Annotated in this window: 43 protein-coding genes, 1 tRNA gene and 1 pseudogene (2 of these 45 running past the window's edge); 26 read left to right on the forward strand and 19 right to left on the reverse strand. The window is 52.6% G+C overall.

Annotated elements, in window-relative coordinates; all coding sequences use genetic code 11:
- On the reverse strand, positions 1 to 1,374 hold the 5' portion of the coding sequence (locus tag JMJ04_RS16285) for a class I adenylate-forming enzyme family protein (RefSeq protein ID WP_201371510.1). The gene continues 237 nt to the left of window position 1, outside the view; the window shows 1,374 of its 1,611 coding nt (coding positions 1-1,374); it begins with the start codon at positions 1,372 to 1,374; its stop codon lies off the left edge, out of view.
- A 252-nt stretch (positions 1,375 to 1,626) separates the two neighbouring features.
- Here JMJ04_RS16285 and JMJ04_RS16290 point away from each other — a divergent pair, with 252 nt between their 5' ends.
- Positions 1,627 to 3,213, forward strand: a complete 1,587-nt coding sequence (locus JMJ04_RS16290; RefSeq protein WP_201371511.1) for a GxGYxYP domain-containing protein — start codon at positions 1,627 to 1,629, stop codon at positions 3,211 to 3,213.
- 15 nt (positions 3,214 to 3,228) lie between these two features.
- The gene (locus tag JMJ04_RS16295) at positions 3,229 to 4,365 is read left to right on the forward strand and encodes a cytochrome P450 (RefSeq protein ID WP_201371512.1); all 1,137 of its coding nucleotides are present in this window, start codon (positions 3,229 to 3,231) and stop codon (positions 4,363 to 4,365) included.
- A gap of 124 nt (positions 4,366 to 4,489) precedes the next feature.
- Here the strand turns inward: JMJ04_RS16295 and JMJ04_RS16300 are convergent, their stop codons facing one another.
- The gene (locus JMJ04_RS16300; protein WP_201371513.1) at positions 4,490 to 5,857 is read right to left on the reverse strand and encodes an RNA-guided endonuclease InsQ/TnpB family protein; all 1,368 of its coding nucleotides are present in this window, start codon (positions 5,855 to 5,857) and stop codon (positions 4,490 to 4,492) included.
- A gap of 298 nt (positions 5,858 to 6,155) precedes the next feature.
- Here JMJ04_RS16300 and JMJ04_RS16305 point away from each other — a divergent pair, with 298 nt between their 5' ends.
- From JMJ04_RS16305 to JMJ04_RS16315, 3 genes are all read left to right on the forward strand, one after another.
- Positions 6,156 to 6,587: a hypothetical protein gene (locus JMJ04_RS16305; protein WP_201371514.1), complete on the forward strand. Its 432-nt coding sequence runs from the start codon at positions 6,156 to 6,158 to the stop codon at positions 6,585 to 6,587.
- A 381-nt stretch (positions 6,588 to 6,968) separates the two neighbouring features.
- The gene (locus tag JMJ04_RS16310) at positions 6,969 to 7,256 is read left to right on the forward strand and encodes a hypothetical protein (protein WP_201371515.1); all 288 of its coding nucleotides are present in this window, start codon (positions 6,969 to 6,971) and stop codon (positions 7,254 to 7,256) included.
- Between the two features lie 432 nt (positions 7,257 to 7,688).
- Positions 7,689 to 8,024 (forward strand): hypothetical protein, encoded by a 336-nt coding sequence (locus JMJ04_RS16315; protein WP_201371516.1) that lies wholly within the window; start codon positions 7,689 to 7,691, stop codon positions 8,022 to 8,024.
- 52 nt (positions 8,025 to 8,076) lie between these two features.
- On the opposite strand, the gene JMJ04_RS48710 is transcribed toward JMJ04_RS16315, so the two are convergent.
- Together JMJ04_RS48710 and JMJ04_RS16325 are read right to left on the reverse strand one after the other, a co-directional pair.
- The gene (locus tag JMJ04_RS48710) at positions 8,077 to 8,403 is read right to left on the reverse strand and encodes an IS4 family transposase (RefSeq protein WP_201371517.1); all 327 of its coding nucleotides are present in this window, start codon (positions 8,401 to 8,403) and stop codon (positions 8,077 to 8,079) included.
- 27 nt (positions 8,404 to 8,430) lie between these two features.
- Positions 8,431 to 8,736, reverse strand: a complete 306-nt coding sequence (locus tag JMJ04_RS16325) for a transposase (protein ID WP_201371518.1) — start codon at positions 8,734 to 8,736, stop codon at positions 8,431 to 8,433.
- Between the two features lie 855 nt (positions 8,737 to 9,591).
- Here JMJ04_RS16325 and JMJ04_RS16330 point away from each other — a divergent pair.
- Positions 9,592 to 10,443 (forward strand): aminoglycoside 6-adenylyltransferase, encoded by an 852-nt coding sequence (locus tag JMJ04_RS16330; protein WP_201371519.1) that lies wholly within the window; start codon positions 9,592 to 9,594, stop codon positions 10,441 to 10,443.
- 219 nt (positions 10,444 to 10,662) lie between these two features.
- On the opposite strand, the gene JMJ04_RS16335 is transcribed toward JMJ04_RS16330, so the two are convergent.
- From JMJ04_RS16335 to JMJ04_RS16345, 3 genes are all read right to left on the reverse strand, one after another.
- Positions 10,663 to 10,962: a hypothetical protein gene (locus JMJ04_RS16335; RefSeq protein ID WP_201371520.1), complete on the reverse strand. Its 300-nt coding sequence runs from the start codon at positions 10,960 to 10,962 to the stop codon at positions 10,663 to 10,665.
- Between the two features lie 69 nt (positions 10,963 to 11,031).
- On the reverse strand, positions 11,032 to 11,355 hold the full coding sequence (locus JMJ04_RS16340) for a hypothetical protein (RefSeq protein WP_201371521.1): 324 nt from the start codon (positions 11,353 to 11,355) through the stop codon (positions 11,032 to 11,034).
- Between the two features lie 189 nt (positions 11,356 to 11,544).
- Complete coding sequence (locus JMJ04_RS16345; RefSeq protein WP_201371522.1) at positions 11,545 to 13,365, reverse strand: hypothetical protein; 1,821 nt, start codon at positions 13,363 to 13,365, stop codon at positions 11,545 to 11,547.
- Positions 13,366 to 13,888: 523 nt separating this feature from the next.
- Here JMJ04_RS16345 and JMJ04_RS16350 point away from each other — a divergent pair.
- From JMJ04_RS16350 to JMJ04_RS16405, 13 genes are all read left to right on the forward strand, one after another.
- Positions 13,889 to 14,458, forward strand: a complete 570-nt coding sequence (locus tag JMJ04_RS16350) for a hypothetical protein (protein WP_201371523.1) — start codon at positions 13,889 to 13,891, stop codon at positions 14,456 to 14,458.
- A gap of 37 nt (positions 14,459 to 14,495) precedes the next feature.
- Positions 14,496 to 16,760, forward strand: coding sequence for a peptidase domain-containing ABC transporter (locus JMJ04_RS16355; RefSeq protein WP_236038040.1), 2,265 nt, complete (start codon positions 14,496 to 14,498; stop codon positions 16,758 to 16,760).
- A gap of 487 nt (positions 16,761 to 17,247) precedes the next feature.
- A complete protein-coding gene (locus JMJ04_RS16360) occupies positions 17,248 to 17,664 on the forward strand; it encodes a mersacidin/lichenicidin family type 2 lantibiotic (protein WP_201371525.1) in 417 nt (138 codons plus the stop codon).
- Positions 17,665 to 18,498: 834 nt separating this feature from the next.
- Complete coding sequence (locus JMJ04_RS16365; RefSeq protein WP_201371526.1) at positions 18,499 to 18,912, forward strand: mersacidin/lichenicidin family type 2 lantibiotic; 414 nt, start codon at positions 18,499 to 18,501, stop codon at positions 18,910 to 18,912.
- Positions 18,913 to 19,256: 344 nt separating this feature from the next.
- The gene (locus JMJ04_RS16370; protein WP_201372379.1) at positions 19,257 to 19,679 is read left to right on the forward strand and encodes a mersacidin/lichenicidin family type 2 lantibiotic; all 423 of its coding nucleotides are present in this window, start codon (positions 19,257 to 19,259) and stop codon (positions 19,677 to 19,679) included.
- Between the two features lie 344 nt (positions 19,680 to 20,023).
- Positions 20,024 to 20,455 (forward strand): mersacidin/lichenicidin family type 2 lantibiotic, encoded by a 432-nt coding sequence (locus tag JMJ04_RS16375; RefSeq protein ID WP_201371527.1) that lies wholly within the window; start codon positions 20,024 to 20,026, stop codon positions 20,453 to 20,455.
- Between the two features lie 344 nt (positions 20,456 to 20,799).
- Positions 20,800 to 21,213: a mersacidin/lichenicidin family type 2 lantibiotic gene (locus JMJ04_RS16380; protein WP_201371528.1), complete on the forward strand. Its 414-nt coding sequence runs from the start codon at positions 20,800 to 20,802 to the stop codon at positions 21,211 to 21,213.
- A gap of 342 nt (positions 21,214 to 21,555) precedes the next feature.
- Positions 21,556 to 21,930, forward strand: coding sequence for a mersacidin/lichenicidin family type 2 lantibiotic (locus JMJ04_RS16385; protein WP_201371529.1), 375 nt, complete (start codon positions 21,556 to 21,558; stop codon positions 21,928 to 21,930).
- Between the two features lie 333 nt (positions 21,931 to 22,263).
- Complete coding sequence (locus JMJ04_RS16390) at positions 22,264 to 22,812, forward strand: mersacidin/lichenicidin family type 2 lantibiotic (RefSeq protein WP_201371530.1); 549 nt, start codon at positions 22,264 to 22,266, stop codon at positions 22,810 to 22,812.
- Positions 22,813 to 23,114: 302 nt separating this feature from the next.
- On the forward strand, positions 23,115 to 26,420 hold the full coding sequence (locus JMJ04_RS16395; RefSeq protein WP_201371531.1) for a type 2 lanthipeptide synthetase LanM family protein: 3,306 nt from the start codon (positions 23,115 to 23,117) through the stop codon (positions 26,418 to 26,420).
- A 502-nt stretch (positions 26,421 to 26,922) separates the two neighbouring features.
- Positions 26,923 to 27,243, forward strand: a complete 321-nt coding sequence (locus tag JMJ04_RS16400; protein WP_201371532.1) for a mersacidin/lichenicidin family type 2 lantibiotic — start codon at positions 26,923 to 26,925, stop codon at positions 27,241 to 27,243.
- Positions 27,244 to 27,535: 292 nt separating this feature from the next.
- Complete coding sequence (locus tag JMJ04_RS46550; RefSeq protein WP_236038042.1) at positions 27,536 to 27,907, forward strand: hypothetical protein; 372 nt, start codon at positions 27,536 to 27,538, stop codon at positions 27,905 to 27,907.
- A complete protein-coding gene (locus tag JMJ04_RS16405; RefSeq protein WP_236038043.1) occupies positions 27,901 to 30,816 on the forward strand; it encodes a type 2 lanthipeptide synthetase LanM family protein in 2,916 nt (971 codons plus the stop codon). The genes JMJ04_RS46550 and JMJ04_RS16405 overlap by 7 nt, the downstream gene beginning before the upstream one ends.
- A 288-nt stretch (positions 30,817 to 31,104) precedes the next feature.
- Here JMJ04_RS16405 and JMJ04_RS16410 read toward each other — a convergent pair whose 3' ends face one another.
- The 4 genes from JMJ04_RS16410 to JMJ04_RS16425 form a co-directional block, all read right to left on the reverse strand.
- Entirely contained in the window at positions 31,105 to 32,043 is a 939-nt protein-coding gene (locus JMJ04_RS16410; RefSeq protein ID WP_201371533.1) for a ferritin family protein, read from the reverse strand.
- A 101-nt stretch (positions 32,044 to 32,144) separates the two neighbouring features.
- A complete protein-coding gene (locus JMJ04_RS16415) occupies positions 32,145 to 32,900 on the reverse strand; it encodes a thioesterase II family protein (RefSeq protein WP_201371534.1) in 756 nt (251 codons plus the stop codon).
- Positions 32,901 to 33,094: 194 nt separating this feature from the next.
- Positions 33,095 to 36,088: an SDR family NAD(P)-dependent oxidoreductase gene (locus tag JMJ04_RS16420; RefSeq protein WP_201371535.1), complete on the reverse strand. Its 2,994-nt coding sequence runs from the start codon at positions 36,086 to 36,088 to the stop codon at positions 33,095 to 33,097.
- Entirely contained in the window at positions 36,073 to 40,695 is a 4,623-nt protein-coding gene (locus JMJ04_RS16425; protein WP_201371536.1) for a type I polyketide synthase, read from the reverse strand. The genes JMJ04_RS16420 and JMJ04_RS16425 overlap by 16 nt, the downstream gene beginning before the upstream one ends.
- Positions 40,696 to 41,224: 529 nt before the next feature.
- On the opposite strand from JMJ04_RS16425, the pseudogene JMJ04_RS16430 reads away from it, so the two are divergent.
- The 3 genes and pseudogenes from JMJ04_RS16430 to JMJ04_RS16440 all read left to right on the forward strand — a co-directional run.
- Positions 41,225 to 41,536 (forward strand): annotated as a pseudogene (locus tag JMJ04_RS16430) (ISAzo13-like element transposase-related protein); the annotation flags it as partial.
- 263 nt (positions 41,537 to 41,799) lie between these two features.
- On the forward strand, positions 41,800 to 42,510 hold the full coding sequence (locus JMJ04_RS16435) for a lanthionine synthetase LanC family protein (protein ID WP_236038044.1): 711 nt from the start codon (positions 41,800 to 41,802) through the stop codon (positions 42,508 to 42,510).
- Between the two features lie 327 nt (positions 42,511 to 42,837).
- Positions 42,838 to 43,353: a CHAP domain-containing protein gene (locus JMJ04_RS16440; protein ID WP_201371537.1), complete on the forward strand. Its 516-nt coding sequence runs from the start codon at positions 42,838 to 42,840 to the stop codon at positions 43,351 to 43,353.
- Positions 43,354 to 43,654: 301 nt separating this feature from the next.
- Here the strand turns inward: JMJ04_RS16440 and JMJ04_RS16445 are convergent, their stop codons facing one another.
- Positions 43,655 to 44,800: an RNA-guided endonuclease InsQ/TnpB family protein gene (locus JMJ04_RS16445; RefSeq protein WP_201371538.1), complete on the reverse strand. Its 1,146-nt coding sequence runs from the start codon at positions 44,798 to 44,800 to the stop codon at positions 43,655 to 43,657.
- 268 nt (positions 44,801 to 45,068) lie between these two features.
- Here JMJ04_RS16445 and JMJ04_RS16450 point away from each other — a divergent pair, with 268 nt between their 5' ends.
- Together JMJ04_RS16450 and JMJ04_RS16455 are read left to right on the forward strand one after the other, a co-directional pair.
- A complete protein-coding gene (locus tag JMJ04_RS16450) occupies positions 45,069 to 46,166 on the forward strand; it encodes an acyl-CoA dehydrogenase family protein (protein ID WP_201371539.1) in 1,098 nt (365 codons plus the stop codon).
- A 6-nt stretch (positions 46,167 to 46,172) separates the two neighbouring features.
- Positions 46,173 to 47,354, forward strand: a complete 1,182-nt coding sequence (locus JMJ04_RS16455) for an acyl-CoA dehydrogenase family protein (RefSeq protein ID WP_201371540.1) — start codon at positions 46,173 to 46,175, stop codon at positions 47,352 to 47,354.
- A 170-nt stretch (positions 47,355 to 47,524) separates the two neighbouring features.
- On the opposite strand, the gene JMJ04_RS16460 is transcribed toward JMJ04_RS16455, so the two are convergent.
- Positions 47,525 to 47,917 carry a hypothetical protein gene (locus tag JMJ04_RS16460; RefSeq protein ID WP_201371541.1) on the reverse strand — a complete coding sequence of 131 codons (393 nt, stop codon included), beginning with the start codon at positions 47,915 to 47,917 and terminating at the stop codon, positions 47,525 to 47,527.
- Between the two features lie 369 nt (positions 47,918 to 48,286).
- Between JMJ04_RS16460 and JMJ04_RS16465 the strand changes: the two genes are divergently transcribed.
- Positions 48,287 to 48,358 (forward strand) — tRNA-Val (locus JMJ04_RS16465).
- 262 nt (positions 48,359 to 48,620) lie between these two features.
- Positions 48,621 to 49,157: a hypothetical protein gene (locus JMJ04_RS16470; RefSeq protein ID WP_201371542.1), complete on the forward strand. Its 537-nt coding sequence runs from the start codon at positions 48,621 to 48,623 to the stop codon at positions 49,155 to 49,157.
- On the opposite strand, the gene JMJ04_RS16475 is transcribed toward JMJ04_RS16470, so the two are convergent.
- The 6 genes from JMJ04_RS16475 to fdnG form a co-directional block, all read right to left on the reverse strand.
- Positions 49,154 to 50,926 carry an ATP-binding protein gene (locus JMJ04_RS16475; RefSeq protein ID WP_201371543.1) on the reverse strand — a complete coding sequence of 591 codons (1,773 nt, stop codon included), beginning with the start codon at positions 50,924 to 50,926 and terminating at the stop codon, positions 49,154 to 49,156. The genes JMJ04_RS16470 and JMJ04_RS16475 overlap by 4 nt on opposite strands.
- A gap of 30 nt (positions 50,927 to 50,956) precedes the next feature.
- Positions 50,957 to 51,331 (reverse strand): hypothetical protein, encoded by a 375-nt coding sequence (locus JMJ04_RS16480; RefSeq protein ID WP_201371544.1) that lies wholly within the window; start codon positions 51,329 to 51,331, stop codon positions 50,957 to 50,959.
- A 383-nt stretch (positions 51,332 to 51,714) separates the two neighbouring features.
- Complete coding sequence (locus JMJ04_RS16485) at positions 51,715 to 54,396, reverse strand: CDC48 family AAA ATPase (protein ID WP_201371545.1); 2,682 nt, start codon at positions 54,394 to 54,396, stop codon at positions 51,715 to 51,717.
- A gap of 215 nt (positions 54,397 to 54,611) precedes the next feature.
- Positions 54,612 to 55,649 (reverse strand): NrfD/PsrC family molybdoenzyme membrane anchor subunit, encoded by a 1,038-nt coding sequence (nrfD, locus tag JMJ04_RS16490; RefSeq protein ID WP_201371546.1) that lies wholly within the window; start codon positions 55,647 to 55,649, stop codon positions 54,612 to 54,614.
- Positions 55,650 to 55,667: 18 nt separating this feature from the next.
- Positions 55,668 to 56,702, reverse strand: coding sequence for a 4Fe-4S dicluster domain-containing protein (locus tag JMJ04_RS16495; RefSeq protein WP_201371547.1), 1,035 nt, complete (start codon positions 56,700 to 56,702; stop codon positions 55,668 to 55,670).
- Positions 56,692 to 57,671 carry the final stretch of a formate dehydrogenase-N subunit alpha gene (fdnG, locus tag JMJ04_RS16500; protein WP_307811688.1) on the reverse strand. It continues 2,221 nt past the right edge of the window, so 980 of the gene's 3,201 nt are visible here — the last part of the coding sequence; its start codon lies beyond the right edge, outside the window; the stop codon is at positions 56,692 to 56,694. The genes JMJ04_RS16495 and fdnG overlap by 11 nt, the downstream gene beginning before the upstream one ends.

Below are 57,671 nucleotides of genomic sequence, written 5' to 3' on the forward strand. Positions count from 1 at the left end.
CGCAGAGTCCATGACTGCTGGATGCTCCATCAGCAGGGATTCCAGTTCCGCGGGCGCGACGCCAAAGCCTTTGTACTTGATCATCTCCTTCTTGCGATCCACAATGTAGGTATAGCCCTCAGCATCCAGGTAGCCTATATCGCCTGTATACAGCCAGCCATCGCGTAGCACCCGCGCCGTCTCCTCTGGCGCCTTCCAGTAACCCTTCATGACCTGGGGGCCGCGAATGACGATTTCGCCTGTCTCGCCCAGAGGTAGCTCTCGCTCGCCCGTCTCAATGTCCATGATCCTGATCTCTGTATTATGGACAGGCAGTCCGACGCTTTCTGTACGTACCAGGGCTGGATCCTTGGGCTGGGAGTGCGTCAGGGGAGAGGTCTCGGTGAGGCCATAACCCTGGACGACATTGATGCCAGTCTTCTCTTTCAGGCGGCGTGTGGGGTCCATGGGTAGCGGGGCCGCTCCTGAGAAGATATACTTGACGCTCTTCATCTTGCCCAGGTCGATGGGCGCGTTCGCCAGTGCCAGCACGATAGGTGGTACCGCGAAGTAGTAGGTGACGTTGTGCCTCTCACAGAGTTCAAGTGACTGAACCAGGTCGAAGCGTTCCATTAGCACCTGTGTCGCGCCACAGGCGAGGAAGCCTCCCATAAGCATCACACCATAAATATGGTAGAAGGGTAAGAAGATGAGCGCGACATCATTGGGAGTGGTCTGGAGTGCCGTCGTGAACTGGAGATTATTTGTTGTCATATTGCGATGGGTGAGCATGGTTCCCTTGGGCAGGCCCGTGGTGCCGGAGGAATAGGGGAGGGCCAGCAGGTCATCGCCAGTGATATCGGCATGCTTCTGATAGGTTGGCGCGTAATTTCTAATGAGCTGACTGAGTGCAATGGCCTCGGGCAGGCTTTCAGGGGCCTGGCTTCCCGTGACGAAGATGTGCTTGAGGTGCGGGAGTTTGGTGTTATTGAGTGCAAGCTGCAAGATGGGTACAAGCTCGCGTTGCACCAGGATGGCGGATGCCTCTGAGTTCTCTAACTGATACGCAACTTCGCGCTCTTTATACGCGGGATTCATAGGGCTTGCGACCAGGCCCAGTGTCGCGGCAGCAATAAATGTAACTGTGTATTCGGGGCGGTTGGTAGTGAAGAGGCAAATGCGCTCACCTTTGCGTAAGCCTAACTCATGCATTCCATTGGCAACGCTATTGACCATAGAGACCACTTCGCGGTAGGTGAAGTAGAGGTCATGGTAGATAATCGCTGTTCGTTCCGGGTATTGTTCTGCGGTTTTTCTCAGCAAGTGATCGTAGGGGACATCAGGAAATTCAACGGGCGGACGAAAGAGTTCGGGAGCAACCATCTTGGTAAGCATGACATGGCATCCTTTCGCTGCAACTCAGCACTGAGTAATAATCAAAGGCGTGAAAGGTTCCTATCTCTAGATCCTAGCCGCAAGGCTATTTGCTATGCAAGTAGAATAACATCAATCAGGTGAGAGAATCAAGAAATGATCGGTAGGGTTAATTTTAACCGCGTTTTGGTATACTTTAAAAATAGCGATAGTCGTGTTTTGAGCCTCTTCGTTTGCTGGAGTCTATAGTTGAAGTAGCCAGGAGAAGCTAGCGTGCAAAAATATGTAGTGCGCCTCAATGAGAGTTTGATGCAACTGCTTTCTTTGTTTCAGGCACCTCATAGTCTCGCAATCTACGATATATCCTCTGCTTCGCTCGAGGTGCGACAGGCAGTATCAACACTGGTTGGCCTGATAAATCGCTCGCAACCTGAAATCTACCTGATCTACAATCATGACGACCGCTTCTGGCTCGAACAGATTCCTGACTCTCTGCCACGCCACAGTATGAACGCAAGTGGTAATGACACCCTGGGTGCTTTGATCCAGGAATATCGTACACGCATTCAGGGGATCATCATTTATGATCCCTCACAACAGGACACTATCAACCTGGCGACAACCATCGCGGGCCTGCGCGATGGTTTTGTGGCCACTCCTGAACTGGCGGCTTCCCTTCAGCAGCAGTATCATCTCCCCGTTATCGATGACCTGCGTAACTACCAGTGGCGTTCGCGTCTGCACATGTATCGCTGGGCGCAGCAGAACTTCTTGCGCGACACCAACAATCTCGTATTGGCTGGTCTGACTCCGGAGGGCCTGACGCCCTTGCGCTCACTTCTCGTCGCAACACGTGCCTTTGTCTACTGGCTGGAGGCACGTAAATATGTGCCAGAGCCTCAGGTAGACTGGCTCTCCGAGCGGGCGTTGTTCAAAGAGATCCTGGCCACTTACCCCGCAGGCGCGCTACACCTGGGCTGGTTTCCTGATGAGGGGAGCGGTGTACAATTGACCTCACAGCATGCCTTACCTGTGTATGCCTCCGATTACTATCAGAACCTGGAGGTCTGGTTGTCGCTACCCATGGCCGATATGCCTCTGCCAGTCGCTCCAGTAGTGCAGATCAGCAAAGCGCCACAGAAGAAAACGTATCTCTCTTTTACCATTAGCGATGGGGATAATATCCAGTATTGCCAGCACCGTTTGCTGCAACTCTGGCGCGATAACGCGCGTGGTTCGTTGCCACTGGGCTGGACCATCTCGCCCGCGCTGCCCTACTTCGCGCCTTCCCTGGCGAAGTATTACCTGGAGAGCGCTACGGCGAATGATGAGTTGGTCGCCGCACCCAGCGGAGCTGGGTACATGTTTCCATCGCGCTGGCCTGCACAGCATATGCAAGAGTTCCTGGCTGATACGGGTGAGATGATGCAAGCCATGGGACTCTCGACATTAGAGGTTCTAGATACAGACTTTCTCCATGGCCTGGGCCTGCTCCCATTTAGCATCACTGGCATGGGTTTTCTCAGTAAACGTCTACAACGCACCTTCACCAGTCTGCTTACTCCTGATGGTTTGTGTGGTATATTAAGTGGTGCTGGCACATTCTGGGCCTGCTGGCACCTGGCGAACAAGGTTCCCTGGTATCAGAGCCTGGGCCTGGCAATGAGCGTTGAGCAGGCAGTACAATTGATTACTACAACCGCGAAGATTCGCCGCCAGCGTCCGCTCTTCCTCAATATCTATGTCCTGGCATGGCGCATGTCACCCTCAACCCTTTTAGAGGTCATGGCGCGCCTGGGTGATGAATATGAGTTGGTGTTGCCGCGTGATCTCTTGGCGATGCTCACCCAGATTTTGTAATAGGGAAGCCTTTTAATGCAAAATGATGCCTATTTTTTATCCCTTGCCTGGTATCGGCATATGCGAGAGCATGCGCCTGTCACATACAGCGAGCAACATCAGCAGTGGATGGTGTTTTGCTATGATGACGTCAAGCGAGTACTCTCCGATTATGAGGCATTTTCCTCTGAGGTCGAGTCTGAAGGGCATATGCTCACGCCGATGGACGTAAGCCTGGTGGCGCTGGATCCGCCGCGCCACCGCCATCTCCGCGCACTGATCACCCAGGCTTTTACACCTCGCATCGTGACCCAGATGACTGCCCGCATTGAGCAACTGGTTAATGATTTGCTGGAGAAGCACGCCGATCGCGGCGAGATGGATATTATTGACGATCTGGCTTATCCGCTCACGGTAACCATTATTGCTGAAATCCTGGGTGTGCCTGCCGCCGATCGGGCGCGCTTTCGCCACTGGTCTGATCTCCTGGCTGGCGTGGCTCCTTTTGATGGCAGCGATTTTATGGGTGAGATGAGTGCATATTTCTCGCATATGCTTGATGAACGCCGCCGTGAGCCACAGGAGGACCTGATCTCCAGCCTGCTCGCGGCCCAGGTGGGAGGAGAGCACCTCTCCAGGCTAGAGTTACTGGGTTTTTGCATCCTCTTGCTGGTAGCAGGCAATGTTACATCCACGCACCTGTTGGGCAATGTCTTTCTCTGCTTTGATGAGTTCCCTCATCTTCTTGACGACTTGGCACGAGACCTGATGCTATTGCCAGGAGTCATCGAAGAAGTTCTGCGTTATCGCTCGCCTTTGCGCTTCATGTTCCGCGTCGCCAAAAAGGATACGCAGTTAGGTGGACAGTCTATTCATGCAGGGCAATGGATCAGTGCCTACATCGCCTCCGCCAATCATGATGAAGCTGTTTTCTCGCATCCTGAGCGCTTTGACATCACCAGAACGCCCAACCCCCATCTCTCCTTCGGCCATGGTGTGCACTACTGCCTGGGTGCTCCGCTGGCGCGCCTGGAGACGCGAATAGTACTAGAGATCATGCTCCAGCGTTTCTCCTCGATTCAAAGACGCCCAGGAAGCACGCTAGAGTCGCTTGACCCCCAGGGTTTTATGCAAGGGGTGAAGCACTTCCCCATCATTTTTACCCCTCGTTAGCCTCTTTATTGTATTGCCAAAGAGGCTAGTAAGCTGAGAAATGAGATTTCCCCTGGCAGAGGATTTTTGTGTACTTGTGTTGATGGGTGTCAGTAACCCCACGAGGAAACTCGGGGCTTGCCTCTCAACTCCACCGCAATTCTGAGTACCGGCGAAGGCGCTCAGCTTTGGCTTCCCTGTCGGAGGTATCGGGGGCAACTGACAATTGCCCCGTCTTCCCCCAATCTTGTCGGAGGAAGAGCGTTCTCATGACCAGATTGCGCGCACCCACCAGGTCCGCGTGCAGCTCGTAGTGACAACTGCCACAATGGAAGACCAGTCCCTTGTTCGGGCGATTGTCCTTATGCGTGTAGCCACATTTGGGGCAGGCTTGCGAGGTATACTGTGCCTCCACCTTGATGGCCAGCGACCCGCCCAGGACCGCTTTATAGGCAATCAGGGCATGCAGTTCGGCAAACGACCACTGGGAGCACACCCGGTTGGCACGCCGCATTTTCGGGGTCGCAGGCTCGGTCCCTTTGCTGCCTTTCTTGCGTTTGCGCTTGCGCACTTTGGTGCGTTCGCGGATGCCGGTCAGGTCTTCCAAGCCGATTAGGGCTTCTTGGTGGGTCGTGACGATCTGCTTGGCGATGTGGTGGTTGGCTTGCCGTTTCAACCGTCTCTCTCGCTGCTCGATTCGCCGGATGGTGCGTTTTGAGCCGCGAGTGCCTTTGCGTTGCAAGCGTTTTCTCAGGCGTGCGTAGTGGTTGGCCCGCTGTTTGGCCTGCTTTCCCGAGAAAAAGCAGGGATCTCCCGTGGCCGTGGAAGTGACTGCCAGGTAGCGGATGCCGACGTCAACGCCGACCAGTTGATTGTACTGTTCAAAGGTCGGTTCAGGGAGTTCAATCTGCAGGGAGACGAGCAGATAAAAGCATTTCCTGGACTGGTCATACCAGAGCTTGGCCGCTGCGATCCGGGCTCCCTGCTTTATCAGAGCGACATGCTTCCCATAGCCGCTGTAGGGGACGATCATGCGCCCGGAGAGCGTGAGGATGCTGACCTGCTGCTCGTGCTTGAAGCCGTAGTCGCGCTGGTGGTTGTAGGTCAGGGTGGGAGAGAGGTGCTTCGGGGCCTGATCCAGTCCCTTGTAGCGCTTCCTGGTCATGCCAGCCCGACGCAACTCTGCATTAGTACGCACCTTGGTCCACAGGCCTTTGTAGGTAGCTCCGACTTGGCGCGCAACATTGCAGGCCATTTGGGCCGGCAACCCATAGCGAGCGCGAAGGTCGTCATAGGTCCCATCTTGCAGGCGTCGTTGGTTGCTCATCTTGCCATGCTCAAACGCATAGCGGCTCACAAAATTCAAGGCATCGCGATAGGCCAGTTGGGTGGCCCGTAAGGCCGCAAACTGTTCTGGAGTCGCGTGCAGTTTCAGTTTGGCCGTGATGACTTGTTCCGTGAGAACAAATGTACCATGTTCACCGATACGTGTCAATGCCTTCCTTGTGTGCATTTGCCTCTCTCTTCCTCTGCAAGAAGGAACGCCGCATTCCTCCCCATACGTGAACGACAGGAGACTTCTGCGGCGGTTTATTGGTGGGTTTGAATGATTTTCTAATCAGATAGGAATAACCTGAATAGTGACAGAGGGAAAATAGGTTGCTTGATGGAACACTGTTCATAAAGAGCGCTTTATTCTCTCTAAGGGTTATGTCTCTTTTTGAGAATTGGTTGTAATTTATAAGCTTGACCGAACAATCAGATTTGATCACTTAACACGATCTTTGTCTGATGAAGAAAGGAACCCTGGTATGAAGTATGATAGTGCGCAGTATTGGGATGAAGAGCCGGAAACCGTGAGACTCAGAGATACTATCAGTGGTTTTGAGCTAGACGAAGCAGAACTTCAACAAGTTTTTGGTATGGGGGGCGATCCTAGCGGCGGCTATGGCAACGGCTATGGCGGATATGGCAACGGCTATGGCGGATATGGCAACGGCTATGGCGGCTTTGGAGGCGGCTATGGCGGATATGGCAACGGCTATGGCGGATATGGCAACGGCTATGGCGGCTTTGGAGGCGGCTATGGCGGATATGGCAACGGCTATGGCGGATATGGCAACGGATATGGCAACGGCTATGGCGGCTTTGGAGGTGGCTTTGGCCATGGTGGGCATAAAGGTTTCATAGGTGGGAGAGGCGGCAAAGGCGGCAAAGGCAACAGAGGGGGCTGTGGTTGCTAGAAAAAGCTGATCGTTGTTCCGAATAAAACGTATTCACTACAAGAGATGAGAAAAAGAACCCTCCGAACCAGGCTAAAAGTGAGAACCGAAATACCTGGTTGGCCAAAGGAGGGTTTTTGTTATTGAAGTGGAGAGAGGATATAGCATTAAAGAGGCTAATAGGCATTTTTAATGTTTATGTATATAATTTTGCTGCCTATAAATAATATGAATAGTGAAGGCAGTTGAAGTGCGGAAAATAGTAAAGTTTGCAAGCCTGATCAACTTCCAACAAAAAAGATAGTGTAAGGTGGTTACTGTTGTTTGTAAGCTCTGCTACATATACTTCAAATTGCTGTGATAAAAATTTTTAGCATACACAGAGGAAAGGTTTTAACGGTTATGAAGTGGAACATTTTTGGCACAAAAAACAATAAGGCCCAGGACGTGATTGCCGATGAGATGGTCGAATTGAATGACAGCGACCTGGAGATGGTTGATGGTAGTGGCGGCTTTGGCGGCTTTGGCGGCTTCGGCGGCTTCGGTAAAGGCTTTGGTTTCGGCAAGTTTGGTAAAGGCTTTGGTTTCGGCAAGTTTGGTAAAGGCTTTGGAGGCTTTGGAGGCGGCTATGGCGGTTTCGGCGGCTTTGGAGGCGGCTATGGCGGTTTCGGCGGCTTTGGGTGTTTCTAAGTAATAACGCTTGAGCTGATTGTGGCGGTGCTTCAATGGGAGAGTGGACATTGTATAGCGTCTAACTCTCCCATTATAGGCTGGAGCAATAACTTGTTCGATGGAATTTTGGCACCTCTGCAAGAGGAGGCGATAAAGTCTAGATGCGCATTCTTTTAGATAAATAGAAAAGTGCGATTGCATACAAAAATTAAAGCGATTTACTTTGTTGAATTGTAAATAAAAAAATTGGTTACTTTGTCTAATAAATATAATATGGATAGGTAGCCTATGTGAAGAGGAAAAGTGGATAATTGCGAGGTCTGGCCATATATCTCCACGAAAATGATGAATAAGTTGAGGCGTGAGAGATTGCCGTTACAACTTCGTTTCCCTTTTCTTAAAAAGGTTACCACGAATACTTCAGGTTGAAACAGAGAAAGGAACATACACATGATGTCACATGAATATCATACAGGGAACGACCACGAAGCGCTTGTTAATGAAATTGAGCTGAATGACGAGCTGTTGACTATGATCAATGGTGGACTGGATGGCGTGCCTGGAGGAGCGGATGACCTAGGTGGTATGCCTGGAGGAGCGGATGGTCTAGGTGGTATGCCTGGAGGAGCGGATGGTCTAGGTGGTATGCCTGGAGGAGCGGATGGTCTAGGTGGTATGCCTGGAGGAGCGGATGGTCTCGCAGGTGGCACGCCTGGAGGAGCGAATGGTCTCGGGAGCTTCTCTAAATTACTAGGATCTGTGCCTCTATTGGGTGGCTTACTTTAAAACGAACCATTGAATATTTCAGTGTGCCATAAAGTCTATGGCACACTGATGTTCATAAACACAAATGTAATCTAATGTACTCTCGAGCATTCGTTAATCCATGTTGGTTGCAAGATAAACTAACTGAGAGCTCCCCACGCGCTAAAGCTCTGCCTCTTACATACAAGTCAGAAGGATGGACAAGAGCGGCGAGATGAACGCCCTCCAAGACGTCCATGACCCCTTTCCATAAGGTCTGCCATCCAGGTGGACCATCGCTCTTGTGGTCGAGGTAGCCTCCCAGACGCGCAATGGCGCGCCACAATTCCTGGGCGGTAGTGATACTACGGTGACGTGGATCCGAGAAGATAATGACCGGGATGGCATTCTGCGAAACCACGTCGGTCGCTGGTGTGTTTTCTGCTTGCTATGCCGTCTGACGAATGATCAACAAACGCAAAGCAATGGGGGCCAGCACAGCGAGGAATTCCCACTGAGCGTGCATGCTTTGTCCGTTGTGATGTTCCATCCAGCAGCCGGTTTTGAGGGCCTTGTGGAAGTCCTCGATTTGCCAGCGTCGCGCGTAGGCAAAGACGATATCGCAAGCATCCAGCTCGTTGCCGATGGGTTCGCTCGTGCGTAAATACCAGAGAGGCTGGCTTTTGCCTGGATGGGAAACCACCAGCCAGAACTGCTGATCATGGTCGGGATGGCTAACAGGAATGGCGAACACACCTGCCTGGAACCACTGATGACGTTGTCCATCTCACACCTCTCGCTGGGTCCAGGAGCGCTTGCCTCAGGTGATCTGCCATGCCTTGCGTTTGTTGCCTTGTCCATCGCGAGGCTGGTAGTCTTTGGGCCAACGCATCAGCACGCGCAGGTCTTGTTGGAGACATGCTCCAATCCATGGACTTCCTACAAACCCTCAATCAAACACGTGGAGCAGCCTCCTCCCCCAGGCCGCAGCACATTTCTCCAGGCTCATGTCCACTTTTGATGATGAAGTGAAGGACAACCGCTGCAAGGTTCACGCGGCATGACTCACTTGTAGGGGGGGCCCGACTTAAAACCCCTTCAAAATTCCGGCAAGGGCGACCAAGAAAGCGGCAGCGACGAACGGGAAGATTGCTCTGGCTCGGCGGATGTTCGATGATCAGAGTCATTCTGTTCTAGAAATGTGTGCGACACTTAGAATCTCTCGTACGACCTTGTATTGGTCTATCAAAAAGACCAGGGCTGGAGCACCTGAACCTCAAGCTCAGCGGAATACGCGTTGAGATCATTACCAGATGTACCTGCCCTTAGCGGAATCTAGAGGGGAAAATATGTCGGAACCCCCAATTGGTAGAGACTCTACAAAACTGAGTCAAGGTCAGTTCGCTATGTTGAGATCAATAGTACTTATCCTTTGTGGGGAATTTTGAAAACAGCACGAAAAGAGTACACTGTATTTAGCCCATCTTCGATTGTGGAGCGAGGTTGGCCGCTCACAGCACCATTCGCAAGGGACACATCTGTTCAATTGATTGCTGAAGCAGCGGTGCATCTAGGAAACAAATCAGGAAAAAGAGAATGGAGAACTCACATGGCAGAAGTATTGACACGCGAGGAGATGATCAGGCGGATTGTAGAGGTAGGGCGACGCGACCATCGCATTGCGGGACTGGTTGACTATGGTTCCAATGGGGGGCTCGCACTCGATCAATGGTCTGATATTGATGTAGCCGTTTTTCTCCATGACACACAGTTCGAGGCCTTTGTATTGGCACTGTCGGAGTGGCTTGCCCAGTTGGGAGAGCCACTCCTTCTCATAAACAATGTAAACTCGGTACGATCGTTCACACGTGCGGTCTTCGATACGGAGCAACTGCCCTTGCGGGTCGATATAGTATACTATTACCTGGGCGAAATGAGCACTGCCCTGCACTGGCCGCAGGAACCCAAAGCAGATAAAGTCAACGTCTTGTATGATGCGACGAATGGGGAACTGACTTCCTGTATGCGCCAATTACCCAACTCCGATCTGCATCCGTCGGATCTACAAGAGACTTTTGAGCTGACCGCGCGCTACTTCTGGTATTTTCTACTCGAAAGCGTTTGCAAATTGCAGCGTGGTGATCATTGGTACACCAGCTATTTTTTTCATAACGCAGTTGTTCCCCGGCTCATCTATCTCATCAGACTGCACGAAGGCGCCATCTCCCGCTGGTTTGTAAATCCGAGACTCAAGGGCCTTGAACAAGCCCTCTCGCCTGAGATCATGACACGGCTTAATACCTGCCTTCCTGATACTGCATCTCCAAAGGGCATGACAGATGCGATCAAGAATACAGCTACGTTAGCCACTGAGGTATGTCGCAACGTTGCCGCGCGGCATGGCTATGTTTGGCCAGAGGCTCTAGCTGAGCGTGTAGAGAAGGCTCTTGCTCAATGTTGAAAGGACTTTTCCACATATCCTCATAGTTGAAGTATCTCTCTTGACTGCTCCCCAAAAGCCACTCCAGCTCAGATTTCAAATTCCGGATCAAACGCACTTTTAATGATGAGACTGGAAAGCATGAGCAACCGGACAAACGAACCCCGAAAAGCTGCGCTCAACGAAGCAGAGGTCAGCCACAGTGAGGTTCAAGTGGTATGCGTTAATACGCTTTGCCGTTCAGATATTCTCTCTCATCATCAAAAGTGCGGATGAGCCTTTCTCCAGGAGGCTCCTTTCCAATTCCTGGCCCGATTGAGCAAAGACTCCTCGGATTGTCCACCAGCGCGTGACCGCCACCAAGGGAGGCCCTTGCTGACCAAGCAAAAGCGCGGTGAGCCAGTTCATGCCTGGCACGAAAATGGAAGGATCGCCGGGAGGAGTGTAGTAGCCGGGCTTGATCCGCTTCAACCTGCGGGCTTTGCTGGAACGAACGGTACGCCGTCCTTCTAATGCGATGCTTTCTGGCTTCTCAATCACGCTTTCATTCTACGTAAGCAGGCCATCTTCTCCTGCTTGCTCTACGCTCGCCAGCTGCTCATTGGCTTGTTACCAGAGAAACTCTTCAAGAACGTGTGAAGCCGATTTGCTCGAATGCAGCAGATTCGAGAGGCGTTTCGCGCCTGCCGGGGCATGATCTGGAGAGGCCAGATAGGCTCCTAATCCACTTAAGAGTAACCCATTATTGCGGTGGCGAAATTCGAGAAGGGCATTCAGCGTGGCAAGAAAGGTTTGCACCAACCGAAGATTAAGGAGGGCATCGAGGACCTTCAACAGAGGCATGACAAAGCTCGTCAATTGATGACTCAGGTCTTGAGCAACGGATGCAGGAACTTGCAATCCCTCGCTCTCTATGGAATACTGAGAGTGCATGAGAGAACCCTCCTGGTACTGACTTGTTTCGTTTCCAACTCAAGTCCAAGTCAGAAGGGTTCTTTTTGCTATCTCATCCTTTTACTTTGTAATGTTTGGGATAACTCATGTTTGTCCACTTTTCAACTATGCCTTGCATGATCGAGGCTTTCTCGCCTGGTTAGCCTGTCAAAATAGAGCTATATCTCCCTAGATAGGTTGCGCCAGGCGAAAGCCCTCGGCACGGAGTTGCCTGGCGGCTTCGACAATTTGAGGCCACCACTTGAGAAGCTGCCCAAACTGCACTGAAGCATGTTGGATCAAATCTGGATTTACTTGAAAAAGCTGCTCTATCGGCAATAGCGCACTTTGGTGCATCTTTTTGAAGAACTTTTCTACATCACGTCGCCAAAAAGCAGGGAGGTTTTCTTGATCCCCGCTCAATCGTTCTTCTAACCTTGCAACAAATACCCCTCTACCCTCCCACAGGAGCTGGTGCGCAAATTCGGTAAAAGAAGCCTTGGGCAGGCAACCGATTTCTTCGACAAATTGCCCCAATTTGTATAGGCGATCAGCCGGGCTGCTGACAAATTTAGGCTCAAAGAGTCCAATACAGGCTAATATCCAGCCGGGAAAACCCGTATGGAGTATAGGTGATGGTGTGTATGACCGAACTTGGAGGGGGGAGTGAACGAGAGTCCAGGGGAGGTGTACGGTGTAGGTGTTGAGAAAGCATAGCGTGAGCATTTCTCCGAATATGGCGTCTTCCCCACGTCCAACGGGAGGGAACGGAGGTAGCAGTTCGCGGTTGTCCAGCCCTATACACATACCGAAGAAAGGCTTCGCTTGCTCTGTGATGGTCGTCTGGCTTACCACTTGTACTACTTCGCGGCTTGTAAGCGCTGAGCGATAAGCCTGCTCGGAGCTTGTTATCCGCTCAAAGTTTTTACCTCTTAGGGTTAGAAAAAAAAGCTCGTCTTCGGCAGACCAGCCGCAATCACCTACGCTACCATTCACCGTCAGGATAACCTTGCCTGATTGGGTGGCTAATTTTTGCAAGCAAGCAGGGTCAGCTTTCTCGGTTGAGATTTGACTATCACCAGCGTAGCGGGCTCCACCTTCTTTGGGATCTTGCCCGAGCCACTGTTCATGTAGTGCGAGAATGTCTTGCTCTGAGAACTGGACAGACGAGAGGGCGCTTTCCCGATCGGGATAAAAACGGATCGCGAGGGGACTCCCTTTGGAACTTATTGCCAACCCCTCTTCCATTTCGGGAGAGGCGGCGACATGGCAGATAATATCATCATCGGAACTGAAGGTGCGTTCCCCTACAGTATGAAGTAATAGTGCGTTGCGGTTGGCTCCTATAGTAACTACACCATATCGCTTGTCACCAAGACAAGCCCAGGAAACGACCTCTTCTGGTATGCTCCCTTTATTGCTGAGCCGCTTGATAAAGGCTGACTTTTCTTCAAGACCGGCGTAGGTAATATTCATGCCATAGCAAGCCTTTAAGCTGCGTAACATTTGGCGGTAAGATTCACGCGTAGCGGAAGATCTAGAGTCATCTGCCACAACAAACTCGGGGGTGCGGTCAAAGCGGATGCAGTGCTCTAAATAACTGATCATGCCCCGCTGCAATGCTTCTACCCGATCGCATGTTGGAAAGCCGATGGAAGTTATAGGCGAAGGCGAAAATTGCTTCTCTGATCTTTGGAAGAGATGGCGAAGATCGTTTTGCGAAACGAGGTAACCATCCCGTGCGAACTGCTGGAGGTTGCTGCGCAACGTTTGAAGGGTGGTATCGCCGAGCTGCCGCTCCTGATTAAAAGCGTGGAGGTGTTCGTCAAGAGTTTTAAACTTCTGACACTGGGTAAGCATTTCTGCAAGACCTACATGTAGGATACGTGTGGTATCGGTATCTCTAACATGGGCGAGCACGCGCTGATTGCCGATTGGATAGAAGGCCACATCTGCTAGCCGATAATTGTAGCTAGTAGTTGCTTCGGAGAGAGTAGATATGTTGCTCATCAATGTCTTTATGACCCTTTCACAATGAAAGTAGATTGTTTGGGTATGCCAAAATCTTCTTCTAGGATGTACCTTTTAAGATCTTATTCCGAACCCCACGCCACTACGTGTCTAGCACTTCGCGCTCAGGGTTTTCGGAGAAGAAGCAAGTAGCTTCATTGAAGAGAAGCTACATTGTGCCTCTGGTTTCTCTCACGTAAGAGACCGTTATGCACTTCAGATACGCTTGTATTGTAAATAATTCGTATTTTTTGTTCAATAGCAAAATAATAGTAAAAACGATTTGCGTATTTGTTTGCTCTAATATTAAATTTTTAATAATTAGTGGAATATTGGTTATATATATTTACTCGTGAGCTTTGTTTGGTTGGAAGAAATTTTGTATGCTGGGAATTTGATTGCTTTCGTGAGAAATACCTCTCCCACTTTCCAAGTTGATCACTACAAAGTAATTTGGGAAAGTTATTATAATGCATTTAGTAGATTTAATTTTGTAGTAGTAGCATAGAAGATTAAAATACCTATGTTGAATCCTAACCATCCTGTCTTCCGTAAAAACGCACTTCAACACTACTTACAAGGCCAGGAGAAAGATACCGTACCGCAATTTATCAATACTCCGCTGGCGCTTGTGATGTGGCTCTTATTGGCCATAGTGGTAGTGACGTGTACCGTGTCCTGGTACCAGGAGATCCCTTTATATAATGCTGGGGCGGGCATTGTTCTTAAGCAAGTAAAGTCAGATCAAAGCAATGTTGTGGTTTTTGTACCCTGGTCGCCGGCGTTGCAGCCGCGTGTGGGACAAACTGTCTCGCTGAGTGTAGGAGGGGCTAGTAGCCAGCAAATAACAGGCACAATCGCGCAGGTGAATCTAAAGGCTCAGAGCCCCGCTACATTATGTCAGCAATATGAGCTGATGGCTGGCTGTAGTCTACTGGTCAGGCAACCCTCAATTGCCATACTGATTCAGGCACAGGCACTACCAACCGAAAGATATGCCGGAGCAATTGTTCTCGCCAACGTGCAGACAGGATCACAGCGGATGCTTGCGTTCTTTCCTGGGTTAGAGTGGCTAGCTGGAAAGTCGGGTTAAGAATATGGTCAAAGAACTCAAAGCACAAGACGAAACGATGAAATTGCCAAAGGAACCAGGGGATAAAGGAAAGGAAAAGCCTGTCGAGAAACGCTCTTCAGGCTTGACTTTCCCTCGCTTGTTCAAGCCTCGCATTGCTCCGATATTGCAGGTAAGCGAAGTTGAATGTGGTTTAACCTGCCTGGCAATGATTCTTAGCTACTACGGGCGCAAAACAACGCTGACAGAACTGCGTTCCCGTATGGGGGTTGGGCGTGATGGCCTCTCGGCCCTGACAATCGTTAAGGCCGCCCGTCATTATGACTTGAGGGTACGCGCTGTTTCCTTGCAGAAGAGTGATTTGCGTGCGGTGAACTTGCCCGCTATCGTACATTGGGAGTTCAATCATTTTCTGATTGTAGAGCGCTGGACAAAGAAGTATGTCGAGGTCGTGGATCCCGCTCATGGTCGTTTGCGCCTCAGTATTGAGGAGTTCGATAAAGGTTTTACTGGCGTCGTTATTATGCTTGAGCCTAAAGCAAGCTTTGATCGCCAGGGTCAGGCTCCCCCCTTAACCCTGGTTCAATACCTTACGGTTTTTATCAAGCAGATTCCAGGCATTCTCTTTCAGATCCTTCTGGCCTCGCTCTTCTTACAGGCTATGGGGCTGATTCAGCCGGTCCTTACCAAGATCATCATGGATCAAATCATCCCTTTTAAATTAGCAAGCCTGATGGAGATCCTCGCGGTCGGCATGTTTTTGCTCGTTTTGTCTCAGATCTTGATCTCGCTCTTGCGTGAGTGGTTGCTTGTATACTTGAGGGCGCGTCTGGATACGCATATGATGCTGGGACTCTTTGAGCATCTCTTGACGCTACCGTATAGCTTCTTTCAGCAGCGCTCAACCGGTGATCTTTTGAGCCGATTAGGCGCTAACAGCGTTATCCGCGAGATGCTCAGTAGTCAACTCATTTCTACTCTTTTAGATGGGGGAATGGTGATTACGTATCTCTTTATCCTCCTCTGGCAATCACCCGTGTTTCTCGGTTTGGCCCTGCTTATCGGTGGCATCGAAATTGCCTTTGTAATCGGGACCTATCCTGTGATGCGTAATATGTCCAGGCAGATGCTTACAACACAGGGGCGTTCACAAGGTTACTTGACTGAAGCCGTAAGTGGTATCGCTACTCTCAAGGCCGCTGGCGCAGAAGATAGAGCAGTGGATCGTTTGACCAACCTATTCTTTGATCAACTGAACATTTCGACGCGCAGCAGCTACTTTTCGGCAGTCTTTGGAACTGTCAAAACCGTCTTGCAATCGCTCTCGTCACTGGCTCTGCTCTGGGTAGGAACCATGCAGGTGCTTAATGGCTCAATGTCTCTAGGCACGATGCTCGCTCTCAATACACTTGTAGGAGCTTTCCTGGCTCCTCTGATCTCACTTGTGGGCAGCGCGCAGCAGTTACAGAGTATTCAGGCGAATTTTGACCGCCTCTCAGATATCATTTCTACTCCCCCTGAGCAAAACAAGCATGTGGTTGGGATGCCTCCTAGACTGACGGGGCAAATTCACTTAGAGAATGTGAGTTTTCGTTATGCAGAAGGCGCGCCTGAAGTTTTGCGCAATATCAAACTGAGTATCAGGCCTGGTCAGAAAGTTGCTATTGTGGGTCGTACGGGAAGTGGAAAAAGCACGCTGGGCAAGTTGATTCTGGGGCTAAACTTGCCAACCGACGGAATGATCATCTATGACGGCATGCCTCTACAATATCTGAATTATCAAGAGGTGCGCCGCCAGTTTGGCGTAGTGTTGCAGGAATCAGCCCTCTTTAGCGGGACGATTGCGCATAATATTCGCCTGAATAATCCGAACTTGACGATGGATGAGGTGACTAGGGCCGCGCGTTTAGCCGCTCTGCACGATGATATCGTGAAAATGCCTATGGGGTATGAAACGCATGTTGGCGAAGGTGGGAGTGCTTTATCGGGGGGGCAACGTCAGCGCCTGTCTATCGCCCGCGCCATCGCTCACAGACCCTCTATTCTGCTCTTTGATGAAGCTACCAGTGCGCTCGATATCGCGACAGAGCAGCGTGTCGCCAACAACATGCATTCCCTCTCATGTACGCAGATCATCATTGCCCATCGCCTGAGTACGATCTGTACCGCTGACTTAATCCTGGTCTTAGATAACGGTACTATTGTCGAGCAGGGGACACATGACCAGCTTGTACAACGTGGGGGCTTCTATGCTGGCCTGATTCTCTATCAGATTGAACGCGAGGATACACGACCGATGACGGCACTCACGATAAAAGGCTAATTGTGTGCAGGATCTCTTCTATGTTTAAGGATGGGACATTTTTTAGGCTACTTCTGATTTTGCATAAGAGGAGGTGTGGTGGGTGCTGGCGGCCGCGGCCGCCAGCACCCACCACACCTCCTCTCTACACTTGCACGTAGGATTTTTGGCTGATTGTACAAAACAACTGACAGGAGGGCCTGAGCAAACGCTCAGGCCCTCCTGTCAGTTGTTTTGTACAGAGCATTCTAAGATATGCATAGGCTGAATATAAAGAGGAAGTGTATTTTAATTTATAGTAAATATCGTTTTGCATGATAAATATAATAAAGATAGGTAATCCACTGGCAGAGTGAAGGACAACGAATAGCGAGGAATGCATTCTTGTCTTTTCACAAAGTTAAAAGAGGTGAAGTAGAGTGGAGTCCTTCAAGAGGATTAGCTCTGCTTTGGCCGCAGGGGTGCCGTAATAATCATCAGGTTGAAACCAAGAAAGGAACATACACGAATGCAGTACAATGAGACCCGCGCGTGGAAAGACGAAGAGTATCGCGAGAGCCTGGAGGAGGCGATTGAAAGCCCGGTAGCCGAGCTGAGCGAGGCCGAACTGGAGCAGATTACCGGCACCGGCGGCTACGGTGGCGGTGGCATCGGCGTTGGTGGTGGTGTGGAGAAGTACGGCGTTAGCGCTTTCGGCGTCAAAGGCAACTCCTACTACTGTGGCAACTTCTCCATTCGCCCCCGTACCAATCTGAACCTCGACAATCGCCGTAATGATGAGGATCAGGATAACGACGTGAAAGCGAGTTTTGCTTCTGTTGACCTCCAGGACACCAACATACGCAATAGGCGCAACAACCGCTTCGATTTTGGTTGTAGTGTCTCGGGTGGCTTCGCTGGATTCTGTCTCTTCGGTGGAAAGTAGAGCACACCAGTAGCGCTATTTTAGACAGAAGCACGTATAAGAGGGTCAGGGCATATGCCCTGACCCTCTTATACGTGGAAACGCGTGCTGCGAGAAGCCGATATGATCGGGCATTATGCAGATACCATGTTGTTTGTGACATTCCGCCAATGGTTGAAACCGTACAGCTTCTTCGTGCACTCCTTCGTAGTCGGTGCTGTGAGTCGATGTAGCGTGGCTACAACTCGTTCAACCCCCTAGTGGGAGAGGAATACGCTCAAGCTCTGATCTATACATCAGATATCTTGAAGGGCGGTGCCCTGCCCGTTCAAGCTCTCATGCCTTGCTTTGCCGTTGTGTAGCCCTGCGAAGCTTTTGACAGCTTGGAGAGAGTGAACACCTTTCTCTTTCGAGAACTGCTGTTGTCAGCAGTGGGAGGCTAAAGCCACAAACGCCTCACCACTGTCGTTGAAACGGCGTGGCTTGCGGCGGACTAAAGCCCATATCGTCACGCTCCGCAAAACTGCTCCTATCCCACCCTGTTTCGCTTGTGGAAAGAGTGTGTAGAGGTTCTCCACACGTGAAGACACGGATAGTTATCTTGCATGAAAGAATGGAATCAAAATAATGGGGAAAAATATGGCTTTTAATTTATAATAAATGCTACTTTGTATATTAAGTATAATAGCAATAGGTGGCCCGCTTGACAGGTGGAAGGTGGAAGCAGGTGGAAAAGCCTCATCTTACGCCGGGAAGAAGAGAAGGGGAGGAGCGTGCTTCAAGGAGACGAGCTCCAGATTCTCTCATGGGGGTGCCGTGATAATCAGGTTGAAACCAAGAAAGGAACATACACGAATGCAGTACAATGAGACCCGCGCGTGGAAAGACGAAGAGTATCGCGAGAGCCTGGAGGAGGCGATTGAAAGCCCGGTAGCCGAGCTGAGCGAGGCCGAACTGGAGCAGATTACCGGCACCGGCGGCTACGGTGGCGGTGGCATCGGCGTTGGTGGTGGTGTGGAGAAGTACGGCGTTAGCGCTTTCGGCGTCAAAGGCAACTCCTACTACTGTGGCAACTTCTCCATTCGCCCCCGTACCAATCTGAACCTCGACAATCGCCGTAATGAGGATCAGGATAACGACGTGAAAGCGAGTTTTGCTTCCGTTGACCTCGTAAACAACAACAGGCGCAACAATCGCAACAATCGCTTCGATTTTGGTTGCAGCATCTCAAGTGGCTTCGGTGGAAACTGCATCTTCGGTGGAAACTAGGGCTACACCAGTAGCGCTATTTTAGACAGAAGCAAGCGCAAGAGGGTCAGGGCATATGCCCTGACCCTCTTGCGCTTGGAGTTGGGCGAGTGGGATGGGTGGGCGAGTGCAAAGGGCAGGGAAAGAGGGGCATATGGTCATGTATACTAAATATCGTTTTACATCTTAAGTATAATAGCAACAGGTGCCCCGCTTGACAGGTGGAAGGTGGAAGCAGGTGGAAAAGCCTCATCTTGCGCCGGGAAGAAGAGAAGGGGAGGAGCGTGCTTCAAGGAGACGAGCTCCAGATTCTCTCATGGGGTGCCGTGATAATCAGGTTGAAACCAAGAAAGGAACATACACAAATGCAGTATGATAAGACCCGCGCGTGGAAAGACGAAGAGTATCGCGAGAGCCTGGAGGAGGCGATTGAAAGCCCGGTAGCCGAGCTGAGCGAGGCCGAACTGGAGCAGATTACCGGTACCGGCGGCTACGGTGGTGGCGCTGGTGGTATCGGCGTTGGCGGTGGTGTGGAGAAGTACGGCACCAGTGCTTTCGGCGTCGTTGGCAACTCCTACTTCTGCGGCAACTTCTCGTATCGACCCCGCACCAACGTGAACCTCGGCAATCGCCGTAATGAGGATCAGGATAACGACGTGAAAGCGAGTTTCGCTGACGTTGACCTCGTAAACAACAACAGGCGCAACAATCGCAACAACCGCTTCGATTTTGGTTGCAGCATCTCTGGTGGCATCGGCGGCGGCACTTGTATCTTCGGTGGAAACTAGGGCTACACCAGTAGCGCTATTTTAGACAGAAGCAAGCGCAAGAGGGTCAGGGCATATGCCCTGACCCTCTTGCACGTGGAGTCGGGCGAGTGGGATGGGTGGGCGAGTGCAAAGGGCAGGGAAAGAGGGGCATATGGTCATGTATACTAAATATCGTTTTACATCTTAAGTATAATAGCAACAGGTGCCCCGCTTGACAGGTGGAAGGTGGAAGCAGGTGGAAAAGCCTCATCTTGCGCCGGGAAGAAGAGAAGGGGAGGAGCGTGCTTCAAGGAGACGAGCTCCAGGTTCTCTCGCGGGGTGCCGTGATAATCAGGTTGAAACCAAGAAAGGAACATACACAAATGCAGTATGATAAGACCCGCGCGTGGAAAGACGAAGAGTATCGCGAGAGCCTGGAGGAGGCGATTGAAAGCCCGGTAGCCGAGCTGAGCGAGGCCGAACTGGAGCAGATCACCGGAACGGGTGATGGCGGCTACGGTGGTATCGGCTACGGTGGTATCGGCTACGGTGGCGGTGTGTCTGAGGGCTATAAGTCTGCTGGCGGCATTGTCGGCAACTCCTACTTCTGCGGCAACTTCTCGTATCGACCTCGCACCAACCTGAATCTTGGCGAGCAGCGGCGCCGTGATGGGAATCAGGGCATCTTTGCAGGACCCCTCGCTGACGTTGACCTCACGAGCACCAACAGGCGCGATACCCGCACCAATCGCTTCGATTTTGGTTGCAGCATCTCAAGTGGCTTCGGTGGAAACTGCATCTTCGGTGGAAACTAGGGCTACACCAGTAGCGCTATTTTAGACAGAAGCATGCGCAAGAGGGTCAGGGCATATGCCCTGACCCTCTTGCACGTGGAGTCGGGCGAGTGGGATGGGTGGGCGAGTGCAAAGGGCAGGGAAAGAGGGGCATATGGTCATGTATACTAAATATCGTTTTACATCTTAAGTATAATAGCAACAGGTGGCCCGCTTGACAGGTGGAAGGTGGAAGCAGGTGGAAAAGCCTCATCTTGCACCGGGAAGAAGAGAAGGGGAGGAGCGCGCTTCAAGGAGACGAGCTCCAGGTTCTCTCGCGGGGTGCCGTAATAATCAGGTTGAAACCAAGAAAGGAACATACACAAATGCAGTATGATAAGACCCGCGCGTGGAAGGACGAAGAGTATCGCGAGAGCCTGGAGGAGGCGATTGAAAGCCCGGTAGCCGAGCTGAGCGAGGCCGAGCTAGAGCAGATCACAGGCACAGGTGCTGGCGGTGGTGGTATCGGTTTTGGCGGTGGTGTGTCTGAGGGCTATAAATCTGCTGGCGGCATTGTCGGCAACTCCTACTACTGTGGCAACTTCTCCATTCGCCCCCGCACCAACCTGAACCTCGACGGTCGCCGTAATGAGGATAACGACAATGACGTGAAAGCGAGTTTTGCTGACATTGACCTCGTGAGGAACAATAGGCGCAATACCCGCAATAATCGCTTCGATTTTGGTTGCAGCATCTCTGGTGGCATCGGCGGCGGCACTTGTATCTTCGGCGGAAACTAAAGTACTCTATTTGCGCGGCTTTAGCAGCGCAACGGCAAGAGGGTCAGGGCGTATGCCCTGACCCTCTTGCCGTTTGAAAAAGATCGTCTTCAGAAGCTATAGAGAAAAGCCCTAAGTAATTGTCATAGCGTATTATATATGCTTTAATGGCTATTTATATATTGCGTATACTAAAGCAGGTAGACCACTTGAGGAGTGAGGGACAGAAGGCTGCGAGTATTTTGTCTTTCATCGTTATTAAGAAGAGGTGAAGTGGGGTGGTATTCTGCAAAGGAACGAACTCTGTTTTCACTGAGGGATACCAAAATATTCAGTATAAAACAGAGGAAGGAACACATAATAATGAAGTATAACATGGTATACGCGTGGAAAAATGAGGAGTATCGTGAGCAACTGAGCCAGAGCGAGCAGTCTCAGTTGCCTGAAAGCCCGGTTGGCGAGGTTGAACTGAGCGAGGCTGAGCTGGCGCTTATTAACGGCACGAGTGGAGGCTATGGCGGTGGTTATGGTGGAGGCTATGGCTTTGCTGGCGGCATTGTCGGCAACTCCTACTATTGTGGCAACTTCTCAGTTGGTAGCACAACCAATCTAGGTTTTGATGGAGGTGCCTTTGGTGGAGACACCTTTGACGGAGGCATCTTTGGCGGTGGCAGGTTTAACTTTTCATGCAGCGTCTCAGGTGGTTTCGGTGGCACCTGCATCTTCGGTGGAAAATAAAGAAAGAGCTGGAGGCATTCGCTATAGAAGGTAGGAGAGCCAGGGCATGAGCAGTGGCTCTCCTGCCTTCTAGGCAGTGGCGAGTTGTACATATTGATTACAAATATGCTGAAAATATTATAATCCACATAATACATTTAGTTTTACTTTTTAGATATACTGGTAACAGGTGTCCCGTAAGAGATGCAAATGAATCAGAGTTGTGGGCGTAGCTACAACTTCCAAAGAAGTGAAAGAGGTGAGGCAGAGGAAACCCCTTCAAGGGAAAAGACTCTGCGGGCGCTGATGGGTATTACGACAATCAGGTTGAAACCGAGAAAGGAATATAGAATTATGCAGTTTGATATGACACGCGCGTGGAAAGACGAGGAGTATCGCCAGAGCCTGAGCCGGGAGCAGTGGGCACAGTTAATTGAGAATCCAGCGGGCGAGGCCGAGCTGAGCGAGGCCGAACTGGAGCAGATTACAGGCACAGGTGTAGGTGCTGGCGGCGGTGTGGCGAAGTCCGATGTTAGCGCTTTTGGCGTTAAAAATAACTCCTACTACTGCAACAACTTCTCAATTCGCCCCACAACCAACGTGGACCTTGGTGAGAATGACCGTAACAGAAACGGCCTCCTTGGTGATCTCACCATAGCTCTCTTTGGAGATCACACCACTCGGGATCGTAGAAACTTTACTTTCGATTTCGGATGCAGCATTTCGGGCGGCCTCGGTAACAACGTGTGTATCTTCGGGGCAACAAATAAAGAACACACATCTATTGACGCATATCTGATGCAACAGGGAAGAGAGGCGGGGCTGATGCCCCGGCCCTCTTTTTTATTTCACGATAGTATAATTGCCTGCTTGTATTACATTATAAGCTGGACTTTTGCCTGATTAATATAATGTTAATAGAGGATTTTGAGGAAAATAATATGTGGAAAGTTAACAAAAGTCTCTACCTAGTTTAGATGCATTGATGAAGTAAATTTAAAATACTCTCCCTTCTGGTGCATCGTTGTGGAAGGATACATCATATTATTTTTCCTCTCTCATTGCTAACTCTCAGATCTTATTCCGAAACTCAACCGCCTAACCTACATTCGGGGGCAAGCGGTGGCACCCCCATTCGGGGGCACAGCGGCCGCGTGCTCAGGGTTTCGGATAAGAAGCATTAGTGTTTTGAGGAAAGCATATCTATGAGCATGAAAGAGATTACCTCATCTACAAGCGCTTCTACGCTTGAGCAGCAGTCATATACACATGTGAGCGCGAACTGGTACCGTGCCCTAACACTCGCGGAGCGGGCCGCTCTGCTTGCCCGCGCTGACAAACCTTTCCCTAAGCCATCGCAGGAAGCGAGCGCAACTGCGAAACGGCGATTGACGCGCTGGAAGGAGCAGCGCCCATTTAAAGATGAGCACTATTTTGCGCAGCGCCTGGCAAAGATTGGCGTAACGGAGGAAGAGTTCCTGCAATTGCTGAGTGTGCCCCCTGAATTCCTCAAAGAGTGCGTCACTACTGTACCTGAATGGCTACGCACCCTGCTTTCTATCTTTCAAGACGAGCAGGCACCAGAGGAGGAGGCGCTCAAGCTCATAGAGCAGAATCAGGCCATCTCTCATTCGTTTATTACCACACTTCAACCCCTATTAATATATGCCTACCGGCGCCTGAAGGATGGCGTGGATCGTATTGCGGAAGAATTTACGGCTCTGCCCTTTGAGCGGGAGCAGGTCGTCACGAAGCTCTTCGCCCTCTTGCCTGACTTCCTCTTGAACAAGTCAGCCAAGACTTTTGTGCTTGAGCTAAACGTCGCGCGTGTGGAAGGACGGTTGCAAGGCGAGACTCCAGAAGAACGCTTTCAAAATTTTCTGCAACAACTCAGTTCGAAACAAAACATGCTGGCCTTCCTGGAAGAGTACGTAGTGCTTGCTCGTCTGCTTATTGAGGGCATTGAAAGCTGGCTGGAGGTCCACCTGGAAATCCTGAGACGGCTCTGCCGTGATTGGAAGGAGATACGCGCGACCTTCTGTCCCGATCAGGACCCGGGCATGCTGATTGAGATACAGGGTGGACAGGGCGATACGCATCGAGGCGGACAGAGTGTATCTGTTTTGCGTTGGAGTTCTGGCTTTCGCCTCGTCTATAAGCCACGCCCACTGTCTACAGATATCCATTTTCAAAAATTGCTGCTATGGCTGAACGAACACGGTTTTCAACCCGCTTTTCGCCCCTTTACGCTGCTCAGCCGGGAGCAGTATGGATGGGTAGAGTTTCTTCCCAGCACCACTTGCCAATCTAAGGATGAGCTTGAGCGCTTTTATCAGCGACAAGGGGGCTTTCTAGCGCTGCTTTATGCCTTGCAGGCCGCGGATTTCCACGCCGAGAACCTGATCGCTTGCGGCGAGCATCCCTTCTTGATCGATCTAGAGGTGTTATTCCTGCCCCTGGCGGGGGACCCGGAAGAGGCATCTGAAGATAATCAGGAAGCCCACGTAGTGGATGGGCCGCCGCGCACTGTCTTAAATATAGGGCTGCTACCTAGTCGTATCTGGTCGGACGAGAATCAGGACGGCGTTGATATTAGTGGCGTCGGTGGTCGACCTGGCCAGCTCTCGGCAGTTCCTGTGTCAACCCTCCAGGGAATGGGAACTGACGAAATGAGCATTAAGCGCGAGCGGGTTGAGATGGCGCTTGGTCAGAACCTGCCGACGCTACAAGGACAGTTTGTTGATCCCTTCGATTATTCTGAGTGCCTGGTGACAGGTTTTACCAGCGTGTATCGCCTGCTCCTCGCTCATCGCGAGGAGCTTGTGACGAGAATGATACCGCTCTTCGCGCAGGACGAAGTGCGCTGCCTGGTCCGCCACACGCAATTCTACTACACCTTGCTGGAGCACAGCCACCATCCTAATGTGCTGCGCGATGCCCTGGATCGTGACCGGTTATTTGATCGTTTATGGTTTACTGTTGACATCATTCCTCCGCTCTTACACGTGATCGATGCCGAGACCGCTGATATGTGGGCCGGGGATATTCCTTTCTTCTATTCTCGTGCCTCCTCGCGCGATCTTATGAGTTACCGTGGCGAGCGTATTCCTAAGTTCTTCGTTGAGTCTGGGTTAGACATGGTGCAGCGTGAGATATTACGCCTGAATGAACGGGACCTGGCGCTGCAAAGCTGGCTGATCCGCTCGTCGTTTATCTACCTGGTGAATGGGTCCAATAGAAATCTCTACCCTTCATTACAGCTAGATCCTACGCCGAGGCCGTTCTCACACGAGCGTGCCCTGGATGCGGCCCTGGCAGTGGGAGAGCGCCTGCACGAACTGATGCTAGAGAATGGCGAATTCATTGACTGGATGGGTGTATCGATTTTTGACCAGGAGGCATGGGGGTTAGGGCCTGCCGGCGCCGATTTGTATGCTGGCAATGCTGGCATCATCTTTTTCCTGGCATACCTGGGCGCGCTCGCAGGGAAAGAGAAATATAGTACCATTGCCAGGCGGGCACTCAAGATGCTCCGTGGCCAGGTAGAGTTCCACAGGAAAGTGGTGGGTGCCTTTAATGTTGGCGTGTACAACGGCATAGCATCGTATGTCTACCTCCTCTCACATCTGGGTACGCTGTGGAATGAGCCCGCGCTCTTCTCGGAAGCCGAAGAGTGTGTGCGCGCCATTGTTGGGCAGGTGCCCACAGATGAAATGCTTGATGTGGTCGCGGGTTCAGCAAGCGCTATTGCGGCTTTCTTGAGCCTCTACCATGTTCATCCCTCTGAGACAACTCTGGACGCTGCTATCGCGTGTGGCGAACGCCTGCTGGAGAAGAAAGTTCAGTTAGAAGTGGGTATTGGTTGGATTACCAAGACGGAGGATGCACCGCTCGCCGGTTTAGGTCATGGCAATGCCGGTATCGCCCTCAATCTGCTCCGCCTCGCCGATATTAGTGGTGATGAACGCTTTCGTGAGGCTGCGTTACAGGCTTTCGCGTTTGAGCGACATATCTTCTCGCCGCAGCATAACAACTGGCCCGATCTGCGCGCGGAAGCCGATGGAACAGAAAAGGACGAGCAGAAGAAATACATCATGGCGGCCTGGTGTCATGGGGGAGCTGGCATTGCCCTGGCCCGCCTGGGATGCCTGCGTTACATTGATGACGAAGCCATCCGTGCTGAGATTGAGGCCGGATTGCAAGCGACAATGAGGCGTGGCTTTGGTAATAGTCATTCGCTCTGTCATGGCGACATGGCGAGCCTGGATACGTTGCTTACTGCCGCGCTTGTGCTCGACGATCCACAATATCAGGAAAATGTTGAGCATGCCGCTCCGATTCTGCTGGAGAATATCGAGCGCCAGGGCTGGGTAAGTGGTGCCCCGATGGGTATGGAGACCACAGGCTTGATGTTGGGTATTACCGGTGCGGGATATACCTGGCTGCGCCTTGCTTTCCCCAATATGATGCCCTCAGTACTGCTGTTGGACCCACCTATCCAGAACAACTAAAGTTTCAGCTCAAGTGTACATAATAGCAAGGCTTGACGGACACCATCTGGTATCCGTCAAGCCTTTTTAATTAGCACATGATAGCGGCTCTCCTATCCTTCTTTTCAGGACCAAATGTTGGAACTAATGAGGATGATTGCCCTGATTTTAGTGATTTCGCTGGGAAGATAACCCCGAATTGCATTCTTCACTCAGGATATATACCCAGGATTTGCGCTTTTTTTAATTCCCAAAAATAGGCTTCCCTTAGCTTTAGGAGCTTATTTAGATAGGCTCATGTGATATACATGTATACCTGTCATTTATCCGAATATCATTTTGTGTCGATCGTATGATGGTAATAGATTGCTCGAAGGGAAAAAAGAAATGAAACAATTCCGAAAGGCAATTGCCTGTTTTTCACAATGAAAGTGCGGAGTTGTCCAATGCGAAAAGCAAATGTATCTTTCATCCGAGTGGGCAATTATAAGATTAAATTGCAGCAGTAAAGGAAATAATGAATATGCAGTATGATATCGTTCGCGCTTGGAAAGATGAGGAGTACCGTCAGAGCCTGGGCCAGGAGACACTCGCTGAGAATCCTGCTGGCGTTGTGGAACTGAGCGATGAGTCCCTGGAGCTTGTCAGTGGCGGTTGTCATCATGCCTGGCATCGTGGTGGCCACGATGGTGACGAGAATACCATCCAGGAAAACAACGTACATGTCTCGTACATCTACAACAATAATGGCGGCTTGATTGGTAGCGTAGTTAATGTCAACGTTTGTGCCTACTCAATCAATGTCCTGGCTTCCGGTTGCAACAATAGCAACCACAACGGCTAATCTCTGTGACACAAGCAAACTATACGCTTTTCTCGGAAGAGGGCTGGGGGTCATCCCTTGGCCCTCTTCCACTGTTTTTCTTGAGTGCCTGATCATTGTGTCGCTTGTGCTGAAAGGTTTTGCTTCATAAATATAATTTCATTAGATAGGGAAAAGGCAGTAAAAGCGATAATTAGTACGAATCGGGACAGAGTTAGCATATTGTGCAGAGTGTGAATTTGCACAGCTGTCGATGAGGGCTACCCCTACTATGTTTTTGAATATGAACTAGTGATTTCAAGGGATTATATAGATGAACGTGAGAGATATGGCTCAGACCTCAGAGAAGCCAGGGGATAGACAGGTGAGCGCAAACTGGTATCGCGCATTAACGCTTTCCGAGCGTATCGCTTCTCTTCCCCATAGCCAGGCGACAAATTCAACGTCCACGATAAGTGACAACGCTCGCCAGGGCCTGGCACGTTGGAAAGAACAACGGCCTTTTAATGAGGGCGATTATTTTCGTCAGCGTCTAGAGATGGCGGGGCTGACGGAGGCAGATCTGCTCTACTTGCTCAATGAACCTGTAGAGGAACTGAAGGCGCGTGTGGGACAACGCCTGACTGGCTACGCACGCTACTCGCTGTTTTTTGCGGATCATCAACCCCTGATGCCTCTGTGCTGAAGATAATCGATGGCGAGCAACATATCCTGTCACGCTCATTTCTGGTGGCGCTGCAACCCTTGCTGGTCTACAGCTATCAGCGCTTGCAGGCCGGTGTGGATCAACTGGCGAAATCACACCCAACGCTACCCTTTGAGCGAGAGCAGGTGACGGCTTCACTGTTTAAACTGCTGCCAGAGGAGCTACTCAGTAAGTCGACGAAGACTTTTATCCTGGAATTGAATGCGGCACGTGTGCATGGGCTACTACAGGGGGAGACGCCAGAGGAACGCTTCCAGAGCTTTCTCCAGCGTTTACGCAACCAGGAGCACATTCTGGCCTTTCTAGAAGAATACGCGGTCCTGGCACGCCTGCTGGTCGAAACCTGTGAACGCTGGGTTAATATGCAGTTAGAACTGTTGCAGCGTCTGTGCCTTGATTGGGAGTCACTGAAGGCCCTCTTTGCTCCTGGCAGTGATTCAGGGGCACTGGTCGAGGTGCAGACGGGAAAAGGTGACACCCATCGCGGTGGCCGTAGTGTCGCGGTGCTCCGCTGGAGTTCTGGCCTGCGCGTGGTCTATAAACCACGCTCGCTTGCCACGGATCGCCATTTCTCGGCCCTGCTGAACTGGCTGAACGCGAAGGGCTTCGAGCCGGAGTTTCGCACGCTGAAGATGTTGGAGCGCGAAACATATGGCTGGGTGGAGTTTATTGAGCCGTCGACCTGTCACTCAGTTGAAGAGGTTGAGCGTTTCTACCAGCGCGAGGGTGGCTACCTGGCGATTCTCTATGCCTTGCATGCGGGCGATTTCCATGCAGAGAACCTGATTGCCTGTGGCGAGCATCCCTTCCTGGTCGATCTTGAAGTGCTCTTCCTGCCACGTTTAAAGGCCCTCCCACGTCCATCTGAGAGCGAAGAGCAGGACCTCCTGTTTGATGGGCCGCCGCATACAGTCCTGAATGTGGGCATGCTCCCCAATCGTATCTGGTCGGATGGCGAGAACGCGGGAGTCGATATTAGTGCCGTGGGTGGCCGTCCGGGGCAGCTTGCTCCAACACTAGTCTCTGTTGTACAGGGTGCTGGCACTGATGAGATGCGTGTTGAGCACCAGCAAATGAGCCTGAGATTAGGCCAGAATCTGCCCACGCTGCAAGGTGGTGAGGTTGATATTGCCTCCTACAATGAGCATTTCGTCACCGGTTTTGTCTCTGTCTATAGCCTGTTGATGACGCACCGCGAAGAGTTCCTGAAGAGCCAGGTCGCGCGTTTTGCTGAGATCGAGGTCCGCTGTCTCCCGCGTAATACACAGCTCTACGATCTGATTCTGGAGCATAGCTACCATCCGAACATGTTGCGTGAGGCGCTGGAACGTGATCGCCTCTTCGACCGCCTATGGTTTAATATTGACAATATACCTCAACTCAAGCCACTCCTGAATTTAGAGATTGAAGATCTCTGGGCTGGCGATATTCCTTTCTTCTATACCCATGCTTCATCACGAGACTTGATTAATGGGCATGGTATCCATGTTCCAGACTTTTTTGCGAGTTCGGGTCTGGAACTGGTGCAGGCGTTTGTCGAGCAATTGAATGAGGAAGACCTGGAGCGCGAATCCTGGATTGCGCGCGCATCGTTTGTGAATCTGGACCTCCCCAGCGGGCGCAAGCTCTATCCCTCGCTCAGGTATGAGTCAACGACCACGCCGTTCTCACGTGAGCGCGTGCTGGACGCTGCACTTGCTGCTGGAGACCGCTTGCTGGAATTGCGGCTAGAGAATGGTGAGTTCCTTGACTGGTTGAGTATTACCTCGCGTGGATCGGGCCGCTGGGGTCTCTACCCATCCGATCCCGATTTATATAATGGGGTAGCGGGTATTGTCTTCTTCCTGGCGTATCTCGGCGCGCTGACCAGAGAAGAGAAATATACCTCGGTTGCCAGGCACGCCTTAAGAATGCTCCACCGCCAGATGAAGTACAGGCGCAAATCGGGCCGCCCTTTTACCGTAGGTGGCTATAACGGTGATGGCTCGTATATCTACCTGCTATCGCATCTAGGGACTCTCTGGAACGATCCTACGCTGTTTCTGGAGGCTGAGGAGCACATAGGGCCGCTGGTACGGTCTGTGGCGCATGATGAGATGTTTGATGTGATGGCCGGAGCGGCTGGAGCCCTCGCCGCTTTGCTTAGCCTCTACCAGGTGCATCCATCTGAGGCCACGCTGGATGCCGCGATCAAGTGCGGTGAGCGCTTGCTGGAGAAAAAGACGCCACAAGAGGTTGGGATTGGCTGGATCGCTTCGGTGGAGACTGTGGCCCTGGCGGGAATGGCCCACGGTACTGCTGGGATTGCGCTCAATTTGCTGCGCCTGGCTAGTGTAAGTGGCGATCAGCGTTTTCACGAGGCCGCGATGCAGGCCTTTGCGTATGAGCGCCACCTCTTCTCGCCGAAGGCAAATAACTGGCCAGATTTACGTTCAGGAAGTAAACCAGGGGATGAAAATGAGAAGTACACGATGTCAGCCTGGTGTCATGGGGCTGCGGGTATTGTCCTGGCGCGTTTAGGCTGCTTGCGCTTTGTTGATGATGCAGCTATTCGGCAAGAGATCGAGATTGCCCTTCAGACGACCATCTCTAAAGGCCTGGGCAATAGCCACTCTCTTTGCCATGGCGACCTGGGTAATATGGATATTCTCTTGAGCGCGGCCCAGGTACTGGAAAGGTCTGAGTTTCTTGAGAGCATTGAGCGAACCATGCCAAAACTGTTAGATACGATTGATCGACAGGGCTGGGTAAGTGGTGGTCCCATGGGCATGGAGACGCCAGGTCTGATGCTTGGCATCTCTGGAGCCGGCTATGCGCTGTTGCGCTTAGCGTTTATGCACCATGTGCCCTCTGTATTGCAGTTAGAACCGCCCATCAGTGCTCAATAGTGCCTACCCCACGCCTCTGCGGCGGGGGGACAGCCACCAGTCCTCTCCTCAGAGAGAACTGGTGGCTGTGGGACGCTTTCCGCCCGACCCACCTTCCTGATGGGTTTGCCTGTCTTACGAGCAGGAAAGGCTCCTTGTAGCTCATAGCAACGGAGAATGTTGAGCGCGGCATTCCTGCTCGCTTCAGTGCTGAGACATGTTTGCAGGCGTAGAACATAATTTAGAGAACCACGCCTTACGGTTGTTATGGTTCTCTTCGATGTCGACAGGGATACATTGATTGCCATTTTACAAAGATCCGAGAAATTTCTTTCCTTCGCCACCATCTGCCTGGCAGATTTGCTCCAAACTCTGTTCACGAGCTTGTGCAAGCCGTGCCAATCGCTTCTGAAACTGTTGTCGCGTATAAGCTCGGATAGCTTCAGATGTCCCATTCTGCGACTGATTGCTCTCAATAGAAGCAAAGTGTTTCTTCATATGCGCCTCTGCAATAGACCAGAGCGATGGATCTTGCGCGATAAGCCGCGAGATCAAAAACACTCCGTAGGCAATGTGCCGAGACTCGTCTCGTTGGAATAGGCGAAGGCCTTGCCTCAGGCCAGGCATAAAGTTCGTCGAAGCAAGCATTTTGGAGAAGGGACCATCATCGGTCTCCACCAGGATATTCTCAATAAGATCGAGCATCCTGAGGAGGCTATAATAGCCTGTCTCTGCCAAAACCCCCTCAACAATCATATTATATGTTACCGAAGCCCTCACCTGATTGGCGGGAGATGGGTCAGTTAGCAAGCGATTCATATCGCGAGGGAGGTCATCGCTGAACAGGTCGTGAGCCGCATTCAAGGCGCGATATGCATGCAAATCTCCGTGTTCTTGTAGCACTTCATCCAGGATGCGCCGAATAAATTCCGTATGCTTGGCCTCTTCCCACAAGAAAGTCGTCAAAAACAATTCTTCTTCGAGGCGCCCCTCCTGCGCAATGGTCATGACAAGGGGCAACAGATCCAGCGTTACAGTTTCCTCACCAGCCTGAAAGTCAAAAATAATACAGCGCAAGGTCTCTTTGTAGACATCAGGAGTATGTTGCCAATGTTCAATGTCGAGCGTCAAATCAATATCGCAGGGATTCCAAATCCCCAATTTCTTTGCTTTCTGGTAGAGTTTCATGGGTAATATGTCATGGTTCAAGCCACGATTGCTTAGCGTGACATAGGTCCGTTGAGCCATAGAAATTCTCCTAGCCTTTTTCGGGTTTACTATATGCCTATTATCTGATGCCTATGCAGGCCCGCTTTAAAATCAGCTTCCTCTCAAGCACAAGAGCGACTTCAGTTCCTCACTGGTTCTCGCTCTACCCCGTTCAACGAAGGTTGAAACCTTCCTGCTATAGCATCAAGTAAGGGTTGAGCATCGATGTAAAAGAAGCAGTGATGGCCTGGAAACATTTGGAGTGCGAACCGCCCAGTTGTGTACGTTTTCCAAGCGGCGAGTTGATCGGCAGAGACATAAGGGTCTAGTTCAGCGCCAAAGATGGTCAGCGGGCAGGCAAATGGTTCACCAGGACAATAACGATACTGCTGCCAGAGCATAGCATCTAACTCAAACAGGTCGGGAGCATTTCGCTGACCCTTAACATAGTTGACATGGAAAAATATGTCACTGCTGATCGATGCGGTTTGCAAAAAAGGCAACGTCTCATAGAGCATATGTGGGGGAGAAAAGCAAGCAAAGAAGAGTTGGTCGGGGCCATGGTGATTATATCGACGCAACTGTTGCGCAACTTCATAAGCAAGGGTTGCCCCTAAACAATGCCCAAAGAAGGCAAAGGGGAGATCCTGGTGTTGGGATATTGCTTCAGCCATTGCTTCAATAACCATAGAGAACGCCGCATCAGTTGGAATATCAGGCTCTGGTAATCGTCCAGGGAGTTGCATGATGCATACTTCCATCGATGCTGGCAAGAAATCAGGCCAATGAGCATAAAGCGACGTATAAGCTCCCATGCCCGGAAAACAAAAGAGGCGGGTAGTCGCTCGTTTGTTGGGTCGAGGATAATGTATCCAACCATCAGGTGAAGTGAACATAAATTTCTCCATATGCTTTCTCGTTAAGCAGGTGCGGAAACAGCGGCGGAAGCATAGCGCTCCCCTGAAAGAAGAGCATCCCACCGCGCATCCGCTGTATCTGAGAGAAAAGGCGTTGGGATGCTCACAGATCCGCAGATATTCAAATCTGTCTAGACTCAATATCTGCGGAAGAAAACATATTCAACAGAGCATCAGTGCTTGAGCACAGCTTCTTTTGCAGAGGGCGTTGGCACATGTCTTGTCGCTTGCCTGGATGATTCCTTGCTTGAGAATTGGCGCATCATCCAGCTGACGAGGTCAGCGATACTTTGAGGACGCAGGAGCTGCACAGTTGGAATGTCGATGTGTAGATCCTGTTTTATCCTATTGCGCAGTTCCATCGCCATCAGTGAGTCCAGACCAAGGTCCGTGAGCGACTGTTGCGGATCGATGTCGCTAATGGAGCAACCAAGTACCTGACCGAGTTTCTGCAGAAACGAAGTCGAGAGAGAATTTAGGCGTTCCTCTGGTGTCATCTCCACCAGTGCAGGAATACAGGTGCCTCCGCTGCTTTCCTCTTGTGCGCGTGGAAGAAGGTGCGACCAACGGGTGCGAGAGAGAGAAGACGGACAGGCTGCATTCAGCTTCTCCCAATCAAGGACCGCAATGCATGCGTGTTCCCGCTCCCTCTGGATAACATATCCGAACAGATCTAGTGCCTGTTGAGGTTGCATCGCCTGGATGCCGTTGAGATCAAGATGGTGCAGAGTGGCGGCGTTGCGCGAAACATAGCCAACCTCATTGAGCGCGCCCCAGCCTATCGAGAAGGCTGGAAGCCCTTGTGCGCGACGATAATGCGCCAGTTTTTCGAGGAACAAATTGCCTGCCACGTAGTTTCCCTGACCTTGATTGCCAACGAGAGTGCTGGCAGAAGAATAGAGCACAAAGAAGTCCAAGGGCAGGTGCCGGGTATGCAGATGCAGGTTCCAGGCTCCAAGCATTTTGGGCGCAAGCGCCTTTGTCCAGGCCGCTTCATCCAGCTGGGCGAGGGGGCGATCATCGAGGACCATTGCTGCATGGAAGAGGCCGCGCAAAGGTGGAAAGGCAGTCTGTATTTTGTCCAGAAGCGCCTTGACGGCATCCTCTTCAGTAACATCCACGGCTTCCATCAGGAGTTGAATACCAGCAGCTCGCAGTGCTTCAATGATTGGCAAATCCTCTGGTAAGGGCTGTCCCCGGCGGCTTACCAGCACCAGATGGCGTGCACCGTGTGCAGCCAGCCACGCCGCAGTTGCCAGGCCGAAACCTCCCAGACCTCCAGTTACCAGATAGGAGGCATCCGGTCGGAGAGCGAGAGTTTGCGTTACTGACTTGTGGAGTACGGACGCATACTGGCGTTGGAGATTGACGACCAACTTGCCAATGTGCCTGGATTGCAGCATGTAGCGGAAGGCATCCTGGATCTGCGCAAGCTGGAAGACCTCATAGGGTAGAGGGCGATAAATGCCTTGCTCAAAGAGGCCAGCAAGCTCTTGTAATAGCGTGCGCACAGTATCTCTGTCTTCCACCAACATACGGCCAAGATCGATGGCGAAGTAGGAGAGGCAGCGCCCAAAGGGCCGAAGGCCCAGCTTCTTATTTTCAAAGAAATCCCGCTTGCCAATTTCAAGGAATCGACCAAAGCTGCGCAGCACGCTCAAGCTCTTCTCTGCCGCTGAACCCGAGAGCGAATTGAGCACAATATCGATGCCCTCACCATTGGTCAGACGCATAATTTCGTCAGCGAAGGAGAGAGAGCGTGAATCGAGCACATGCTGTACGCCGAGTGCATGCAGGTAAGCGCGTTTCTCCGGGCTACCTGCGGTTGCAAAGATCTCGCCACCTGCGGCCTGCACGATCTGAATGGCAGCCAGGCCCACGCCACCTGCCGCGCTGTGAATCAGCACACGCTCGCCTTTGCGCAGATGGGCAAGCCGATGCAGGGCATAGTAGGCCGTCATAAAGACCGCCGTTACCGTTGCGGCTTCCTCTATGCTCCAAAGAGCAGGTTTACGCGCGACAAGACGCGCATCGGTCGTCACGAAGGGTGCAAAACAATTTGCGGCCATGGCGATCACCTCATCACCAATCTGAAGATCAATCACCCCTTCTCCAACAGAAACGATGGTGCCAGCGCATTCAATGCCCAGGGTAATCTCTTCCTTCCCATCGCCAGGCTCAGCAGGGATCAAGCCCATGACTAAGGCCACGTCTTTGAAGTTGAGACTGGTCGCGGCAATCGCAATCTCAACTTCTCCAGGGCCAGGACTCCTGCGTGCGTTGGTACTGAGTTGGAGGGCATCAAGGGTGCCCGAAGCAGTCGTCTCCAGATGGAAAGACATGGAGGGATCAGCCAGCACCCTATCCGAGCGTAAGCGTTCGCTCAGAGGAACGCGCTCAATCCGATTGACAAAACGGGCGGAGTCGCGCAAAAGGATCTCCGCGTCGTTGGTTTGAATCTGGAGTTCGTCGCAGAGCGCTTGAATCTCTGTAGAAGAGTAGATACCAGCCTTCGCTTCACTCAGAGTGATAAGTTTGCTGGGTAACTCCGGGTGCTCGCTGGCAAGAACACGGACAAGGCCATAGAGCGGAGCCTGAACAATGGAGGAAGCCCCATTCTCGGAGGACAATGGCTGGACGCCGCTGGTAACAATCGAGAGACGAGGCCCATTTGGGATCTTCTGTTGCAGCACTTGTACAAGGAAGAGCAAGCTGAGGCAGACAGTATCAACGGATTCCTTGAGCAGAGAAGGAGTAACCTCGCCTGCTGGACTATCCAGTCCCCAGAGGTAGACAATGTGCTCAGGACACCCACCCTCAAGTGTTTCAATGAGGGTATGTAGATCCTCGCGGGAACACGGGCGTATCAGGAAGCGATCAGGAGAAAGTTGTTGAAACTGCTCCCCTTTCTGCACCAGAATCGTCGAGGAGGTATGAAGTTGAGTCTGCATCGCTGCAGCCAAGCCCATGTCATCGGCAAAGATGAGATAGGTGGCAGGAGATACGGCAATGGGGCGCTCCTCTTGCATGAGGAAAGGTTTTTGGGCCAGAAAGACCGCCTGTTCGGGCAGGTCCGTTTCAGGGTGAGGGGAGAGTTCTGTTACAGCGGCGAACCCTGATGCTGAGAGAACGTCATGCCATTGCTGGTTAGTTAAAAGGGCAGACAAGGACGCAGATCGGTATCCTGAAAAAGCCAGAAGCCTTCAAGCAGACCAAGCGTCAGTATATCTCTGTACCACAGTGGACGCGTTGATTCGATCAGGCAGAACATGCCCTCAGGTGCCAGCAGTTGATGGATAGCATGGAGCGATTGCTGAATGTCACTGGTAGCATGAATAACATTCGAAGCGATAACAAGATCAAAAGAGTGCTCCTCGAATCCTTGCGTGAGCGGATCGTGCTCCAAATCGAGAATCTGGTAGGAGACGAAGGGATAGTTTTGATATTTCTGTTGCGCTCGTTGCAGAAACGCTTCGGAAAGATCAGTAAAGATGTAGGTGGAGCGGTCTGCTGGTAGGATGGGAAGCAGATACGACGTGGTGCCGCCTGTCCCTGCACCAACCTCCAGGATACGTAGTGTCTGGCCTTCAGGAAGTTGACTAACAAACTGATGAAGCATCTCTTGAGCGATGCTATTGCTTCTTCTGAGAAGGAGCTCATTGGTATAGAGGTGTTCGAGCAGGGTGGCATCACCATCGGGAAAGAGCACAGAGAGCGGGTCGATTGCTCCTGTGAGGATCTCTGCCAGCTGATGCCCACAGCGCATCACCAGAAGCAGACCGAGATGATTTTCGGAATGATCTGTGAGTCCTGTACGAAGCAGTTCCTGGAGGTTCATGTCCTCTGGCGTGTGCACGACGGTCCAACCATCCTCCTCCTGAGATGGAGTGAGAATATGCTCCTCAGCCAGCACGAGGCACCAGGCATGCAGCAGACGCTCATAACGGGGAAGAATGTGCAAGCGTGAGAGTAACTGCGAGACTGTGATGTGCTCACCCACTTGCATGTCCCAGCCAAGTTGGCGGAGGGTCGTCAGCATATATGCCAGACAGAGTTGATCGGTGAAGGGTTGTGTATGCTGATAGTAACGCTCGGTTGGGAATTCCCGGCAGACCTGTTCAATGCCAGGGTATGTTTGAGCCGCGAGAGCAGTGACGGAAGGAAGGCTGCCCACACCGTGCTTCAATGAAGGCAGAGGTGTAGGAACCCAGGCTTCTTCATAGATGTGCTCATCCGTAGAGAGTGAGGCATTCTGGTCCGAGAAGTTGGCTGCCTGTAGACGCACACCAGTGATTTCAACTAGCACGTGGCCCTGACTATCGAGGAGCACATAGTTGGCGGTCAGCGAGTGAGCCCCCTGTGAGATAAGTCGTGCATAGCTATAAAGCGGCGTCGAGGGCAATTCTTTGGCATAACAGCGGAAACGCTCGATACCGACAGGAAGCAGGAGCTGAGCATCGTGTTGAATGCTCAAGGCCAGCAAGACCTGTATACAGCAGTCGAGGACGGCCGGATGTAGCAGGTAATCCTGGGCATCTTCTGGAAGACGAACCATGCCGAGCGCCTCCTGCTCACCCAGGGAAATATGCTCCACCAGTTGGAAGGCCGGGCCATAGTGATACCCTCGGCGGCGGCACTCTTGATAGAAGTCCACAGCTGTTAGCTCGTGCTGACAGCGAACGCGCAGTGCGTCCACATCAACGGCTGTCGGCGCTGAGAGAGACAGGGGCGTGAGTTGAGCACTGGCGTAGGTAAGCCAACCGCCAGACACGTGACCGCGTAACTCAATCTTGCCATCCTCAGGCAGCAAGATCGTCTGAAGAGTGAGTTGCTGATCATCACTGAGGAAGAGCGGGCGCTGAATCTGTATCTGCGCAAGCTCATAGGCCCTATCTTGGAAGTGATCACCAGCAGCAGCCAGGAAGAGTTCAGGATATCCAGCTGCAGGAAAGAGTGCAACACCATCAACCTGATGATCGTGCAGATAGCGAAGATCGTGATTACCGAAATGATTCTCCCACAGTGGCAATGCTGCCGCAAGACGATAGCCCAGTAAGGGATGGACAGTATGCCCCTGCATCCCTTGGGAAGAGGCTTGAGGTTCATTCCAGAAACGTTCGTGCTGCCAGGGATACGTAGGCAGTTTGATATACTTGCCACCAGCAACAAGATGCTCCCAGGCAACGGGGAAGCCGAGGGTGTAGAGCGAGGCAAGCGAGCGCAAGAGAAGCTGTTGATCGTTCTCCTTGCGACGTAATGAAGGGAGGATGATCGCTTGCTTGTCGACCAGACACTCAGCAATGTATCCGGAGAGCACTGGGTGAGGACCGATCTCAACAAAAGTGGTAAAACCATCATCGAGCAGGTGTTGAACGCCAGGGGCGAATTGGACTGGGCAGCGAAGGTTCTGCCACCAGTAGTCTGCATCGCAGTTGTCGCCACGCATAGAGGTCCCGACCACTGTCGAAATGAAGGGGATGTGGCCCTCTCGCGGCTGAAGACCCTGTGAGGACCGCAGGAATTCTTCGCGGAGTGGGTCCAGCGTTCCGTGATGGAAAGCGTAGTTGAGCTTTAAGAAGCGACAGAAAATACCCTGCTCGACAAGAGAAGCGGTGATCTCCTCCAACGCTGCTTTCTCACCAGAGAGTGTTACCGATTGAGGAGAGCTGACCGAAGCCAGCGAAACGCGCGATCCATATGGGGCGATCAGCTCATGCGCTTTCTCTGCGGAGATGCCTACAGCTACCATCGCGCCCTGGCCCGCCGTCAACTCCTGCAACCGACTGCGGTGGTAGAGCACCTGGATAGCATCTTCAAGGCTGAGTATGCCGGCCACGTAGGCGGCGGCAATCTCACCGACGCTATGGCCAATCACCGCCTGAGGCTCAATGCCCAGGGATTTCCACACCTTCGAGAGCGCGATCTGGAGCGCAAAGAGTGTGGGCTGAGCGACCTCGGTACGATCCATGCGCGAACATGCCTCATCGGCCAGTAACTCTTCAATGAGCGACCAGCCTGCCAGTGGAAGCCAGCGCTGATCACAACGCTCGATGACAGAGCGGAAGAGCTCATCGTGGGTCAGCAAGTGGCGACCCATAGCGAACCACTGCGGACCATTACCCGAGAAGACAAAAGCGAGCCTTTTGGCGTTGTCCTTCAGAGTGTGATTGAGGGCCACACCCTGAAGGGTAATTCCGGGGCGATGAGCGGAGGCGAGGAATACCTGGAGTTTTTCTTTAAGGTCATCAAGGGAAGTGACAGTTAATGCCAGGCGATAGGGGTGGTGTTCACGGTGCAAGCTGGCGGAGAAGCAGAGATCGCGCAGAGAAGGTACGCCAGGCTTATCCAGGAAGTCAAGAACAGCTTGCGCAAGTGCGCCCAGGGCCCGAGGGCTACGCGCTGAAAGTGGGAGCAGGAAGGATTGATCCTCTCCGAAAGGAGCAGATGTAAGTTCGGCTGGAGCCGATGCGGAGTATTCTTGCAGAATGACATGGGCGTTGGTCCCGCCGAAGCCGAAGCTATTGATGCCGACGATGTAGGGATCGTCAAAGGGAGGAAGAGCCTCGGTAGTGGTTTGCACCTTGAGGCGCAGTTGCTCAAAGGCGATTCTCGGATTGGGATTCTGGAAATGGAGATTGGCAGGGATCTGGCGGTGCTTGAGGGCCAGCGCGGCTTTGATAAGACCAGCTATGCCCGATGCGCCTTCCAGGTGGCCAATATTGGTTTTCACCGAGCCGATGCGCAGTGGCTGCTCCTGAGAGCGGTAAGCAGCAAACACTTCGCCCAGCGCGCTACACTCGACGAAATCGCCCGAGCTGGTACCGGTGCCATGAGCCTCAATGTAGTGGACCTGGTGTGGAGAAATTTCCGCTTGCGAGTAGACCTGGCGCAAGAGCGCGGTCTGGGCCTGCTGGCTCGGGTAGTGCAAGTTTGGTGTGCGGCCATCCTGATTGATGGCTGTAGCACGAATGACGGCGTAGATCGAATTACCGTCGGCCAGCGCCTGAGAGAGCGGCTTGAGCACAACCACACCGGCACCCTCACCACGCACATATCCATCGGCGGCAGCGTCAAAGGTGCGACAGCGGCCATTAGGCGAGAGTATGCCTGCTTTGCTGAAATTGATACTCATATTCGGATCGAGCAAGATATTGACGCCAGCAGCGAGTGCGAGCTCGCACTCGCCATGCCTGAGACTTTCACAGGCCAGGTGGACAGCGACCAGCGAAGAGGAGCAGGCGGTATCGACGCTGAAACTGGGACCATGAAAATCGAAGAGATAGGAGATGCGGTTGGCTGCGATGCTAAGGGCATCACTACCTGCACTGCTGTAAGGATTAGCTGCCGTCGGATCTTGTCGCTGAATATCCGAGTAGTCGCGAGAGCAAATACCGACAAAGACGCCAGTCTGTGAACCTGCCAGCTGTTGCGGAACCAGTCCAGCATCTTCGAGCCCCTCCCAGGCGACTTCGAGCAACAGGCGCTGCTGGGGATCCATGCGACTTGCTTCCATGGGCGAGATGCCAAAGAAAGCTGCATCGAACTGATCAACCTGTTTGAGGAGCGAGGCATGACGGGAGTACATTTTGCCGGGTTGACTGGGGTCGGGATGATAGTACCGGCGCAGATCCCAGCGCTCAGTTGGGATCTCTCCAACCGGATCGGTGCCATTCAACAACAGTTCCCAGAATGCCTGGGGACTGTTGGCGTCACCTGGAAAGCGGCAGCCGAGACCAACAATCGCTATGGGTTCAGTGGAATGATGCGAATCCATGCATAACCTCCATTTATTGTCAGCCAGCCCGAAGGTGGGCTGGTGTTACCTATATGAACTATGAGGAAGATCATCCGCCCTTGCGAGACTGACGCCATAATGCAAGGAGCGTGCCTCAAAACCGTTTCATTGAGGGCCATTCTAATCCAGCAGATCTCTCTTTTGAAGCGCATACATAGACATATATCTCGTAATTCGATCATTTATAGAATTTAAAAGGGTTTTGCAGCTCATCATATTCCTTTCTCATAGAAATCAAGCCCCTAATATTCATCAAAAACATTTTTACTTAAAATAACTATTTTTATCTTCATTTGAAAAATATTTAAATCACATTATATATTCCAAATAACACATAGGAACAAAGTGCATTTATAAAGGAAAAAAACGCACAAATCACAAAACGTTTTGTGTGCAGTTGAACCTGTCCCTAGTATATTAAGGAGGAAATCGTTCTGTAGTAGACCAGGTCGAGGATCTTTCCTAATCCTCGACCTGGTCTAAAAAGCGCATCAAGAAAACCGAGAGGGTTTACGATCTCGTTTACAATCATGGCTTCGCCAATGTTAGTATCGACCACGGTACTGCTGAATTTGCGGTCGAGAGCATCCAGCGGTGGTGGCGGCAATCTAGCAAGATGCTTTACCCCGACATGAACCAGATCCTCATTACCGCAGATGGAGGTGGGTTCAACGGCGTAAGAAATCGACTCTGGAAGAGGAAACTTCAGGAACTGGCTGACGAAGAGCAACTGACGCTGACCATTGTGCATTATCCGCCAGCAACCAGCAAATGGAATACCATCGAACATCGACTGTTTTCCTTTATCGAAACGCGCCGTAACCCCCTGGGCTTGAGGAAGAGATCGACTACTCTCTGGATCACGCACGATCCTGGCGGAGCCAGGAGTGCCACCCACTGGAGGTGCCGGCTTGGTACGGGCACCAGGCACGGCAGACTCACGTTCAGCTTGCCTTCGGACACATGACCCTCTTGCCTCTCCGCAATGAACCGCGAGCGAGCCAAGAGCCCTTGACGATCTGGGTCGTTCGCGGTTGGGAAGAACAGGCCCCACCAGGAGAAGAGCCGTTGGAATGAGTCCTGGTGACCTCGTTCCCACGACGACATCCCAATAGGCGTGGGAGCGTGTGGACTGGTATCGGCAGGGCTGGCTGGATCGCCTCAGTGGAAACGGTGGCCCTGGCGGGAATGGCCCATGGTACTGCCGGGATTGCACTCAATTTGTTGCGCCTGGCTAGCGTGAGTGGCGATCAGCGTTTTCACGAGGCCGTGCTGCAGGCCTTTGCGTATGAGCGCCACCTCTTCTCGCCGGAGGCAAACAACTGGCCAGATCTGCGTTTGGGAAGTAAACCAGAGGATGAGAATGGGAAATACAGGATGTCAGCCTGGTGCCACGGGGCGGCGGGTATTCTCCTGGCGCGTTTAGGCTGCTTGCGCTTTGTCGATGATGCAGCCATTCGGCAAGAGATTGAGGTTGGCATTGAGACAACCTTTGCCAAGGGCCTGGGTAGTAGCCACTCTCTCTGTCATGGCGATTTCGGCAATATAGACATTCTGCTGACCGCGGCTCAGATGCTGGAGCGGCCGCAGCTGCTGGAGCGGATCGAGCGAGCCATGCCCAAGCTTTTAGATGCAATTGATCGGCAGGGCTGGGTCAGTGGTGGTCCCATGGGCCTGGAGACGCCAGGCCTGATGATGGGTCTCTCAGGGGCTGGCTATGCGCTCCTCCGCTTAGCGTTTATGCATTATGTGCCCTCTGTTTTGCAGTTAGAGCCGCCTATCAGCGTGCAATAGCGAGTACCTCATAAGAGCATAATAGCGTACACCAGGAGCCGGAGAGCAAGTCTTTCTCTGGACCCTGGTGCACATTTGTCTCTCTTCGCAACAGAATGTAAAGCCTGGTATGCCTTATAGCCAAAAATGATATGGTGAGAAGTATGATGCTGCTTTATGATGCTGTTTCCTATCATAGGCATATATGCTTTTTTCTTATCTGTATAGTATGTGTAGGCGCGCTTTTTCTCTATGTCGTTATTTATGGGCCAGGTTTTTACTGACCTGTAGAGGAAGGGCGTGTGATAACGAGATCTTACTATTGGAACTAATTGGAAGAGGGGAACAGTGCGAACGCATCAAAAGAGCTGGAAAGTATTTCAGTCAGGCAACGGAGTAAAGGGTGCGGTGTGGAGATGTGCGGCGGTAGCGTTGGTAATGTTCACTATCGTTGCGGCATTGAGCGTGAGCATTCATGGATTTCAAGCCCCTGGGGTGGCACATGCAGATGACGCAGTATATGAGAACGTTTACCCCTATGGAGAGTGCACCTGGTACGCGAATGAGCGATATCATGATTTGCATGGCTACTATGTCCCCTGGCTCTACGGCAACGCTAACGAGTGGGTTGGCCAGGCCTATAATTATGGCTGGAATGTATCGAGTCAGCCTCAGCTCTACGCGATCATAGTGCTGCAAGATGGTGTCCAGGGAGCCATGGGCTATGGACATGTAGGCGTGGTCGAGGCAATAGAGAGTGATGGAGCCGTGGTCATGAGCGCCATGAACGCGGGTGGAGGGCCTGGTGAAGTGACGCATAATGAGTATTATCCAGGTCCAGGAGTCTCGTTTATCTGGGGGTAGTGTCTTTTATGCAGATGATACCCAGTTTTTGCTGAGCTATTGCCACGATTAACTCCGGATTGTAAAAGAATCGGCCTGGCGTAGGGCTTGAAAGTATCAGTTGATGCTTTCAAGCTCTTTTTATGTGCATTTCGGTTGCGTTCAGGAGAACATATCGCATAAAATAAGAAGAGATGAAACGGCATGTATTCTTAAGTAGGGCTGTCTACTCCCTGGACGTGTTCAGAGAATGCATTCAATATTGAATGGCGAAAGGATGTCGTTGGTCAGACACCCCATAGCTCAAGCTAGGGGCTTGTCTCTACACCGAAGCGTGAGACGAGAGGCCGTCTGACAACGGCCCACTCAGGACAGATGTACCACCCTGAGCAAGACAAAATTTGTCTCGAATGTTGTAAGCAGCGTTCAAGTCTGCGTTGAGTTGATAGCCACAGGAGCGACAGTGAAAGACCGATTGAGAACGGCGATTGTTTCGGGCTTGATGCCCACACTGAGAACAGGTTTGCGAGGTATGACGCGGGTCGATCTTGACCACCTGCATCCCGCGTTCCTGAGCTTTGTAAGACAAGAAGGTATGGAATTGAGCGAACGACCAGCTATGCAGGCGTCGGCTCGTTTCCGTTTTCTTCCTGATCTTGCTCGTGCTGCGAATGTGGGTCAGGTTCTCAATCACGAGAGTACTGCCAGGGGTGGCATGCTCAACAATGCGTTTGGAGAGGACATGATCGCAGTCCCGGTGAAATCGCAAAGAGCGGCCAGACAACTTCTTGAGGTGTCGTTTCGCGCTTTTAGTTCCTTTGGACTGCAGTTTGCGACGGAGACGGAAACGGCGGCGCTCCACTTCTTTCCAGTGGCGAGAACCAAGGAAGTGACGGTTGGATGTCACAGCCGGGCGGTTAAGTCCCAGGTCAACCCCAATCACTTCGTCGCTTTGAGGGACATCGGGCTCAGGGACACTTACCACGACATGCAACCAGTAACGCTCATTGCGGATACACAGGTCTGCCGTTGTTACCTGATAGCCTGCGTACTTGCTGCTATAGGGTGGCACTTGAAAGGGAACAAGAATACGCCCTTCAACAGTGGAGAGGCAGACTTCCTGTGTCTGCCAGTTGAGGACAGAGGTCCGCTCATTGTAGCGAATCGGGCACTGCCTGGATTGGGGTTGCCCTGCCTTGCGCCCTTTGGCTTTTCGGTCAAAGGCCGATTTCAAGGCTTCCGTGGCTTTGATGCGTGCCTGAATGAGCACATTGGCGTTCAAACGAGGATACGCCTCACGCAAGTCATAGTAGGTCGCGTGATGAAGCCGAACGCCATTCTTCTCGCTGTGTTGCCATCCATAGGCGCACACAGCATTGAAGACTTGCGTGAATTGTCGGGTGGTCTCGTCAAGCAACTGTTTCTGCTCGTGAGTCGGCTTGAGTTGTATCCGTATTGTTCTATCCATACGCACAAGTATAGCATATATGCTTAGTTTTTGCAAGAAAGGAGCGGCATATTTCACCCTCTATCTAAAGAAATGCCTTTTCTACACATTTTACAAAGCGAATTCGCCATATGGCTGAAGAAGTTGCCTGGGAAAGAAGAGTTGGCAAATACGGCCTTGAAATCTTAGGCTTGTCAATCCGCATCTGATGGGGCCTCTTCTTTGTCTATGTTAAATGTGTATAAAAGACAGATCTAAAGAAAGGGGTCGCCGCATGCCGATTTGAAAGATGCTCAATTTTTCTCCCTCTGAAGAGCAGGAAGAGGTACGCCGCCTGGCCTCAAGCCTGGCCATTGATCTATTGCGCCCCCAGGCTAGAGCCGCGGAAAAACAGGGCGATATTTCTCAAGACGTCATGCGTACGTTCGCGCAGACCGGGCTTACGCTCCCCTTTGCTGAAGAATATGGAGGTGCTGGCCCCATCGAGGCCGCTACCTATGCCCTGGTGGCTGAGGAATTGGGATATGGGGATGGTGGCCAGGCCTTATCTATCCTCGGCTCGCTGATGGGGCCACTCTGTGTTGAATTGGCGGGGAATGTGTCACAGAAAGAAGCCTATCTTCCAGATTTTGGTGATGTCCAGCGCGGGTATCTGGAGCGTGGTTGTCTGGGTATCGCTGAGCCTACAGGTGGCTATGAGCTTCGCAATGTGCAGACGATACTCAAGCGTCAGGGCAATCACTATCTTCTCTCTGGCACGAAACGCGACGTCTTTCATGGAGAGCAGGCACGACTACGTGTCGTGCTAGCGCGGGTAGAGGGTACACAGACCTATGATGGTCTGTGTGCTGTACTTCTGCCAGAGCAGGCGGCGGGCTTGGAGGTGCGCCCCGAGAAGCAGAAGCTAGGATTGCAGGCTGCTCCCAGCGCCACTTTCCGCCTGGAGAACGTTGTTTTACCAGAGGGGGCCTTGCTTGAAGAGCCAGGTTCGCCTGCTATATTGCGTGCGGCCTCGCTGTATTTGCTCCTGCGGGCTGGCGTGGCATGTGGAATGACGCGCGCGGCGCTTGAGTATGCCAGTCGCTATGCCGAGGAGCGGATCGCCTTTGGGCGCCCCATCGTCTCATACCAGGGTATTGCCTTTATGCTGGCCGAGATGGCAATGAAGCTGGACGCGGTACGGCTCTTTCTCTGGCAGGCGGCGACGCAGTGGGATCAGGGTCAGGATATAGCCGCGATTGTTCGCGATACAGAGGCCGCACAGAAGCAGGCTATCAAGCTGGCACAATCAGCGACGATTGACGCGGTACAGGTTATGGGTGGCGCTGGCTTTCTACAGGATCACCCCGTTGAGATGTGGATGCGCAACGCCGCATCGATGGAGTAGAAGCGCATGCTAGATTTTCGCTTGAGCGCAAAGCAGCAGGAATATCGCGAGTTCGCACATCAGATCGCGCTAGAAGAGATGCGCCCCATCTCATTGGAGTGTGATCGCACCGAGCAGATTCCCGAGTCGTTTTTCTGGCAGATGCAGAAGCGTTTCCGCGGTGGAGTAGAGGGACAGGCAAGGCAGTTTCGCCAGCCTGGCGAGCGCCAGGACGCGCTCCTGGCGATGCTTGCCAACGAGGAGATGGCCTGGGGTGATGCCGCTCTTGCCACCGCTATGCCTGGACCGGGCCTGGCCGCTCCCCCTATCCTTGCCCAGGGTTCACCAGAGCAGCAAGAGAAATTTTTACGTATCTACAGAGATGGCCAGCTACACTGGGGCGCCCTGGCGCTGACGGAACCCGGGATTGGTTCAGACGTCGCTGGGATGGCGACCACAGCCAGGTTAGAGGGCGAAGAGTGGGTCATTGATGGGCACAAGCACTATATCACCAATGGGGCCAGGGCCGACCTCATTATTACCTTTGCGACTATAGACAAGAGTATGGGGCGCGCGGGTATTCGCCCCTTTGTCGTCCCCAAAGGAACGCCAGGACTGGTTATTGGTCGTATTGAAGCGAAGATGGGGTTGCGCGCCTCACAGACGACCGAGTTAATCTTTGAGAACTGCCGTATTCCTAAAGACCACTTGTTGGCTGGACGCGAGGCGGGCGCGAAGGGTGGTTTTAAGGCTGCTATGGGAACGCTGGACGCCACGCGCCCCATGGTCGGAGCGCTCGCGGTTGGTATCTGCCGGGCGGCGTACGAGGGCGCGCAAGCCTGGTATCAGCATGAGCTACCGGCAGGGTACGCTCCATATCAGCGCCGCGAGATCGCTGAGAAGTTAGAGGAGCTGCGGCAGGAGATCCAGATGGCGCGGCTGCTTGTGTGGCGTGCGGCCTGGATGGCTGATCAGCGTATTTCCAATTCAAAAGAGGCGTCGATGTGTAAGGCATACGCGGGCCAGCTGGTCATGAAGGTAACCGCTGAGGCTGTGCGTCTTTCGTCGCCTGGAGAGATGACGGAGACAAAGCAGTTTATCCATAAGTGGTTCCGTGATGCCAAAGTGTTTGACATCTTTGAGGGAACCGCGCAAATTCAGCGCCTGGTAATTGCGCGGCGCATGTTCCCAAAGGTCAGCATCCCTTGATGGGCCGCTCATTCGAGTTGAGCTACTCACATGGTTTTCTTCAGGCTTGATAGTTTGTGCCTGCGGCACTTGCAGGAAGAAGATGTCAGAGTGGCGTCTGGGCCGCGGCCCAGACGCCACTCTGACATCTTCTTCTTAAGGCGAGCTGAGATGAAGGAAAGAGGAATGGCTTAACGATGATAATTGCCCGCTTGCGTAAAAAATATTTTGCGGAAGCCAAGGAAAATGACAATTGCAATCGTCAATTCAATCACAGCCATTCCAATCCAGAGCCAGATGAGATTGAGTCCATGAGGCCCCGTTGGCGAGGACGGATCGATGGCTTGCAGGACGAGCGGGGAGAGAATGCCGAGCGGGATAAAGAACAAGAGTATGCAGCACGCGGCGACAAAGCCCGGCAAGAGGATGCGCCAGAGTCCCGAATCCTGCAAATTCTCGGTCTTGGCGGTTCCATAGGCCTTGCGAGGCTCATTCCCGGCGATTTCTGGCGTCGATGAAACCTTTTGTTGCTCTTTAGCTGGCTCCATTGCCACTTCATTTGTGGTTGAGGTCTTTTCTTCCATAGATACTATCTCCAAAGAACAAGAAATTACTTCTGTCCCTCAGTATATCATACAAAAGCGCCAGGCTAAGCCACGTGGCGTATGGATTAGATATGTCGTTGGACGAAACGTTCGAGCTGGCGACGAACAACAAGGATCAATGCAGGAACGAGCACTGTACTGATCAGCCATTTGCTAACTCCCCGCCCGGCGGACATACGTGACATAAACGGCCCCCTCTGCTTATATGGTCTTAAGATTAGCTCTCTCTTTTGAGCATAGGTGCCTCCACAAGCTGAGGCAATTGAGGAGCGTGAGGATGGTAAATTGAAGACAAAAATTGCTTGACAAATAGCTGCATAGATGTTACTATGACGACGTCAGCAGTTAGGGCGCTTAGCTCAGCGGGAGAGCGCTTCGTTCACACCGAAGAGGTCACTGGTTCGATCCCAGTAGCGCCCATTTTTAAATCCCCTTCTGCAACTATTTTACCTCTTCATCTTTTGCTTGTTCTTCTTTGCGTGGTTACGCTCTCCCATATTTTTCCTAATAATGTTCTTACCTCTTTTTGTGAGCTATATTCTTGTTTTCCTATCCTTTTTGGGCTGTTGCAATTGCTTCCCTCGAATTTATAGCTTATAATAATAGATACACACTACTGGTTTCGGCGGGTTCTTGTCTTCATGCGAGGACTTTCTGACCGTGTTTTGGGCGAGGGTATGCTATGCCAGCATTAGCAGTTACGCTTATGAATGTCCTGCACCTCCAGGTGGTATATCCGCTGGGAGCCGTCTTGCTTGCCGTCTTCTGGATAATCTCTTTCCGCTTAGCGCATCTCCTGGTGCTTTTACTACGGCGGGAGCCTGTGATCGGGTGGGCAATTGGTCCCCTTGGCGTCTCCTTTATGGTCTTGCACAAGCCTTCCGTGTTCTTCACCTGGTTAAACGCGCTTGTCCCGGCACTGGTCTCTGGAAGTGTGCTCTACATTGGCTTCTTTACCCCTCTCAGTCCGTTTATTGTACCTCACCATCCTCTGTTTATCGGACTGGTGGTCTGTTGCGGCGTTCTTGTTAGTAGCACGAGCGATGTTGTGCTTGCCTTGCGTGATTTGCTCTATCCACTTTGGGGCGAGGCACGTATTCTGCGCAATATCCAGATCTTACGGTCCACCTGGGCCAGCATCCATTTCACACCCTATGGTCACTCGTATGTCAATGACCACTTTGGCTCGTCTCCCGCTGATTTATTGAAAGCTTTTTAGTGGTGGTTGCGCAGTTCGTGGGAAGCCGTGCGTGCGGTTGGTGGCAGGGTAAAGTAGAAGGTTGTGCCAATGTGTTGATTATTAGTAAACCAGATACGCCCCCCATGACGCGTAATAATTTCCTTGGTCACAAAGAGACCCAGCCCGATGCCCGAATATTGTTGGGTTGAGGTGTTGTGGACGCGGTAGAAGCGTTCGAAGATGTGGTCGTAGTGCTCGAGACTAACCCCAATGCCCTCATCAATGATACTCACCAGGAACTCCCCCTGCTGTCTTTGCAGGCGTACAGTAACCTTTCCTCCATTGGGGGAGTACTTGATCGCGTTATCCAGAATATTGCCAATGACCTGTCCAATCCGCTTGCGGTCAGCAATGATACGTGTATCGCGTGTCTGAATGTCCAGGTAGAGTGTATGTTGCTCGGCGCTATCCTGGATAGTATGGACATATTCATTGAGCAGGTCGGTCAGGTAAAACTCTTCGTATTGTAGTTGTAGCTGGCCCCATTGAAGTTGTGAGAGATCCAGCAGATCATTGACCAGGCGTTCCAGGTGCTCTGTCTGGCTCTGAATGATGTTCAGGCTGCGCAAGTCATAGCTCTCAGGTGGCTCGGGTGTGGGCAGAGGATTGAGTTGTGGGGGCGTGCCACGTAGCTTGCGCAGGCGTCGTTCAACGCGTCGTACCAGGTGTTGCGTATAGCCTTTGATTGCTGTTAGCGGGGTGCGTAGCTCATGTGAGACGACGGAGACAAACTCATCTTTCAGGCGTTCAACCTGTTTCATCGAGGTCACATCGTTGAGCACGGCCACAATCCCTATCGGAGGAGAAGTGACATCATCTGCGGCATAGAGTGGTGCGGCGCTCACATGGAGCGTCAATGGTACGGTTTCGTCACCTTCGCCAATAAAGAGTTCTTGATTCGTCACCGTTTTCCCTTGCAGGGCTTCTTGAGTGGTATCTGCCAGGCGTTCGAGCCAGGGAACGGCGTTTTCTTTAGCCAGTTCGTGCAGGGGGATGTTGAGTTGAAAATGGACATTCGCCTGTCCAAGCATATGCCTGGCGGACTGATTGAGGGAGGTAACCGCCCCTTCTGCATCGGTGATCAGCAGGCCTTCAGCCATACTACGAATTACCAACTCCAGGCGCTGGCGCTCAAGCTCTGCTTGCCGCCAGAGTGCATTCTCCCGTTCGCGTAGACGCACATTCTCCAGTGCGATAGCGGCATAATCGGCGATCATTGCGGTAAGCTGGAGCAGATTGGTGTCGAAGGCGCCGGGCTGTTCATCAAAGAGGCTAAGTAGTCCGATGATGTGGTTTTCGACCGTTAAAGGAATGTTGAGGCAAGAGCCGACGGTCTCTCCTGAGTCGCCTTTTCGCGCGCGAGGTTGTGCCAGTTCATCGGGGGCATCCAGGTAGGCGGTTGCCGCGAGCTGTTTCTCATCGATATGGGGAAAATCCATGACATGAGCCGCGCTGGTAATCCGGTGAATCATGGCTTCGAGCAAGGGTGTGCTCAGGGGATAGGATGGGATAATGAAGAGCTGGTTGGGAGGGCCTTTGAGCAAGATACAACAGGCAGTGAAACTATAGATCTCTTGTAGGGCTGCAAGCAGGGCACGGTGGACTTGAAAGCGATCAAACGCCGCAACGAAGCGCTTTCCGATAGTATTGAGATATACTATCTCTTCACGGATATGAACCAGGCGATCCGCGTTCTGTCCAGTGGAAGAGCGAATCGCGCCTGCCTGGGATTGCATTTCCGATTGCACGCTGCTCTCCATACTCTTTCCTTGCTGCTACTACAGTTGCCGTAGTTGCTGGGTTACTTCCTCGTGCAGGTGTGGCACAATAAGGTCTCCTGTCAATTCTCGTAAGCCAGCGAAGCATTCGTCAAGAAGGTCATTGAGACCGTTGACGAGCTCGGTTGGAGTGACGCCTGAGAGTTCTTCCTGGATGGCAGATGGATGAATATCGGTATAAGGCCGTTTAATAAGGCACCCGAGGAAGGGATGTTTATCCATAACTCTTTTGGCAGCTCCCTGAACCAGCACGCGCGTGGTCGCTCTCCCCAGATAGGGATAGACCCGCTTGTCAATCAGGCTGATGGCCTTCAGGAATGCCTCAGTAATTTGCTCACGAGAGATGGAAGAGGAGTTGTCAGGTAAGTATGACACTGTTCGCTCCCTTCACCTGTTGAAAAAAACGCTCTCCTTTTTTATTATAGCATAGTTGCCTATATATTGTAAGTGTATGGTACTTACAATGCTTGAGCCGCTTTCTGGCTTATACACAGCCTTTTAGTCTCTTCTGGCTTTTTTTAAATTATGCTATAAAAACATTGATAGATGCACAATGAAAAATGTTGAGACTATTCTTTTGCTGAGGTCGTGGGTGCTACTGTTTTAATGGAATAGTGGCACAAGACGTGTGCTTGACTTCTCGCGCCTGCGGCGCTCGCCTCTGTTCAGAGTGACGCGGGTTGCCAGCCTACGGCTGGCAACCCGCGTCACTCTGAACAGAGGCGAAAACTATTGTGCTATATACTCCGTTGTCTTTGTTAGAAGAGTCCGGTGATGTGTAGTAGGATTACGATGGCGACGATGACCAGGATGAGCAGAAGGGAGAGCACCCAGAAGATGGGGTTTCGCAGGGCCAGCAGGGATGTGCCTGCGCCTGATAGGGCTGGCAGGTTTGAGAGCTGGTCCTGGCCTGCGGCCATCTCAAGAAGGCGTTCGCGTCCCTTCTCAAGCTTGGTGTGTTTCTCCTCGGCCTCTTCCTGAACATCATAGCGATCGCGCTGTTCATCAATCGCGCGGGCAAAGTGCTCGGCGCGAATCTGGAACTGGGTAGTATCCTGGGTGGGAAGCAGGGCCACGCTAGTAGAGCTGGCAGAGGTTGCGTGTAGCGCATCTGTGACATCGGCCGTCGCCGTTGCTTGAGCTGGAACAGCTGCTGGTTGCAGCGTATTGAGTTGGGGCGTGATCCATTCGCGCAGGGCGAGGAGGGCCGCGCGCCGACAGATGGCCTCGATATCCGCGCCACTACGTCCATCGGTGAGACGCGCTAGCTCTTCGCTGGTCACTTCAGAGGCAATGGGTCGACCGCGCAGATGTACATCAAAGATCATGCGGCGCTCGTCTTCGTTGGGATAGCGCAGTTCAACGACCAGGTCAAAGCGTCCCGGGCGCAATATCGCGGGATCGATGAGTTCCGGGCGGTTGGTTGCTGCCAGGACGATGACGCCTTCGCGTCCCTCAATACCATCCATTTCGGTGAGTAGCTGGGCGATCAGGCGGTCGCCGACATTGCCATCCATGCCGCTGCCACGGCGGGGTGCGAGGGCATCGATCTCGTCGAAGAAGACCAGGCAGGGCGCGGCCTGTTTCGCGCGCCTGAAGACCTCGCGTACCCCTTTCTCCGATTCACCAACCCACTTCGAGAGCAGTTCTGGCCCCTTGATGGAGATAAAACTGGCCTCACACTGATTGGCAAGTGCCCGGGCGATCAAGGTTTTACCCGATCCAGGAGGGCCTGCGAGCAAGACGCCGCGTGGTGGCTCGACCTTGGCATTGGCATAGATGTCGGGATAGCGCAGGGGCCACTCGACCCCCTCGGTCAGGTTCTGTTTAATATCCTCCAGGCCACCGATATCATCCCATGATGTTTCGCTGACCTCGACATAGACCTCGCGCGTGGTCGAGGGTTCTATCTCGCGGAGCGCGGCCTGGAAGTCAGCCATGGTAATACTCATGTTGATCAGGGTCTCATAGGGAATATAGCCCCGCTGGTAATCGATATGTGGAAGCACACGTCGCAAGGCGATCATAGCGGCCTCGCGGCAGAGCGCCTCCAGGTCGGCACCTACAAAGCCCGGCGTCAGTTGTGCCAGGCGCGCAAAGTCGATGTCGTTGGCCATGGCGGCATCCCGGCTGTGGATGCTCAGGATCTCTGTGCGCCCGCGTACGTCGGGAACACGCAGGGCGATCTCGCGGTCAAAACGACCAGGGCGGCGAATGGCGGGATCCAGGGCATTGGGCTGGTTGGTCGCGCCAATAAGCACGATCTGGCCGCGAGAGGCTAGACCATCCATCAGGGCCAACAACTGCCCCACGATGCGCCGTTCGACCTCGCCGCCGCTCTCAGCACGTTTAGGCGCCAGGGCATCAAGTTCATCGATGAAGATAATGCTGGGTGCTTGGCGCTGAGCCTCCTGGAAGACTGAACGCAGGCGCGACTCGCTCTCTCCATAGAACTTATTGATAATTTCAGGCCCATTAATGACGAAGAAGGCGGCATTGGTCTCGGCGGCGACGACACGCGCGATCAAGGTTTTGCCGGTTCCGGGAGGGCCATAGAGCAAGACACCCTTGGGCGGCTCGACGCCAAGGCGATCAAAGACGGCGGGATACTTGAGGGGTAGCTCAATCATCTCGCGAATGCGCTGGAGCTCTTTGCCTAAGCCGCCAATATCCTCGTAACTGATAATCCCTGGACCATGATTGGTTGCGCCTCGTGACTGTGCTCGTACCAGTGTTCCTGGTTGGACCAGGACGGCCTCAACATCAGCTGTTGGCTGAGGTGGATCAATCGGGGGCAACTCGCTGGTGGCGCGCTTACGCAGCGCATAAGCGGGCGTGGCTGGCGAGGTGTTGATAATCAGGAACTCGCGTGGCGAGGTTCCCGGCATGCCAATGCGCAGCAGATCGCCAATGGTGACAGGGAGTCCGACCAGGTAGCGGGCGATGTATTGCAGATCGCTCTCCTGGATTGGCGTTCCCGCGCTTAGTGGGAGGAGCGTGATCTTCTCCGCATCACGTACTTTGGCCTTGCGGACCGTCACGCGCTCACCCAGACCAGAGGCGCTATTTTGTCGTACCTGGCTATCCATCTGGATGGTGGGCTGGCCGCGATCAGTGAGTGCGCTGGGGACGACCTTGGCCGCGGTCGTGCGTGACCCGGTAATCATCACGATATCGCCAGGTTTACAGCCCAGGCGCGCAATTTGCGATGGATCGATGCGTGCGACACCTCGCCCGACCTGGAGACCCTCAATCACTGTGAGCTGGAGTACATCACTGCTCGCTTCAGTGACCTCTTGCGCATCAAGGGGCCGCGTTGTCCCGCGGGTAGTGGTTGCCTGCACGGTTGTATGTTCTTGTTCTTTTGGAAGCTTGGTTGTTGTAGTGGTTTGGGGAGCACGATTCTGCTCAGTGCTGCCAGTGTCCTGTGACTCCGCCATAGAATATAAAGCCCTTTCTCAGCCACGAAAATACTCTTGCTTCGTAGACATTCAGATCTCTCTGTAGTAGCTTACGAAAGTGCGCGAAAAAAGTTGAATTGTTTTCTACCGTCTGGTACCAGGAAGGGTTACATAGACAAAATGGGGAGGAGGAGGAAAAGCCGCCAGGAGCGCGAAAGGAGACAGAATGGGCGCTCCTGGTTCTGCTTCCAGGGTCAGCGGCGCGCGTTCCAGAGCGTAGTGTGGGCATCGACGCTTGAGGTGCGTCCAGCCTCGACGATGGTACGACGCAGGAAATAGCCACCTATCAGCACGAGCAGCGAGATGAGTAGACCCTTGCCACCACGCGCCCGCGTGCGCCGTGATTTCTTTCCACCTAGCAGCGTGAGCGATTGAAGAAGCCAGGGAAGCACCAGGCCACCGCCTATCATAAAGCTCCAGAAATGCCGCCCTTGCTCCTGGGGACCAGTGCCGACGAGAGGGCGTGCGGCCCGACCAGAACCGCGTAAGAAGCTAAAGATCTCCAGAGCCTCCAGGCTCATAGCTACCCACTCAATCTTTTCCAGTTTATGCAGAGTCCGCGTAGGCGCGCCTATGACGCGCAAGATAAGCGAGATCAGGGCCGAACTGGTGGAGAGGGCAGAGGTGAGGAAGATTGCCCCCAGGCGCTTATCACGTGACCAGAGGGGAATGCTGGTAGCCGTAAGCAGGACGCCCGAGTAGCTCCCCAGGAAGAAGGCCAGTGCGACACCAGGAAGTGCGAGCAGCTTCTGGGGCAGGGCCGCGAGCGCACGCGCCCCCCACCACTTGCCAAGCAGGCCATCGCGTGCGGCCTGGATGGTCGCGGTTATACTGCTAAAGAGGGAGAAGCCAAGCAGGCACCAGGTCCCCATGGACATGGGTGATTTGACTTTGAAGACGCGCAGCATATGTAAGAAGCGCTCCGGGCGTCCCAGGTCTTTAATTAGAAGTGGTGGACAGGGCAGCAGGGCCAGCAGCGCGAGGTAGTAGCCTGTGCGTACCACCACGCGATCTTCTTTGCTACCAAAAAGCGCAGCAATGCTGGCGAGGGTATAGCAGCCAGCCGCGAGACCTCCAAAGAAGAAGTACCAGATAATCTCGGTACTCCAGAAGGATTTCGTGAGCACGGGATAGTCATAGTAGGTTGGCTCCTGGCTCTCCTTAACTGGATCAGGCTCATACCCAGTCGTCAGCGTGGCCAGGCGCTCAAAGAGCATGTCTGTATCGTTCACTTTCTTTCTCCTGGGGCTCTATCGCTCATCTCTTTGCTGAAAGAAGAGCATACTCGCCAGGCCCAGCACGAGTGCGGCCAGAATCGACCAGAGAGACGCGACTGGTACATTATTCATGGGGCGTGCGGGATTGCGAGGCAGGTTATAGACTTCAGGCTCTTCTAAAAGTAAGAAGAAGGAATTGAGACCACCATCAAGGATCTGGTCATCGACGCCGTAGAGGCGCGCCTCCTTGACCCCGTGCTTCTGTAAGACGCCCAGGCGCTCACGCGCACGCTCCTTGAGCTGCTCGACCTCGCCAAAGGTGATAGAGTCAGTGGGGCAGGCCTTGGCACAGGCAGGCTCCATATCGTCCTTCAGGCGGTCATAGCAGAGAGTGCATTTATGAGCGGTATGGCTTCCGCCATCATCGCGTGCGATCACGCCGAAGGGGCAGGCAACCGTACAGTAGCCACAGCCATTGCAGATATCCTGCTGCACATAGACGGTATCGAACTCGGTGCGGATGATAGCGCCCGTGGGGCAGGCCTCCTGGCAGGGAGCGTTGGCGCAGTGCTTGCAGACATCGCTACGCATAAGCCAGCGCTCATTATTGAAGAAGGGTAGCGCCGTTCCGGGCGGGGTCTCAGGCAGGATACCTTCAAACTTTGCCGCAGCGATTTTATCTTCGAGTGTCTGTACCTCAAAGAGTGGAAGCTCTGGGACAGGTTGTCCAGCATGGCCATTGCTAGTGGGTTCAACGCGGTTGATCTGCTCGATAAACTGCACATGGCGCCAGGTATGCGCGCCAAGGTGCGTCGTGTTATCGTAGCTGGAGCCGCTCCACTGAGCTGGAGGCGGCGTTAACTGGTTCCACTGGCGGCAGGCCACCTCGCAGGCTTTACACCCGATACAGATACTGGTATCGGTAAAAAAGCCCATAGTTGCTTGCTGTGGTGGCGGTGTCTCCTTATGAAGTGGCTTGAACATATTTAAGAGCACAGGCACCCCCGACCGTCGTTTAGCGACGGTAGGTTGGACCTGTGTTGTGTTGAGCGTGGTTTCAACGGCCATTCGATTCCTCCTCTCCTGGGAGGCGTCCCGGACGAATATTACAGGTAAACGCCTTGGCCTCTTCAATACTCACATTGGGTTCAAGCACCATATGAGCCAGGTCATTGGTGATGCTGCCTGTGCTCTTACCCTGGAAGCCCCAGTGGAAGGGCAGGCCAATCTGGTGAATCTGGCGTCCCTGGATGCGCAGGGGGCGCATTCGGCGTGTCACCATGGCGCGGGCCTCGATCTCGCCGCGTGGCGTACTGACGACCAGCCATTCGCCATGCTTGACGCCGCGTTCAGCGGCCAATTCAGGACTGAGTTCCGCGAAGAGTGTGGGCTGAAGCGCGTTAAGCCAGGGCATCCAGCGCGTCATGGGACCACTGACATGGTGCTCGGTTAGGCGATAGGTCGTAATCACGATGGGATAGCGCTCATCGCCAACTGCCGCGAGCGGGTTGCCTGGGCGACCCTTGAAGTACTTGGCGGTTGGATTACTCTGCTGCTTGTAGAGTTTATTATGCACGGGCGACTCAATCGCCTCGTAATGTGTGGGCAGTGGTCCATCCTTGAGGCCAGAGGGAGCGAAGAGCCAGCCTCGCCCATCAGGCTTCATGATAAAGGGATCACTACCGGCAATGGCATCCATCCCCGTGGCGTCAGGGGCCGGAACATAGTCTGGCCGCTTGTTCACAGGAAAGTCGGGGATATCATAACCGGTCCATTGCTGCTTCTCTTCGTCCCACCAGATGTACTTCTTCCGTTCCGACCAGGGACGCCCCTGGGGATCAGCCGAGGCACGGTTATAGAGAATACGACGGTTGGCAGGCCAGGCAAAGCCCCATTCCAGGTTGGTGGGACCGCTAGGTGTGCGGGAGGCCGCGCGGTTCCTCCCTGGCTCGGGATAAACGCCGCTATAGATCCAGGAGCCACAGGCCGTGCTTCCATCGGCCTTGAGTGCCACAAAATTGGGCACGTGAGGCGCGT

The sequence above is a fragment of the Ktedonobacter robiniae genome, assembly GCF_016587375.1.
GTDB classification, from domain to species: domain Bacteria; phylum Chloroflexota; class Ktedonobacteria; order Ktedonobacterales; family Ktedonobacteraceae; genus Ktedonobacter; species Ktedonobacter robiniae.

Coding starts and splice junctions, on each gene's coding strand:
- JMJ04_RS16330 (WP_201371519.1), top strand. CDS start 9,592: ATGGCAGAAGTATTGACACGCGAGGAGATGATCAGGCGGATTGTAGAG.
- JMJ04_RS16450 (WP_201371539.1), top strand. CDS start 45,069: ATGCTCAATTTTTCTCCCTCTGAAGAGCAGGAAGAGGTACGCCGCCTG.
- JMJ04_RS16355 (WP_236038040.1), top strand. CDS start 14,496: ATGAAATTGCCAAAGGAACCAGGGGATAAAGGAAAGGAAAAGCCTGTC.
- JMJ04_RS16495 (WP_201371547.1), bottom strand. CDS start 56,702: ATGGCCGTTGAAACCACGCTCAACACAACACAGGTCCAACCTACCGTC.
- JMJ04_RS16300 (WP_201371513.1), bottom strand. CDS start 5,857: ATGCACACAAGGAAGGCATTGACACGTATCGGTGAACATGGTACATTT.
- JMJ04_RS16415 (WP_201371534.1), bottom strand. CDS start 32,900: ATGTTCACTTCACCTGATGGTTGGATACATTATCCTCGACCCAACAAA.
- JMJ04_RS16350 (WP_201371523.1), top strand. CDS start 13,889: ATGTTGAATCCTAACCATCCTGTCTTCCGTAAAAACGCACTTCAACAC.
- JMJ04_RS16390 (WP_201371530.1), top strand. CDS start 22,264: ATGCAGTTTGATATGACACGCGCGTGGAAAGACGAGGAGTATCGCCAG.
- JMJ04_RS16315 (WP_201371516.1), top strand. CDS start 7,689: ATGATGTCACATGAATATCATACAGGGAACGACCACGAAGCGCTTGTT.
- JMJ04_RS16395 (WP_201371531.1), top strand. CDS start 23,115: ATGAGCATGAAAGAGATTACCTCATCTACAAGCGCTTCTACGCTTGAG.
- JMJ04_RS16445 (WP_201371538.1), bottom strand. CDS start 44,800: ATGGATAGAACAATACGGATACAACTCAAGCCGACTCACGAGCAGAAA.
- JMJ04_RS16360 (WP_201371525.1), top strand. CDS start 17,248: ATGCAGTACAATGAGACCCGCGCGTGGAAAGACGAAGAGTATCGCGAG.
- JMJ04_RS16425 (WP_201371536.1), bottom strand. CDS start 40,695: ATGGATTCGCATCATTCCACTGAACCCATAGCGATTGTTGGTCTCGGC.
- JMJ04_RS16340 (WP_201371521.1), bottom strand. CDS start 11,355: ATGCACTCTCAGTATTCCATAGAGAGCGAGGGATTGCAAGTTCCTGCA.
- JMJ04_RS16460 (WP_201371541.1), bottom strand. CDS start 47,917: ATGGAAGAAAAGACCTCAACCACAAATGAAGTGGCAATGGAGCCAGCT.
- JMJ04_RS16345 (WP_201371522.1), bottom strand. CDS start 13,365: ATGAGCAACATATCTACTCTCTCCGAAGCAACTACTAGCTACAATTAT.
- JMJ04_RS16375 (WP_201371527.1), top strand. CDS start 20,024: ATGCAGTATGATAAGACCCGCGCGTGGAAAGACGAAGAGTATCGCGAG.
- JMJ04_RS16385 (WP_201371529.1), top strand. CDS start 21,556: ATGAAGTATAACATGGTATACGCGTGGAAAAATGAGGAGTATCGTGAG.
- JMJ04_RS16365 (WP_201371526.1), top strand. CDS start 18,499: ATGCAGTACAATGAGACCCGCGCGTGGAAAGACGAAGAGTATCGCGAG.
- JMJ04_RS16310 (WP_201371515.1), top strand. CDS start 6,969: ATGAAGTGGAACATTTTTGGCACAAAAAACAATAAGGCCCAGGACGTG.
- JMJ04_RS16400 (WP_201371532.1), top strand. CDS start 26,923: ATGCAGTATGATATCGTTCGCGCTTGGAAAGATGAGGAGTACCGTCAG.
- JMJ04_RS16380 (WP_201371528.1), top strand. CDS start 20,800: ATGCAGTATGATAAGACCCGCGCGTGGAAGGACGAAGAGTATCGCGAG.
- JMJ04_RS46550 (WP_236038042.1), top strand. CDS start 27,536: ATGAACGTGAGAGATATGGCTCAGACCTCAGAGAAGCCAGGGGATAGA.
- JMJ04_RS16485 (WP_201371545.1), bottom strand. CDS start 54,396: ATGGCGGAGTCACAGGACACTGGCAGCACTGAGCAGAATCGTGCTCCC.
- JMJ04_RS16295 (WP_201371512.1), top strand. CDS start 3,229: ATGCAAAATGATGCCTATTTTTTATCCCTTGCCTGGTATCGGCATATG.
- JMJ04_RS16410 (WP_201371533.1), bottom strand. CDS start 32,043: ATGGCTCAACGGACCTATGTCACGCTAAGCAATCGTGGCTTGAACCAT.
- JMJ04_RS16370 (WP_201372379.1), top strand. CDS start 19,257: ATGCAGTATGATAAGACCCGCGCGTGGAAAGACGAAGAGTATCGCGAG.
- JMJ04_RS16305 (WP_201371514.1), top strand. CDS start 6,156: ATGAAGTATGATAGTGCGCAGTATTGGGATGAAGAGCCGGAAACCGTG.
- JMJ04_RS16470 (WP_201371542.1), top strand. CDS start 48,621: ATGCCAGCATTAGCAGTTACGCTTATGAATGTCCTGCACCTCCAGGTG.
- JMJ04_RS16455 (WP_201371540.1), top strand. CDS start 46,173: ATGCTAGATTTTCGCTTGAGCGCAAAGCAGCAGGAATATCGCGAGTTC.